Here is a 57,671-nt window from a genome sequence, read left to right as displayed (position 1 = left end):
ATTGATAAGAGGCTTATTAACTCGCTCTAATTCCGCGTTAAGAAAACCGATATCAAAATTTGCATTATGAGCAACGATTGTTGCGCCATCGATAAAATCTAGAAGCGCATCGACAATATCATCAAATTTTTTTTCATCTTTTAAGCGTTCATTCGTCAACCCATGAATAGCAACAACTTCATCAGGAATAACAACACCTTGTGGATTTAAATAAACATGAAATCGACGTCCTGTAAGATAACGGTTGACCATTTCTATACAACCGATCTCAATTATGCGATCACTTTCTTTATTTAATCCCGTTGTTTCAGTATCAAAAATAATTTCACGCATTGTTCTAACTCTTTTAAGAAGCATCTTTTAATAGACTTTTTATCACCCGTAAAACTTGTTGACGTGTATTTTCCAAATCTTTTCCCGTATTAATGACAAAATCAGCATATTTTCGTTTTTGTTTATCAGATAATTGTTTAGCATTAATAATTGAAAATTTTTCTTCGCTCATATTTGGCCGACTCATTGCACGTGCTTTTTGTATTTCTGGTGGAGAAGACACAACAACTATATTATTAACACGACTCTCACTTTTTGTTTCAAAAAGAAGAGGAATATCAAGAACAACCAATTTTTTTTTCTGCTGACGTGCTATGTTAATAAATTCCCTTTCTTTTTCTCGTACTAAAGGATGAATTATTTTTTCTAAAATCTTTAATTTTTTACTGTTATTGACTAAAATTTCAGAAAGTTTTAGACGATTGACTTGGCCATTTTCAGTAACACCAGGAAAAGCACGTTCTATAAGAGACACCGTTGGTTCACTGCTATAAAGTTGGTGTACAACTTCATCTGCATTAAAAACAGGAATACCCGCTTGTTTAAAAAAATAAGCAGTTGTTGATTTTCCCATTGCTATTGATCCAGTCAATCCTATAATTTTCATAATTTATTTTCACCTGCACCTTCTAAGATTGCTTTGTTACCAATGATTTCATTACAAATCATTATTCAAAACTAGGAACAACTTAGTATAAAAACATCCTGTCCATCGATTATTTTTATTTGCTTGCTGTAATAGAGATATCATTAATAGAATATAAGGAGTATTTTTTTCCAATGTTACTCGCTTAATTTTATAAAAATCGCAAAAAATTTTTGTTTTAATTTTCACAAATGCTTGCCATATTTATAAAATTCCCGAAGTACTCAGCTAAATTTTCTGCATGTTGTTTTATACTATTAAGTAAAAAATTCGCTCAAATTTATGTTTTTGAAAACATACAAAAGAGTATTTGCAATCACTACCTGTAAAAATAAACACTGTTTCCGCAATCCGTCTATGACAAAAGCCGTCAAAATTAGCATAAAAACTATAATTACCATGATTTATAATGTAATTTTTTCTTAAATCATGATATATTAACAACACCTACAATTTTAACTATCTGATCTTTATAGACTACTAAATGAAAAATATTTTTCTTATATAATAAAGCACTGCTTTCACAAAAATTTTTTATTTTTGCAAATATAAGCAAATCTTTAAATTTTCTAAATGTTATTTCTTTTGCAAAAAACTCATAATAAGCTTATTGTTTGAGCTAAACTTGTAAGATTTTTGGTGACTTTGAATGATAAACTTAGATAACTAACAATAAAAACGCATAAGCACATTTTCTTTTTACCATTTTTTATCAAATTAGCTATCAATAATTCCTAAATGTCGTAATTTGATTAATAAAGGTAATAAAGGTAAACCAACAATAGTAAAGAAATCCCCTTCGATTTTTTCAAAAAGATGGATTCCTTCTCCTTCAATCTGATAGATTCCCGCGCTTCTTAAAACATCTGTTTTTACACATTTTAAATAATCTTCGATAAATTTTAGTGAGAGAGGACGCACTGTCATATGAGCGCTAAAAACTTCAGACCAAATTTTTTTACCATTTTGAACTAAAGCAATGGCACTATGAAGAGAATGTTTTTTTCCTGATAACATATGTAAACGTTGACGTGCTTCTTCATCATTTTTTACCTTATGAAAAATTTGGCCTTCAAAATCGAAAACTTGATCACAACCAATAACGAATGCATCGGGAAAACGATCAGACACATTTTTTCCCTTCATATTAGCAAGAAAACAACAGAGTTCTTGAGGAGTTTTTATCTTTGCTATTTTTTCTATTTCTCTCTCATCAAAAGAAGCTCCTTCAACAGAAAAATTTAAACCAGCTCTCTTTAACAACTGAGCACGATAAGGACTAAGAGATGCTAATATTAATATTTTTTTCATCATATTTTCTTCTCCTTTCCTTCACGAAATTGCGATAAAAGTTCAAAAACTGCTGCAGCTGTTTCTTCAATAGAACGTCTTGTAACATCAATAATAGGCCAATCAAAACGTTCACAAATACGTTTTGTGTAAATAAGTTCTTCAGCTATGCTAATGCGATCAGTGTAGCTTTCAAAAGAAAAACTATCTCCTAAATCTCTATTTTCACGAATATGTGAAATTCTTTCAGCTGAAGCAATAAAACCAACAATTAAGGCGTTCTTTGCTTCAAAAATAGTTTGAGGTAAATCAATTCCCTGAACAAGAGGAACATTAGCGGTTTTAATTCCACGATTTGCTAAGTAAATACTTGTTGGTGTTTTAGAGGTTCTTGAAATACCTATAAGAATTACATCCGCATCTAGTAAACTATCAGGAGATTGCCCATCATCATGCTCTATTGTAAAATCTAAAGCTTTAATACGACGAAAATAATTTGCATTAAGTTCATGTTGTGCACTTACACGTAAATTTTTAGGTGTTCCAATATAAGATTGAAAGACATTTAAAATAGGATCTAATATATCAACACAAGGAACAGATATTTTTGCGCAGGTTTCATCAATTAATTGTTTAATTTCTTTATCAATAATCGTGTAAAGAACAATTCCTGGTTCTTTTTCTATCTCATTAATGACTCGCTGCAACTGCATTTTACTGCGAATCATTGGATAAACATGTTCTATAACTTTTCTTATTTTATACTGCGATGCTACAGCTCTTCCAGCAGAAATTAATGTCTCTCCCGTCGCGTCAGAAATCATATACAAATGAAATTTTTTTTCACCCACAGAAAATTTAATCCTTTGTTAATCAGTGTGTATAAAATTTTATAAATTTTTAAAAGCTAAAATTTAGAAATTTATTATTATTATTATGCACAAATTTAAAAACAATAATAAATAAATTTATCTTATAGGAAAAAACAAGAATAATATCTTTAAACAGTTATTTATTATTGTTTTTTTTTGTTTTTCCTTGTTGATAAAATTGAGGATAAATGAAGGATAAATAATAATCCACATTAAACACAGGTTTTAATAAGAATAATCCTTCCGAAATTTTAACTTTATTAAATTATATCCCAAAACAAAATTAACATATTCCAAGTGACATCTAAATTATCAGATATATCAGCTATTAAACTCTAACGAACTTAAATAAAATTCTATATTTGTTTTATAAAGAAATAAAACAATATAATTTGCTTAAAATAGCCTATGAAAAAATAGCTTTTACAGAACAAATTTGTTTTTTCTTTAATATTCGTGATTGAGTAATGCTTGCAGTTTAAAAGAGTTGAGTATATAATGCCTCCACCTAGAGGAATATTCTTTATCCTTTTAAAAATTCTAGAAACAGTTCCCCCACTAATCAAAGAGCATATTTTATGCAAGAAATGAAATTACAAGAGCTAAAAAGTAAAAACCCAGTTGAACTTGTTTCTTTTGCTGAAACATTGGAAGTTGAAAATGCTTCTTTAATGCGCAAACAGGAATTAATGTTTGCTATTTTAAAAAAACTTACCTTACAAAATGTAGAAATTATAGGCGAAGGCGTTGTTGAAGTTTTACAAGACGGATTTGGATTTCTTCGGTCTGCTGATGCTAATTATCTTCCAGGACCAGATGATATTTACCTTTCACCAACACAGATACAAAACTTTTCATTAAAAACAGGAGATACCGTCGAGGGACCAATACGAGGACCAAAGGAAGGAGAGCGATATTTTGCCCTCCTTAAAGTTAATAAAATTAATTTTGAAGATCCTGAAAAAATTCGTTACAAAATTCATTTTGATAATCTTACTCCTCTTTATTCAAATGAGCGTTTTCAAATGGAAGTGCAAAATCCTACGGATAAAGATATGTCATCACGAGTAATTGATTTGATATCTCCTCTAGGAAAAGGGCAAAGAGGATTGATTGTTGCACCACCACGAACAGGAAAAACAGTTTTATTACAGAATATTGCTCATTCTATTACAACAAATCATCAAATGAAATTACAAGAGCTAAAAAGTAAAAACCCAGTTGAACTTGTTTCTTTTGCTGAAACATTGGAAGTTGAAAATGCTTCTTTAATGCGCAAACAGGAATTAATGTTTGCTATTTTAAAAAAACTTACCTTACAAAATGTAGAAATTATAGGCGAAGGCGTTGTTGAAGTTTTACAAGACGGATTTGGATTTCTTCGGTCTGCTGATGCTAATTATCTTCCAGGACCAGATGATATTTACCTTTCACCAACACAGATACAAAACTTTTCATTAAAAACAGGAGATACCGTCGAGGGACCAATACGAGGACCAAAGGAAGGAGAGCGATATTTTGCCCTCCTTAAAGTTAATAAAATTAATTTTGAAGATCCTGAAAAAATTCGTTACAAAATTCATTTTGATAATCTTACTCCTCTTTATTCAAATGAGCGTTTTCAAATGGAAGTGCAAAATCCTACGGATAAAGATATGTCATCACGAGTAATTGATTTGATATCTCCTCTAGGAAAAGGGCAAAGAGGATTGATTGTTGCACCACCACGAACAGGAAAAACAGTTTTATTACAGAATATTGCTCATTCTATTACAACAAATCATCCTGAATGTTATCTTATTGTTTTATTAATAGATGAACGTCCAGAAGAAGTTACTGATATGCAACGTTCTGTAAAAGGGGAAGTTGTTTCTTCTACTTTTGATGAACCAGCAATACGCCACGTACAAGTCGCTGAAATGGTTATTGAGAAAGCTAAAAGATTAGTTGAATATGGACGTGATGTTGTTATTCTTCTTGATTCAATTACACGTCTTGGACGCGCATATAATACTGTTGTTCCTTCATCAGGAAAGGTTTTAACAGGTGGTGTGGATGCAAATGCTTTACAACGTCCTAAGCGTTTTTTTGGTGCAGCTCGTAATATTGAAGAAGGAGGATCTTTAACTATTATAGCAACAGCTTTAATAGATACGGGAAGTCGCATGGATGAAGTTATTTTTGAAGAGTTTAAGGGGACTGGTAACTCAGAAATTGTTCTTGACCGTAAAGTTGCTGATAAGCGTACTTTTCCAGCTATGGATATTATTAAATCAGGAACACGTAAAGAAGATCTTTTAGTAGCTCGTCAAGATTTACATAAGATTTTTGTTCTTCGTCGTATATTAGCACCTATGAGTGTAACAGATGCTATTGAATTTTTAATTGATAAATTAAAACAAACAAAAAATAATAGCGAATTTTTTGATTCAATGAACACGTAAATTTTTTTGAATTAGGATTAATCCTGTGGATACAATCTTTGCTGTTTCAAGTGGATTGTTGCCTTCAGGGGTTGCAATTGTTCGCCTTTCTGGCCCTCGTGTGAAATATATTGTAAAAACACTTTGTGGTTGTTTACCTAAAGCGCGCTTAATGCATTATGGTAATCTTACTGCTCGTGACGGAAGTTTTTTAGATTCTGCCTTAACTGTTTTTTTTCCTGCTCCTCATAGTTTTACAGGAGAGGATTGTGCCGAGTTTCATTTACATGGAAGTAGAGCAGTTGTTAATCGCTTTCTTGATGAATTAACTACATTTGAAGAATGTCGTCTTGCAGAGGCAGGAGAATTTTCGCGTCGAGCATTTATTGAGGGTAAATTAGATTTAATTCAAGCAGAAAGCCTTGCTGATTTGATTCAAGCAGAAACAGAAAGTCAGCGACGTTTAGCTGTTATGGGTACTAGTGGTACTTTAACGAAACTTTATCGTGATTGGCGCCATATACTTATAACAGCACGTGCTTTAATAGAAGCAGAACTCGACTTTTCTGATGAGAATGATATTCCTAATTCAGTATCTGATAAAGTTTGGAAAGATATAAAAAAACTTTATCATTCGTTGTGTGAACATATTTCTGCAGGAGAACGTGCAAGTATTTTGCGTGATGGAATTAAAATTGTTATAGTAGGTGCTCCAAATTCTGGAAAATCGAGTATTCTTAATCGTCTTTCTGGGAGATCTGTTGCTATTGTATCAGAAGAAGAAGGAACAACACGTGATGCCTTAGAAGTTAGATTGGTATTGAGTGGTTTACTTGTTCTTTTTACAGATACGGCTGGTTTAAGGAAAACAGAAAATACGATTGAACTCTTGGGAATTGAAAAAGCAAAACAGCATATTGTGGAAGCTGACTTAGTTATTTTTGTTTATGATATGAATAATCCTCAAGAGATTAATTTACCAAAAACATCAGCTGAAATTTGGCATGTAGGTAATAAACTTGATCTTTGTGAAGGAAGTAAAGCACGTTGGCCAATACAATTTTCGACATTAAGTGGTTTAAATTTTGATTATTTTATAAAAGAGATAGAATTATTTTGTTTACGTCGCGCTACTGAAATTGGAGATGCTATTCCAGCAAGAAAAAGGCAGCTTCAATTATTAAAGGAAGCTGCTGAAGAAATTAATGTATTTATGAATTCTACTTCTCTTGATTTAAGTTTATGTGCAGAACATCTTCGTCGTGCAAGTCATATACTTGGGCGAATTGTAGGTGATATTGATGTTGAAGATTTACTTGACGTTATTTTTTCAGAATTTTGTGTTGGTAAATGATGATTCACGTGAAACATTCCAGTTCTTCTGTAATTATTTTATAGACAGATTAACAAGATTATGTATTTTATAAGTTTTGTTTATATAAAATTTAAAATCAATTCTGTATGGAATGAATTAAATGCAATCATATGATGTCATTGTTATAGGAGGTGGACACGCTGGTTGTGAAGCAGCTTCGGCTTCAGCGCGTGTTGGAGCTCAGACAGCACTTGTTACATATCAAATATCAACAATTGGAACAATGTCATGCAATCCCGCCATTGGCGGACTTGGAAAAGGGCATTTGGTTCGTGAAATAGATGCTTTAGACGGTTTAATGGGGCAAGCAGCAGATGCTGCTGGAATTCAATTTAGACTTCTTAATAGAAAAAAAGGACCAGCAGTAAGAGGTCCACGGACACAAGCAGATAGACAATTATATAAAAATAAAATTCAACAACTTTTGCAGGAACAAGATAATTTAATTCTTATTGAAGATGAAGTTATTGATATAATTGTTAAAGATAATCGCGTATCAGGTGTTGTTTTAAAAAAACAAGGAAGTATTTTTTCGAATGCCGTTGTTTTAACAACAGGTACATTTTTGCGTGGATTAGTCCATATTGGCAATAAAACATGGCCTGCTGGTCGTATGGGCGAAAAATCAAGTATACAACTCGCCGAACGCTTAAAGAATTATAGTATAAATCTTGGACGATTAAAAACAGGAACACCTGCTCGGCTTAATAAAAAAACAATTTTTTGGAATAAGCTTTCTAAACAACAGGCTGATGAAAACCCTGTTCCATTTTCTTTTTTGACAGAAAAAATTGAACAACCTCAAATTGAATGCGCCATAACACGAACAAATGAAAAAACACATCAAATTATTCGTGAAAATATTCATAAATCAGCTTTATATTCTGGAGCCATTGAAGGATTAGGACCGCGATATTGTCCTTCAATTGAAGATAAAATTATCAAATTTGGTGATCGTGATGGACATCAAATTTTTCTAGAGCCAGAAGGATTAGAGAATAATACGATTTATCCAAATGGTCTTTCCACATCTCTTCCTGAAGAGATACAACTCTCTTTTTTGAGAACAATTGAAGGTTTGGAAAATGTTGAGATTTTACAACCTGGTTACGCAATCGAATATGATTTTGTTGATCCTAGACAACTGTTCAAAACTTTAGAATTACGATCTTTGCCAGGTTTATTCTTAGCAGGACAGATAAATGGTACAACGGGCTATGAAGAAGCTGCAGCTCAAGGTCTTTTAGCTGGATTAAATGCCGCTCGTAAGGTTGGTGGTTTGGAAGAAATTATTTTAAGTCGTTCTACAGCTTATATTGGTGTTATGGTAGATGATTTAATTTTACGCGGGGTTTGTGAACCTTATCGAATGTTTACATCGCGAGCTGAATTTCGCTTATCACTTCGAGCTGATAATGCGGATACCCGCTTAACACCTTTAGCACAAGAATGGGGTATTGTGAGTCAGACTCGTTGGAGTTGCTATCAACAAAAACAACACCATCTTGATCAAGCACGTTTAATGTGTCAAAAACTTTTTTTAACGCCTAATGAAGCATTTGTTCATGGCTTGCAAATAAATCGTGATGGAGTTAGACGTTCTGCTTATGATCTTTTAGCTTACCCTCATATGAATGTAGCACGTCTTGCACACTTTTGGCCACAATTGCATTCAATCGATGCCAAAATAGTTGAAGCTTTGGAAATTGAAGCTCAGTATGCGGTTTATTTAGAAAGACAAACACAAGATATTATAGCTCTTCAACGCGATGAGCATTTAGAAATACCTTCTTCTCTTAATTTTCAAGAAATTTCTGGTCTTTCGAATGAGTTAAAAACAAAAATTCAACAAATATCGCCCCGTTCAATTGCTGATGCACAAAAAATTGATGGTATGACACCAGCAGCATTATCTCTAATCCTTACATATATTCAACGTCAACGACGTGAAAAAGCGAAATTAGCTTAATGGTTATTTCTACAGAACAAAAATATCAAGATATTTTAGAAATAATACCCTCTGTTTCACGTGAAACGATGAAGCATTTAATAGAATTTGAATCTCTCGTAATTCAATGGAATATACATATTAATTTAATCTCTGCCACAACAATACCAGTTTTATGGAAACGTCATATTTTAGATTCTGCACAAATTTATCCTTTAAAAAGTCAATTTCTACACTGGTGTGATCTTGGATCAGGAGGAGGTTTTCCCGCCATTGTTCTTGCTATTCTTCTCAAAGAAAAAAAAGGAGGGCATATTGATTTAGTAGAAAGCAATGGGAAAAAAGCAGCTTTTTTACGAAATGTTATAGCAAAACTTAATCTTCCAGCAACAGTTCATCATTGTAGAATCGAAAATGTCTACAAAAAAATAAAAACACCGGATATTTTAACAGCAAGAGGTTTAGCTTCATTAGATACTCTTTTACATCTTATGTCACCTTGGTTAACACAAAAAACAATTGCTCTTTTGCAAAAAGGTAAGGATTACGTTAAAGAAATAAAAAATGCTACTGCCAATTGGCACTTTGATCTGCTAAAACATGAAAGTAAAATTGATAGAAATTCTGTTATCTTAGAAATTTCACATGTTCGATCATGCAAAAAGGGTAAAGCAAAATGAGCGAAACACGAATTATCGCTATTGCAAACCAAAAAGGTGGGGTAGGTAAAACAACAACGACAATTAATCTTGCAACAGCTTTGGCTGCTATTGGTAAAAATATTCTTATTATGGATATTGATCCGCAAGGAAATGCAAGCACAGGATTGGGAATCGATCGGAATAGTCGTCCTTTATCATCTTATGATGTTTTGGTTTCTGGAATCTCTGTTGCAGATGCTGCTTTGGAAACAGCCGTGCCTAATCTGCATATTGTTCCATCTACACTTGATTTATTAGGCATTGAAATGGAAATTGCTTCTTCACAAGATCGTATTCAAAGATTGCGTAAGGCTCTTTGTCATGATTCCAAAATAGCCAAAAAATTTAATTATATTTTAATTGATTGTCCTCCTTCTCTCAATCTTTTGACATTAAATGCTATGGGGGCTGCAAACTCTGTTCTCGTTCCAATGCAGTGTGAATTTTTAGCTCTTGAAGGCTTAAGCCAATTACTTGAAACTGTGAAACAAGTAAGGTCTATTTTAAACACATCTTTAGAAATTCAGGGTATTGTTTTAACAATGTATGATGGGCGAAATAATCTTTCAAATCAAGTTGTCGAGGATGTTCGCTCTTTTATGGGAGAAAAAGTTTATCGTACTGTTATTCCTCGTAATGTGCGTGTTTCTGAAGCTCCTTCTTTTGGAAAACCAGTACTGCTTTATGACCTCAAATGTGCTGGTAGCCAAGCCTATCTGCGGTTGGCGTCGGAAGTTATTCAACGTGAAAAACAAGCGCAAGCTGCAGCTTAGAAAGTGTAAAGAAATAATTGTAAAAAATTTAAAGAGAAAAATTATGAGTGATGATCAATCAAAAAAAAGACTGGGACGCGGGCTAGCAGCATTGATTGGGGAGATCAACTTAAACGGTAATCCTGCGTATTCGGCGAGTTTTGATAAGTTCACGTCGAAACCGAGTGTTGCTCCTATAGCTTCTGAAAAGTTTGTTCCTATTGAATTTATTTCCCGTAATCCAAATAATCCAAGACGTCAGTTTACTGATTCGGAACTTGATGATTTAGTACAATCAATTCGTCAACATGGCATTGTTCAACCTATTATTGTTAGACCTTCACGTACTCATCCTAATCAATTTCAATTAATTGCTGGTGAACGGAGATGGCGAGCTGCACAACGAGCCAATTTAAATCAAGTACCAGTTATTATTCGCGATGTAGATGATAAGACTGCTTTGGAATTAGCAATTATCGAAAATGTTCAACGAACTGACCTTAATCCTATTGAAGAAGGGATAGGATATGAGCTTTTATTAAATGAACACGGATATACTCAAGCAGATTTAGCAGAAATCATTGGAAAAAGTCGTAGCCATGTCACAAACACTCTTCGCTTGTTGAAACTCCCACAAAAAGTGCAACAATTTTTGATAGATGGTCATATTTCAGCGGGTCATGCACGTTGCCTTATTACAGTTGAAAATCCACAAGAGTTAGCAGAAAAGATTATCCATGAAGGACTCTCTGTACGCCAAACAGAAATACTTGCACAAGAATATGGAAATTCTAAGATTAAAAAACAGACTTTAGTAAGAAAAGATATGGAAACACAATCTTTAGAAAAATTGCTTACTGATGTGATTGGAATGAAAGTTATCATTAGACATGGTAAAAAAGGTGGTAATTTGAAGATTCATTACTCATCATTAGAACAATTAGATGATATTTGTCGGCGTTTACAAAACTAATTTAAAGATATAAATCCAATTGATATATTTAAAATTGAATTTCGAATTTTTCTATTTTAAAAAAGGACATTATCGTAAATAAAGTTAAAAATGATCTTTTCTTTTACGGATTTCAGCAAAAACTTCTTCATCTGTTGCTTTTTCCATTGCGATGTTTTTTCGTAAAATAGGATCATCCCAACGAAGAAAAGGATTTGTTTCTTTTTCTTTTCCTAAAGTTGTTGGCAAGGTCATAGCGTTTTGGGCACGTAACGAAAAAACTTCTTCTGCTCTTTGATGAAGTTTTCTATTTTGTGGATCAATCGTTAATGCAAAAAGAGCATTTTTTTCGGTATATTCATGTCCACAATAAAGGATTGTTTCATCAGGAAGTTGACGGAGTTTTTTTAAAGACGTTAACATTTTTAAAGGAGTTCCTTCAAAAAGACGTCCACAACCGAGTGAAAAAAGTGTATCTCCAGCAAAGAGTAATTTAGCTTGAGGAAAATAATAGGATAACCCTCCTAATGTATGGCCAGGTGTTGAGAGGGCCATAAGAGTTTGTGTACCAAAACAAAATGTTTCATCAGGTTGTAGTGTATGATCAAGAGGGGTAATTTTTTTGCTTTCTGCTGCTGGTCCAATAATCATAGCATTGTAAGCTTGTTTTAATTCTGCCAGTGCTTCTACATGATCATAATGATGATGCGTAACAAAAATAAATTGAAGCGTCCAGTTACGCTTCTTTAACATATTATGAATTGCTTTGCCTTCAGGCGCATCGATCGCAGCAGTACAACCACTTTTTTCATCGTGAATGAGAATACCAAAATTATCTTCTCGACAGATAAATTGTTCAATTAACATCTATCTTCTCTACGGTATAATGTTAAATTTATGAAGCAATTCATAGTGATAAATTCTCGATACACGATGTAAGAATAGGATTATTAATCTTCTTTTGTTAAATTTTTTGAATGTTTTATGATAAGAGGCATTTGTGTCAGCATAAAGAGAAATGTTAGAGGCATAACGCCAAAGACTTTAAAATTGGTCCAAAAATTATCGCTAAAATTCCGCCAGATGATTTCATTTAGAACAGCAAGAAAAATAAAAAAATATGCCCAATTATAGGTGAGTTTGTTCCATCCAGACTCGTCAATTTTTAGACCAGAATCAAAAACATAACGCAAAAGGGGTTTTTTAAAGAATAAACCACCAAATAAAATAAAAGAAAATAGGCCATTAATGATTGTAGGTTTCATCTTAATAAAAGTATCATCGTGAAGCCAAAGAGTTAGAAAACCAAAAACAAGGATGAATATTCCTGAAATAAGTGGGATTATAGGAATTACACGTGTAAGAAACCACGATAAGCTTAAGGCAAGAGTGATTGCTATCATAAAAAGAGCTGTTGCGGGAAAGATAGGTTTATCAAAGTCTTTAAAAAGCGCGATATTCTTTATCAACCACTCACCTTTATAATTAGCAAGGAAAAAAACAACTAACGGACCCATTTCTAAAAGAAATTTAAGAATTGGCAAAGACGGTTTTTTTTGCATATTATTGTTTTTTTTCAAATTAGAGTCATTATCTGCATTTGGTTTGAAAAGAGAAAATTTCATGTGTATTTTCCTATAATAGCTTCAGCAAAATCAGAGGCAGAAAAAGGTTCAAGATCTTCAACATTTTCGCCTACACCAATAAAATGAACGGGAATTTTATGTTTAGATGCAATGGCAACAAGAATTCCTCCGCGCGCAGTACCATCAAGTTTTGTCATAACTAAACCATTTACACCAGCTATATCACGAAAAACATTCACTTGGTTGAGAGCATTTTGCCCAGTGCTCGCGTCAAGTGTTTGAAGAACAGTATGAGGAGCTTGAGGATTATGTTTACCCAAAACACGAATAATTTTTGCTAATTCATCCATTAATTCAATTTTATTTTGTAAACGTCCTGCTGTGTCAATAAGCAAAACATCATAGCCTTCTTTTTTAGCTTTTTCATAAGCATCAAAAGCTAAGCTTGCAGCATCGGCACCAAGTTTTGTTGAAAAAACAGGAGCTTTAGTACGTTCCCCCCAAATATGTAATTGTTCAACAGCTGCAGCGCGAAACGTATCTCCAGCAACAAGCATAACTTTTAGACCTCCCATAGTTAGTTTAGCCGCTAATTTTCCAATGGTTGTTGTTTTTCCAGTTCCATTTACACCGACGAGTAAGATAACATGGGGTTTGTGATTAAGATCAATTTCTAATGGAAATGCAATTGGCTCAAGTACCTTTTTGATTTCGTCAGTTACAATAGCATAAATATCTTTTGGTGATAAATTTTTTTCGTAATAACGCGTTGATAAGATATCAATAATGCGTGTGGTTGTTTCTATACCGAGATCTGCTTGAATAAGGACATCTTCTAATTCTTGTAATGTGTTTTCATCGAGTTTTTGCTTGACAAAAAGCGTACCAATTGAATCACTTAATTGTTGCGAAGAACGAGATAATCCTTTTTTTAGGCGCTCAAACCATGCTGCTTTTTTTTGTTCAATGGTTAAGGTGGACAAAGGCTCTTCATTTTTTTCTATAATTGTATCAGTAACAATCACTTTACGAGAAGATTTTTCAGGAAGAACAATTTTTTCACTAGATTCGATAAGTGTTGTCTTTTGTATTTTCTTTTGCTCGCATTCTTTTTTCTGCACATCTATGGAAGAATATTTGCTTTTTATCTTTTCACTTTTATATTTATTTTGCTCTTCTTCACTGATTTCATGGGAGATAAGAGGCTGCTCTTTTTTTATTATTTTTTCTTTAGATGTATTAAAAGAAAGTATTTTTTTGATAAAAGACTTTTTCATGAGGGCTTTCCTGCTTAGGCTGCATTCGATTCAGGAAGTGTGGCAATTAATTTATTTCCATCGTGATCAACAATGAGAGCTTTAACGATTGCTCCAGCTTTAACATCTTTAATTTGTGTAAGTGTGTAATCTTCTGTTCGTCCAATTCCATCTCTTTCGACAAGAATTGTTTGTTGGCTATTTTTTAAATAAATAAGATGTTTTTGGTAAGCTTTTTCCCCTTCTTTACGTAATTTTTCAGCGCGAATTTTAATTATTTCACGACTAATTTGTGGCATACGAGCAGCTGGTGTTCCTTCTCTTGGGCTGAAGGGAAAAACATGGAGATGTGTCAAACCACATTCATGAATTAAAGCCAGACTATTTTGAAACATTTCTTCTGTTTCCGTAGGAAAGCCAGCAATTAGATCAGCACCATAAACTATTGTAGGACGTTTAGCGCGTAAATCTTGGCAAAACTGAATTGCATTTTCACGCATGTGTCGTCGTTTCATCCTTTTTAAAATCATATTATCACCTGCTTGTAAGGATAAATGCAAGTGTGGCATGATTCTTTTTTCATATGCTAAAAGATTAATCAACTCTTGATCTGCTTCGATAGAATCAATGGATGAAAGACGCAATCGTGGCAAATCAGGAACATGATGTAAAATAGTTGAAACTAATTTTCCTAAAGTGATTTTTCCAGGTAAGTCAGGACCATAACTTGTAAGATCAACACCTGTTAAAACAATCTCTTGAATACCATTGCCTATAAGTTGTTTAATTTGTTCAATAATGATGCCCATAGGGACTGAACGTGATCGTCCGCGGCTATAAGGAATGATGCAAAATGTACAACGATGATCGCATCCATTTTGTACTTGGACAAAAGCACGTGTGCGCCCTTCTAATGCATTAATCATATGTGGTGCAATTTTATGAACTTCCATAATATCATTAACACGCAGTTTTTCATCATGATTAATGCCGAAATCAGGAAGTTGACGGTAGGAATGAGCATGGAGTTTTTCTTCATTGCCTAAAATGAGGTCGACTTCTTTCATCAGAGAAAAATTTTTTGCTTCTGTTTGTGCTGCACATCCCGTGACGATAATACGCGCATGAGGATTTTTGCGCTTCGCTTTTCGAATTGCTTGTTTTGCTTGTCGTACAGCTTCAGCGGTGACGGCACAGGTATTAAAAATAATAGCACCGCCTTTAAGTTCATTAAGACCAGCAGAAGTACTTTCTTTGCGTATGATTTCTGATTCATAACTATTGAGTCGACAACCAAAAGTCACAATTTCTATTGTCATTAAAAAGAATCCTTTTTGTAGTCTCCTGTTAAAGGGTTTAAAAGACCGCTAAATTCATATTCTACAGGACCAGTCATAATGATGTGATCATCTTCTTGGTAAAGAATAGAAAGATTTCCTCCCAGTAAATTAACATCAATACAACGTTCTGTTAATCCGCGGCGGTAAGCTGTTACTGCACTGGCGCAAGCTGCACTGCCACAGGCTTTTGTTAAACCTGCTCCACGTTCCCATGTTCGTAAAATTAAACTGTTTCGTGATGTTACAGAAGCAATGGAGATATTACACCGTTCCGGAAAAAGTGGGTCATTTTCAAGTTTTGGTCCATATTTTTCTAAAGGAATATCCTCAATATTATTTTCAACAAAAAAAATAGCATGAAGATTTCCAATAGAAACAAGAGAAGCATCTTTTAAAGGTCCGGCTGTTATTTCTACGTGATTGGTATCAGCAACTTCACGAGCAATAGGCATATTTTTTGCATTAAAATTTGGGCGTCCCATATTAACAGAGATCAGACCATTGGCTTGACGTTTCCCTTCAACAATACCAGCAGGTGTTTCTAATTGAAAGCTTTCACCAAGATTATGTTTCGTCAGCCATTCGATAACGCAACGCGTACCATTACCACAAGCTTGTGCTTTTGAACCATCCGAATTCCATATCTCGATGCGAAAATTAATTTCATTTTTAATTGAGGGGTGAATCGTCATAAGTTGATCAAAATACGTTTGTGGATTTTTAGCTAAAGCAAGAATTGCTTGCAGTGTAATATTATGTGTGCTTTCACGCATATCAGCAACAATAATTTTGTTTCCAAGACCGTTCATTTTGCTGAATGGTGTTTCCATAAGATTTCTCTATTTTTTGTGCAATAGTAAGTCTAGCAAAGAATATAATGACTGAAAATTTTATAAATTACCAGTATTGACAGAAATAAAATGAAAGGGAGTGAATACTGTTCTTCAAAATGAATAATTTTTGTTATGATCACATGTTTTTTATTAGGTTTTTCTTATTTATTAATTTATTTTTGTAAAATAGCGTATTTCCATAAAATGCGCTCACTTGTTTTTAAATAAGTTTATTATTGTCATAAGAAAGAGTGAAGAGTATGACTTTCTCAAAAATTTCATTTTTCATTGTACTATTTATTGTAGCGATCTTAAGTGGTTGTGCAAGCTCGCAGTTTGGTAACAGTGATGGCAGCAACATAGCGGAAGTTTTTTATCCTGTTCAGCAACTGTTAGAGCCTGAAACATCTGATACATTAGATTCTGAAGTGTTAACTCCCTCAAGTTATGAAAAGGAACACGCTCAAAATGATGCACCGTTAACTGGCTTTGAAGTACCAGACAATGCAATTGATTTGTTCCCTACAAATATTGTTGGTGTATGGAATCTCTCTATTGGTGATGATTCCTGCCGAATCGCCACTCCACAAACAAAGTTTGGTTCAGGGTATCGAGCTGGTCCTTTGAATTGTCCAAGAATATTTGCCAAAGTGAATTCATGGGCTATTAAAGAAAAAAAATTATATTTTTATGACCGATCTGGAAGTGTTGTCGCGGTTCTTTATTCTTTTGGAAAAGATTATTTGGAAGGACGGACATTGGATAATCAACCTGTTGTTTTAGACCGTTAAATCATTTTAAACTCCTTATAAAAAGGCAAATATTACGTACACGAATTTGCATTATTTAATCACAAAATGATGCAAAAAAACATTTATGTCTATGAAATTTACATTTTTTCAGAATGATTTGAAAAAAGGATTTTTGGATGGTTTTAGTTTCAGCGCGCTATGAAGAGCTTGTTTCCAAAGGAGACATTAGTTTCGATTCAGCTCAACGGGATTTAACAAAACATTTTGATTATTTATTACAAGAAATTTCAGCACAGAAGATTTCTCGACCTTGGACGTTCTGGCGTTTTTTTAAGAAACAAACGTATTCTCATGCTTCAAGTCGATGTGGTACTGATAATTTCGTTCAAGGATTGTACATTTATGGTGAGGTTGGGCGTGGCAAGACTATGCTCATGGATTTGTTTTTCTCTTGTTTGCCAGAAGGGAATAAAAAACGTGCTCATTTTAATGATTTTATGGCTGATGTACATGAGCGTATTAATGCACATCGGCAAGCGTTTAAACATGCAAAATCCAAACAAAATGATCCTATTTTAGCGGTTGCAGAAGATCTGGCACGAGAAGCACATGTACTTTGTTTTGATGAATTTACGGTAACAGATATTGCAGATGCAATGGTTCTTGGTCGTCTTGTTACTACATTATTTAATCAAGGCGTTATTTTTGTTGCTACGTCAAATGTCGCTCCTGATAATCTTTATTACAATGGTTTGAATCGAGAGCTTTTTATGCCTTTTATTCAAATTTTAAAAAAACATGTGTGTGTTATTAATCTCGATGCAAAAACGGATTATCGTCTTGAAAAATCAAATCCACAACATGTGTATATCACTCCATTGGGACAAGCAGCAGATGAAAATATGGATCAAGCATGGACATTCGTTTTACAAGGTCAAAAGGAAACATCAAATGATTTATCTGTAAAGGGACGTTCTATTCATATTCCACGTTTTAGAGATGGATGTGCGCGCTTTGATTATCGAGATCTTTGCATAAAGCCTTTAGCTGCAGCAGATTATTTGGCGTTAGCAGAGCATTTTCATACGATTTTTATTGATCATGTTCCTGTTATGGATGATGCACATCGCAATGAAACTAAGCGATTTATTTTGCTTATTGATGTTCTTTATGAACGTCACATAAGACTCTTTATGTCGGCAGAAACAGAGCTTGAGCAATTATATAAAGGACGGGCGCAGACAATAGAAACATTTGAGTTTCAAAGAACGCAGTCGCGCCTTTTTGAAATGCAAAGTCAAGATTATCTCAATGTTTGGGCAGAACAATTTTTAAAGAAATAAGCGAATCTTTACTTTACCTTTACGTAAACTGCTTCAATAATAACTTATTGAATTGACAAATGTTGTAATAATTCTGTTGTATTTTTTTTAAATTCATTTTATCGATACAATTGTAATTGGTTGCTTTAATATTTTAGGAAGCAGTTTTTAGTCGTAAAAAGAAAGTTTGATGAATTTTGATCATCTTATGTCTAAGTGGTCTTGTTAAAAAGAGGATTAGATTAAGGGAAAATATTTAATCTGTTAGCGCGGGGGATTTTGCGCTTAGTAAAAGGAAATAAAAATGGCACGAAAGAAGATAGCTTTAATCGGTTCAGGTATGATTGGTGGTACTTTAGCGCATTTAATAGGACTTAAGGAACTTGGAAATGTTGTTTTGTTTGATATTGCAGAGGGAATACCGCAGGGTAAGGCTTTGGATATTGCAGAATCATCACCAGTTGAAAACTTTGATGTCAATTTAGCAGGAACGAATACTTATGAAGCTATTGCAGATGCCGATGTTGTTATCGTAACGGCAGGTATTGCACGTAAACCTGGTATGAGTCGTGACGATCTTTTAGCTACTAATTTAAAAGTTATGGAACAAGTTGGCACGGGAATTAAGAAATATGCGCCTTCAGCATTTGTAATTTGTGTTACCAATCCTCTCGATGTAATGGTGTGGGCATTGCAGAAGTTTTCTGGTCTTCCAACACAAAAAGTCATTGGTATGGCTGGTATTCTTGATTCAGCACGTTTTCGTTATTTCTTATCTGAAGAATTTAAAGTTTCTGTTAAAGATGTAACAGCATTTGTTTTGGGAGGTCATGGTGATTCGATGGTTCCTCTGATCCGTTATTCCACTGTTGCTGGTATTTCTTTGCCTGATCTTGTGAAGATGGGCTGGACAACGCAGGAGAAACTTGATCAAATTATCCAACGTACAAGGAATGGGGGGGCAGAAGTTGTGAATTTGTTAAAAACAGGCTCTGCTTTTTATGCGCCGGCCTCTTCTGCTGTTGCGATGGCCGAGGCTTATTTAAAAGATACTAAGCGTGTTCTTCCTGTTGCTGCTTATCTTTCAGGTGAATATGGAGTTAAGGATACGTACGTTGGTGTTCCTGTTGTTATTGGTGCTGGTGGTGTTGAACGAGTCATTGAAATTGATCTGAATGACAATGAAAAATCTGCTTTTGAAAAATCAGTAAATGCAGTGCATGAGCTTTGTAAAACATGTGCTGATATCGCACCTAATCTCGGATGATTCAAAATAGTTTTTGTTAGGTAAAGTAAGGTACCTTAAGGGTTTTAAGAATCAATTTAGTGTTTCATAAAAGAAAAGGAAAAATATATGAATATCCATGAATATCAGGCCAAACGTCTGCTTCATGAATATGGTGCGCCAGTAGCGAATGGTGTTGCTATTTATTCTGTAGAACAAGCTGAAAATTGGGTGAAAAAATTACCAGGACCGCTTTATGTGGTTAAAAGTCAAATTCATGCTGGAGGACGTGGAAAAGGGAAGTTTAAAGAACTTAGCTCTGATTCAAAAGGCGGTGTTCGACTTGCAAAATCAGTTGAAGAAGTTATTACGAATGTAAAGGAAATGCTTGGGAAAACTTTGATAACTAAGCAAACAGGTCCAGAAGGTAAACAGGTTAATCGTCTTTATATTGAAGATGGAGCTGATATTGAGCGGGAGTTGTATCTTTCACTTTTAGTTGATCGTACAATTGGTCAAGTTTCTTTTGTTGTGTCAACAGAAGGAGGAATGGACATTGAAACGGTTGCTGAAGAGACACCGGAAAAAATATTTACTCTTCCTATCGATCCTACAAAGGGCGTTACTCCTTCTGATTGCACGAAACTTTGTGATTCGTTAAAATTATGCGATAGTGCACGTGAAGATGGTGAAAAGTTGTTTCCAATACTCTATAAGGCTTTTTATGAAAAAGATATGAGCCTTCTTGAAATCAATCCGCTGATTGTAATGAATAATGGCCGTTTACGTGTTCTTGATGCAAAAGTTTCTTTCGATAATAATGCGTTATATCGTCATCCAGATATTTTAGAATTACGCGATATTTCAGAAGAAGATTCAAAAGAAATTGAAGCATCAAAGCATGATCTTGCTTATGTTGCTCTTGATGGGACGATTGGTTGTATGGTGAATGGCGCTGGTCTTGCTATGGCAACAATGGATATCATCAAACTCTATGGGGCTGAACCAGCAAATTTTCTTGATGTTGGTGGTGGTGCTTCAAAAGAAAAAGTAACTGCTGCTTTTAAAATTATTACAGCTGATCCGAATGTAAAAGGCATTTTAGTCAATATTTTTGGTGGGATTATGCGTTGCGATGTTATTGCTGAAGGTGTGATTGCTGCTGTTAAGGAAGTTGGTTTAAAAGTTCCTTTAGTTGTTCGCCTTGAAGGTACTAATGTTGAACAGGGTAAGGCAATTATCAGTGAAAGTGGTTTAAATGTTATTTCTGCTGATGACTTAGATGATGCTGCTCAAAAAATTGTTGCAGCAGTGAAGGGAGCTTAAACCATGTCAATTCTTATTAATAAGGATACAAAAGTTCTTGTTCAAGGGCTTACGGGGAAAACGGGGACATTTCATACAGAACAAGCACTTGCTTACCATGGTACGCAGATGGTTGGCGGTATTAATCCCAAAAAAGGCGGAGAAACATGGAAGGGATCAAAGGGTGAAACTCTTCCTATTTTTGCCAGTGTTGTGGAAGGTAAAGAAAAGACTGGAGCTGATGCTTCCGTTATTTATGTTCCTCCTGCGGGGGCTGCTGATGCTATTATAGAGGCTATTGAAGCCGAAATCGGTTTAATTGTCTGTATTACAGAAGGTATACCGGTTATGGATATGGTTAAGGTTAAGGCTAAATTAGAGCAATCAAAGTCGCGTTTAATTGGTCCTAATTGTCCGGGTATTCTCACTCCTGATGAATGTAAAATTGGTATTATGCCAGGTTCTATTTTCAGAAAAGGTTCTGTTGGAGTTGTGTCAAGATCGGGAACTCTAACGTATGAAGCGGTTTTTCAAACGAGTCATGAAGGGCTTGGTCAGACAACAGCTATTGGTATTGGGGGAGATCCCGTTAAGGGGACTGAATTTATTGATGTGTTGGAAATGTTTTTAGCTGATAATGAAACCGAATCTATTGTTATGATTGGTGAAATTGGTGGTTCTGCTGAAGAAGCAGCAGCACAGTTTCTAAAGGATGAAGCAAAAAAAGGTCGTAAAAAACCAATGGTTGGTTTTATTGCTGGTCGTACAGCTCCTCCGGGACGGACAATGGGACATGCTGGTGCAGTGATTTCTGGTGGTAAAGGTGGGGCAGAAGATAAAATTGCGGCAATGGAAGCAGCTGGAATTCGAGTTTCTCCTTCACCATCACAAATAGGTAAGACTTTAGTTGAAGAGTTGAAGGGTTAAAAGAAAAATTTATCTGAGTGGATGTCATCCATTCAGATAAAATATGGATTATAAAAATAAAAACTTTTTTACAATTTTCCGATTCTTATTTTAAAAAGAAAAGCGGGTACATTAAGGAGACGGAACGAGTGTTCCGGAAAAATATATGGCAAGGCAGGATGAGAAGAATGATCTTTTTACACAAACATCATTTTTATATGGTGGAAATGCCGATTATATAGATCAACTTTATGCCGAATATAAAAAGAATCCTACCAATGTTGATCGACAATGGTGTGATTTTTTTGAAACTTTTCAAGAGAATAAAGAAGATGTGCTCAAGAATGCTGAAGGAGCGACATGGCAACGGGATCATTGGCCATTAAAAGAAAGTGGAGAGCTAGTTTCTGCTTTAGATAGTGATTGGTCTGCACTTGAGAAGCATTTTGGAGATAAATTAAAAGAGAAAGCAGCTGTTAATCCTGTACAAAATGGAAAAACGTCTCGCGAAGAATATATTATTCAAGCAACACGTGATTCTGTTCATGCACTTATGATGATTCGTGCTTTCCGAGCTCGAGGGCATCTTCATGCACAACTTGATCCACTTAAACTGGCTGGAAATCGGGAAGACTATAAAGAGTTATCACCAGAGGCTTATGGTTTTAGTCCTGCTGATTACGAACGTCCGATTTTTATTGATAATGTTTTGGGATTAGAGTACGCAACCATCCCGCAGATGCTTGAAATTCTTAATCGTACGTATTGTTCAACGATTGGTGTAGAATATATGCATATTTCAGATCCTGCTCAAAAAGCTTGGATTCAGGAACGTATTGAGGGGCCAGATAAACAAATTGCCTTCACACAAAAGGGTAAAAAAGCTATTCTTAACAAGCTTATAGAAGCTGAAGGTTTTGAGCAGTTTTTGGATGTAAAATATAAGGGCACAAAACGTTTTGGTCTTGATGGAAGTGAAGCGCTTATTCCAGCTCTTGAGCAGATTATTAAGCGCAGTGGTGCTTTGGGGGTACAAGAAATAGTTTTTGGGATGGCTCACCGGGGTCGTTTAAATGTTCTTTCTCAAGTTCTTGAAAAACCGCATCGAGCTATTTTTCATGAGTTTAAAGGTGGTTCTTATAAACCTGATGATGTTGAGGGATCAGGTGATGTAAAATATCATTTGGGGACTTCTTCTGATCGTGAATTTGATGGTAAAAAAGTTCATTTATCGCTTTTGCCTAATCCGTCTCATCTTGAGATTGTTGATCCAGTTGTGATTGGAAAGGCACGTGCTAAGCAAGATCAACTTATTGGTTATAATCGCATGGAAGTTATACCGTTAAGTGAGCGTTCAAAAGTTTTGCCGCTTCTTATTCATGGTGATGCGGCTTTTTCAGGACAAGGCGTTATTCAAGAAACGTTTGGTCTTTCAGATTTGAGAGGTTACCGTGTTGCTGGCTCGATTCATGTAATTATCAATAATCAAATCGGATTTACAACTAATCCACGTTTTTCACGTTCGTCACCTTATCCATCAGATGTTGCGAAAATGATCGATGCACCAATTTTTCATGTAAATGGAGACGATCCTGAAGCTGTTGTTTTTGTAGCAAAAGTAGCAACAGAATTCCGTCAAATCTTCCATAAACCAGTAGTCATTGATATGTTCTGTTATCGCCGTTACGGACACAATGAAGGCGATGAACCTTCCTTTACACAACCGCTTATGTATAAAGCGATTCGTAATCATAAAACGACGGTTCAACTTTATAGTAATCAGCTAATAGCTGAAGGAGTCATTGGTCCTCAAGAAGTTGAACAAAAGAAACAAATGTGGCGCGATAAGCTTGAAAGTGAATTTGAAGCGAGTGCTTCTTATAAACCTAATAAGGCTGATTGGCTTGATGGGAGTTGGACAGGTATTAAAGCTGCCAGTAATAGTGATGAACAGCGCTATGGAACGACAGGTGTTGAGTTGAAAACCTTAAAGGAGATTGGACAAAAACTTGTCGAAATTCCATCAGATTTTCATATACATAAAACGATTCAGCGTTTTTTAAATAATCGTGTTCAAATGTTTGAATCTGGTGATGGCATTGATTGGGCGACAGCTGAAGCTTTAGCTTTTGGTTCTTTGTGTTTAGAAGGGTCACCAGTTCGTCTTTCTGGTGAAGATGTTGAACGTGGAACTTTTTCGCAACGTCATGCGGTTCTTTATGATCAAGAGAATGAAGCCCGTTATATTCCTTTAAATAATTTACAACAGGGACAAGCTATCTGTGAAGTTGTAAATTCCATGCTTTCTGAAGAAGCTGTTCTTGGTTTTGAGTATGGATATTCACTTGCTGAGCCACGTGGTTTAATACTTTGGGAAGCCCAATTTGGTGACTTTTCTAATGGTGCTCAGGTTATTTTCGATCAGTTTATTTCATCTGCTGAGCGTAAATGGCTCCGTATGTCTGGTCTTGTGTGTTTATTACCTCATGGTTTTGAAGGACAAGGGCCAGAGCATTCTTCAGCTCGTTTAGAGCGTTTTCTGCAATTGTGTGCAGAGGATAATATGCAGGTTGCAAATTGTACAACTCCTGCAAATTATTTTCATATTTTGCGTCGTCAAATTAGACGTGATTTTCGTAAACCATTGATTTTAATGACACCAAAATCACTTTTGCGTCATAAACGAGCGGTTTCTTTTTTAAGTGAAATGGGGCCTGGAACAAATTTTCATCGCTTGTTACTTGATGATGCAGAATGCCTTAAAAACTCTGTGATTAAATTACAAAAAGACAGCAAGATTCGCCGTGTTGTTCTTTGTACAGGTAAAGTTTATTATGACCTTTATGAAGAACGTGAAAAGAGGGGAATTGATAATGTTTATTTGTTACGTGTTGAACAGCTTTATCCTTTCCCGGCAAAGGCTCTGGTGGACGTATTATCGCGCTTTTTAAAGGCAGAAATTGTTTGGTGTCAAGAAGAACCCAAAAATATGGGAGCTTGGTCATTTATTGAGCCTTATTTAGAATGGGTTCTAACTCATATTCGTGCACGTTATTCGCGTGCACGTTATGCTGGGCGTTCTGCAAGTGCATCGCCTGCGACTGGCTTAATGTCGAAACATCTTGAACAGCTTGCCGCGTTTCTTGAAGACGCGTTAGGTTCTTAATTTATTACTACTCTGACGTATGGAAAAATATTATGGCTACTGAAATCCGTGTTCCTACTTTGGGCGAATCAGTTACTGAGGCAACAATTGGCAAATGGTTTAAAAAAATTGGTGAAGCCGTAGCTATGGATGAGCCTTTGGTCGAGTTAGAAACTGATAAGGTAACTGTTGAAGTTCCTTCTCCTGTTGCTGGAAAGTTATCTGAGATCATTGCAAAAGAAGGTGATACAGTTGAAGTGAATGCTCTTTTAGGAGTGATTGAAGCAGGGGCTGATGGTGTTTCTGTATCATCCGCACCACCTGCATCACCTTCTGTGATATCTATGCCGGCGTCTTCTCCTATGGCAGCGTCTGTATCAACTTCCTCTTTAGGGGGAACGATGCCTCCTGCTCCTTCAGCAGCAAAATTAATGGCTGAAAATAACATAGAGAAAAGTGATCTTTCAGGTTCTGGAAAGCGTGGACAGATTCTCAAAGGAGATGTTCTTAATGCTTTAACGCAGGGGATAAAAACACCAGCTTCTCTTTCTTCTGCTGTATCTGTGGATACAGTGCACGAAGAGCGTGTTCGTATGACAAAGTTGCGTCAGACAATTGCGCGTCGTCTTAAAGATGCGCAAAATACAGCAGCAATGTTAACCACATTTAATGAAGTTGATATGTCTACTGTTATGGATTTGCGTAAACGTTACAAAGATCTTTTTGAAAAGAAGCATGGTGTTAAGCTTGGCTTTATGGGCTTTTTTACCAAAGCTGTTTGTCATGCATTAAAAGAACTTCCTGCTGTTAATGCGGAAATTGATGGAACAGATATTATTTATAAAAACTATGTTAATGCTGGGATTGCTGTTGGGACGGATAAAGGACTTGTGGTTCCGGTTGTTCGCAATGCAGATCAAATGTCAATTGCAGAAATCGAAAAAGAAATTGGTCGTTTAGGGCGCCTTGCTCGCGATGGAAAATTGGCGGTCGCGGATATGTTGGGTGGAACATTCACTATTACTAATGGCGGCGTTTATGGGTCATTAATGTCGACACCGATTTTGAATGCACCACAATCTGGTATTTTGGGAATGCATGCAATTAAAGAACGTGCAATGGTGGTCGGAGGACAAATTGTCATTCGTCCAATGATGTACTTAGCGCTTTCTTATGATCACCGTATTGTAGATGGACAAGAAGCTGTTACTTTCCTTGTGCGTGTTAAAGAAAGTTTGGAAGATCCGGAACGTCTTGTTCTTGATTTATAAAAACACAGTTTTTGAGGATGAAAGGGGAGACAGATGTCTTATGATGTTGTTGTAATTGGAGCTGGTCCAGGTGGTTATGTGGCATCAATAAAAGCTACTCAATTGGGTCTCAAAACTGCGATTATCGAAAAACGTGCAACATTAGGTGGTACGTGTCTTAATATTGGCTGTATACCTTCTAAAGCATTGTTACATGCTTCGGAATTATTTGCTGAAGCACAACATGGTTTTGAAACGCTAGGTATTTCTATTTCTCAGGCTAAGCTTGATCTTGATAAGATGATGGCGCATAAAAAGGCTGTTGTAACAGCTAATACAAGTGGCATTTCTTTTTTGATGAAAAAAAATAAAATTGATACTTTTCATGGCACTGCAAAAATTTTAAGTGCAGGTCAGATTGAAGTTCTTACTAAAGATGGCAATCAACACAAGATTGAAACAAAGAATATTATTGTTGCTACGGGTTCAGATGTATCAGGTATTCCAGGTGTGAATGTGGAAATCGATGAAAAAGTGATTGTGTCTTCGACAGGAGCACTTGCACTTGAAAAAGTTCCTGCACGCATGGTGGTTATTGGTGCGGGTGTTATTGGTTCAGAGCTTGGTTCTGTGTGGAGTCGTTTGGGCGCTAAAGTTACTATTGTAGAGTTTCTTGATAAAGTTTTAGGATCGATGGATGGTGAAGTTTCACGACAGTTTCAGAAGTTAATGGAAAAACAAGGGATTGAATATAAGCTTGGTGCGAAGGTAACAGCTGTAACTCAATCTGATTCAGTTGCTAAAGTAACTTTTGAGGCTGTTCGAGGTGGTGCTGAAGAGACTTTAGAAGCTGATGTTGTTTTGATTGCTACAGGACGCTCTCCTTATACAGAGGGGCTTGGTTTGGCTGAAGCAGGTGTTCAGATGGATGAACGCGGTTTTATTAAGATAGATGCACAGTGGCAAACTAATATTCTAGGAATTTATGCGATTGGTGATGTTGTTAAAGGTCCAATGTTGGCTCATAAAGCTGAGGAAGAAGGTGTTGCCGTGGCTGAAATTTTAGCTGGTCAAAAAGGCCATGTTAATTTTGATGTTATTCCCAGTGTTGTTTATACACAACCAGAAATTGCTAGTGTAGGTAAAACAGAAGAAGAGCTTAAAGCGGCAGGTATTAGTTATAACATTGGAAAATTTCCTTTTATGGCAAATGGACGTGCGCGTGCAATGCAAAAAAATGATGGATTTGTTAAAATCCTTGCTGATAAAAAGACAGATCAAGTTTTGGGTGGGCATATTCTTGGATTTGGTGCAGGTGAAATGATCCATGAAATTGCAGTTCTGATGGAATTTGGTGGTTCATCAGAGGATTTAGGACGTTGTTGTCATGCGCATCCTACTTTATCGGAAGCTGTGCGAGAAGCAGCTTTAGCGACATTTTCTAAACCTCTTCATACCTAAAGTTACTTTCTAACAGGATTCCATAGTTCTTTTTGAAAGCAGAATGGAGAGTTTTTTTCCTTAATATCTTTATGTTTTGATAAAACCGCTTTTTTAAAGGCGGTTTTATTGTATTTTCATTCCATAAATAAATTAAAATTGTAATTTCTTATCATCTTGTTGTTCTCTTACATAAGTTGGCAGTCCCATATGATCAAGATATTTTAGAAAAGGATGTGGCGGTAGTTCTTCTATATTCACCATAGTTTTAACATCCCATTCACCGGTAGCGATAAGCATAGCTGTTGCTGCTGCAGGAATTCCAGCTGTATAAGAAATTCCTTGTGCGCCAGTTTCATTAAAAGCTTGTTTGTGGTCAGCTATATTATAGATGAATACTTCTCTTGGATTTCCATTTTTTGTGCCTTTAACAAGGTCTCCAATACAAGTTTTTCCTGTATAATTTGGTGCTAAAGAGGCAGGATCAGGTAAAACAGCTTTCACAACTTTCAAAGGAACAACTTCTTGACCTTCTGCTGTTCTGATAGGTTGTTCGGATAAGAGTCCAAGATTTTTAAGAACGGTAAAGACAGTAATATAACGTTCGCTGAAACCCATCCAAAAACGAATATTGGGAACATCAAGATTTTTAGATAATGAATGGATTTCGTCGTGTCCTGTCATATAAGCCGTTTGTTTTCCAACAACGGGTAAATCCCATTCATGATGGATTTCAAACATTTGATTAGAAGTCCATTTTTTATTTTGCCATGACCATACTTGTCCTGTAAATTCCCGAAAGTTAATTTCTGGGTCAAAATTTGTAGCAAACCAACGTCCATGGTTTCCGGCATTGATATCAATAATATCAATATCGGTAATTGTATCGAAATAGCTATCGCGTGCTAATGCTGCGTAAGCATTTACAACACCAGGATCAAAACCTGCGCCTAAAATAGCAGTGATACCTGCTTTTTCGCATTCTTGACGTCTGGGCCATTCATAATTGCCATACCAAGGGGGTGTTTCACAAATTTTTAAAGGATCTTCATGAATCGCTGTATCGATATAAGCGCATTTTGTTTCAATACAAGCTGAAAGAACAGACATATTAAGAAAAGAGGAGCCAACATTGATAACGATTTCGCATTTTGTCTTTTGAATAAGTTTGACAGTTTCTTCAACATCCATTGCGTTGAGTGTATGACTTTTGATAATGCCTTCTACTTTTGTGGCTTTTTTTTCTTGAATGGCAGCAATGATTGCGTCACATTTTTTTTGTGTTCGTGAAGCGATATGAATTTCACCGAGAAGATCATTGTTTTGGGCACATTTATGAGCAACAACTTGTGCAACACCGCCAGCACCAATAATGAGAACGTTTTTTTTCATTGTAGGTTCATCTCCTTTTAATACTGCTGCATGATGATTTTTATTTGTTGTGTTTGTTATGAAAGGCTGTTTTTATAATCATTATAGCTAAATTGACGTTGAAGTGTTAAGGTCCCATTACATTCTTTAATGACAATAGCCGGCATTGCAACGCCATTAAACCAATTTTTTTTAACCATTGTGTATCCTGCAGCGTCTTGAAAGGATAATTTGTCACCTATCTTCAGGGGTTCAGGAAATTGAAATGTTCCAAAAATATCTCCAGCAAGACAAGATTTGCCGCAAACCATAATCTCATAAGGACCATGATTTGGTTCTAATTTGGCATTTTCACGGTAGATTAAAAGATCAAGCATATGTGCTTCAATTGAACTGTCAACAATGGCAAGATTTTTTTTATTATATAATGTGTCAAGAACGCTAACTTCTAAGGTAGTACTTTTGGTAATGGCGGCTTCTCCTGGTTCCAGAAAAACAGTTACACCATAGGTTTGAGAAAAATGTTTTAAGCGTTTTGCTAAATCTTCTAAAGGATAATTTTCAGCGGTAAAGTGAATTCCCCCACCGAGACTGATCCAATCAATTGCAACAAAGAGTTCTTTAAATTTTTCTTCAATGTGGTTAAGCATTTGATTAAAAAGATTAAAATCACTATTTTCGCAATTGTTATGGATCATTAAACCATTAATGAGAGGTAAGACTTCTTTAATAGCATCCTGATTCGTTTCTCCTAAACGGCTAAAAGGACGGGAGGGATTTGCAAGATCAAAATTTGATGCACTGATGCCTGGGTTTAATCTTAAGCCTCGTTGAATTGTTTTTGTTGTGTTAGCAAAGCGTTTCAATTGTTGAATTGAATTAAAAATGATTTTATCTGCATAACCACAGGCTTCGTCAATCTCATCATCGGCCCATGCAACTGAATAAGCATGGGTTTCTTTTCCAAATTTTTCTTTTCCTAAGCGGAGTTCATAAAGGGATGATGATGTGGTGCCATCCATATACTGGGACATAACATCAAAGAGACTCCATGTCGCAAAACATTTTAAAGCGAGTAAAACTTTTACTCCTGATATTGCTCGTAAATGAGCAATAGTCTTCATATTTTTTATGAGTTTAGATTTATCGATAAGATAATAAGGAGTCCCAATCATTGGCTATTCGTTCTCGTTTTAAGGATCTTATTGTTCATATTAGCGTTTAGTACATATAGCAACAGAATGTCTCAAGGAAAAAATAGCAGTGAGAAAATCTATTTTCATTTGGTGGCAGTAAGAAGACTTTCTGTAATTTGGTTTTTATTCAATTGTTTTGAGATGTATGTTATGTTCATTATTAAAAACTTATATTCCATTTTGTCTATTGTAACGATTGCCAGTATTTTTATTATAACAACCAATATTTCTAATATGGTGCATAAGAGTGGTGTTAAGGCAAAAGCAGTTGATCAGCTTTCTGTTCAAAATGATTCAGCTCTTTTGAAAGTTACTGGGCGTAAGGAACTGAATGGTTTTAAAGGTTATCGTCATTATCGGCATGGTTATCGCAAATATAATGACGGTTGGTGGTATCCTGAAAAAGCATTTGTTGCGTATACATCTTCAGATGTGAAAAATATGCCTCGAAAGATTATATCAGCCCAAAACAACAAATCGACGACTTCTTTTGTTCTAGAGGAAAAGAAGCGATGGAATATGAAGCAACATATTGCGTATTGTAAAGCTCATTATCGCTCTTATACTCAAAGTGATAATAGTTATCAACCTTTCCATGGACCTCGTAAGCAATGTTTTTCCAGTTTTTTCAAAGGTTAAAGGATATAAGAGGTAAAAAACTTTGAAATATTTTATGTAGATTTTGTGCATGAAGTGGTCATTTTGTGAGAATTCTTTACATTTTTAAGTTTTATTTAAATCTATTGTTATAAGTGTGAAAGGAAGAATGATTTTACATTTTTTATTTTGCCAATGATAGAATATTAAAAATAAAATGGAGTTCAGCTAATGACAACACGGGAAGCAATGTTAATATTGCTTGTTTTGCTTCCTTTTAGTGGTAGTTTTATCATTGGTTTTTTTCGTTCAACTGCTAGAAATAATGAAGCTTGGTTTGCTGGATCTATTGCACTTTTTAGCCTTCTTTTGACAATTATGCTGTATCCAGCGGTTTGTAGAAACGGTGTCGTACGTTTAGATCTTTCTTGGCTTCCAGAATGGGGGGTTAATCTAACCCTCCGCATAGACGGTTTATCATGGCTTTTTTGTCTTTTAATTACAGGGATAGGGTTTCTTGTTGTTGTTTATGCACGTTATTATATGAATCCAGCAGATCCAGTTCCACGATTTTTTTCCTTTTTTCTAGCCTTTATGGGGTCAATGACGGGAATAATTTTATCAGGAAATCTCGTATTTTTAGTGATTTTTTGGGAACTTACTAGTATTTTTTCTTTTTTATTGATTGGTTATTGGCACCATAATACCAGTGCGCGTGATGGTGCACGTATAGCTTTAACAGTTACCGGTTTAGGCGGTTTTGCACTGCTGATCGGAGTTTTATTGATTGGCCATATTGTTGGTAGTTTTGATCTGGATAAGGTCCTAGAATCTGGAAATCTCATTCGGTCCAGTTCTCTTTATATTCCGATTCTTATTTGTATTTTATTAGGAGCATTAACAAAAAGTGCACAGTTTCCATTTCATTTTTGGTTACCCAACGCAATGGCTGCTCCAACACCTGCATCGTCTTATTTACATTCGGCAACAATGGTAAAAGCAGGTTTATTTTTGCTTGTTCGACTGTGGCCTGTTTTATCTGGAACAGACGTTTGGTTTTGGCTTATTGGTATTTCAGGATTAATAACATTACTTCTTGGTGCTTATTTTTCAATGTTTCAGCAAGATTTGAAAGGTCTGCTTGCTTACTCGACGCTTAGCCATCTTGGTTTGATTACTACGCTTTTGAGTCTTGACAGTCCCCTTGCCTGTGTTGCCGCGATCTTTCATATGGCTAATCATGCTACTTTTAAAGCGTCATTATTTATGGCAGCTGGTATCATTGATCATGAGACAGGTACGCGTGATATGCGTAAATTGACAGGCCTTTTTCGTTATATGCCTATTACAGGAACTCTTGCCTTAGTTGCGAGTGCTGCAATGGCTGGTGTGCCTTTGCTTAATGGTTTTTTATCAAAAGAAATGTTTTTTGCTGAAACAGTTGAAATCCATATGGAATCTTGGTTGAATCGGATTACACCTTATATAGCAACATTAGCTAGTTTGTTCAGCGTAACCTATTCTATACGCTTTATTTACAGTGTTTTTTTCGGACCTGAACCTGTTCATTTACTCAAAAAACCACATGAGCCACCACGTTTTATGCGTTTTCCAATAGAATTATTGGTTTTTATCTGTTTGGCAGTGGGTATTTTTCCTAATTTAACAATCGGATCTATTTTAGATAATGCCATAGTAGCTGTTTTAGGACCGACAACATTTTCTTATAATTTAGCTGTTTGGCATGGTTTTAATACTCCCTTAATTATGAGTTTTGTTGCTTTATCAGGGGGTGCATTGCTTTATATTTTAGGGCATCATTATTTTTTATCATGTAATGAGGGAGTGCCTCTTTTTCGTTCTTTAAAAAGATTACGTATTTTTGAGCGTATTTTTATAATTATTTTTTGGAAATGGCCATGTGTAGCAGAATCTTTTTTATCAACATGTCGTTTACAAGTTCAGTTATGTTGGGTCCTTTTCGTGTGTTTTGCATTTGTTGGTCTTTTACTGTGGTGTGATGGGTTAATTTCAGCAGGTCCATTGCCACTTTTTCCTCTTGATTTTTCTTTTATTGTTATTTGGTTGATTGGCGGATTTTGTGCATTTTTAGTTGCTTGGCAGGCCAAGTTTCATCGTTTTGTATCATTAATGCTGTTGGGAGGCGCTGGTTTAATGACTTGTGCAACCTTTTTGTGGCTTTCTGCTCCTGATTTAGCGGTAACACAATTGGTTGTTGAAGTGGTGACGACAGTATTGTTACTTCTTGGTTTACGTTGGTTACCTAAGCGTTTGCATTCTTCTTCCTCTGTATCTGTTGGATCTTTAGTGTATTTACGTCGTGTTCGTGATTTTATCATAGCATTTGTCAGTGGTGCAGGTGTAGCGTGGCTATCATTTGCGGTAATGACGCGTCCACAAAGAATGACAATTTCTGACTTTTTTCTTACACGGGCTTATTTTGATACTGGTGGGCGCAATGTTGTGAATGTTTTGTTAGTTGATTTCCGTGGTTTTGATACAATGGGAGAAATAGTAGTTTTAGGTGTTGTTGCACTGACTGTTTTTGCTCTTTTACGGCGTTTTCGTCCTGCACCTGAAAGCATAGCTCCTTTTCAACATCATATGCAGACGGTTTTTGATAAAGAACGGATTAATTATCAAGAGAGGGATACTTTATTAGATTATTTATTTATTCCTTCTGTTATTATGCATTGGCTTTTTCCTCTTATTATTACTTTTGCAATTTATCTATTTATACGTGGCCATAATCTTCCAGGAGGTGGATTTGCTGGAGGTATTACTTTGGCAATAGGATTTATTTTACAATATCTTGCTACTAATATTCGTTGGGTGGAAAGTCATTTAAGAGTTTTGCCTTTGCGTTGGATGGGTTTCGGTTTGTTATTATCGGTAGCAACAGGGGTAGGTTCTTGGTTTTTTAAATATCCTTTTTTAACATCTTTTTTTCAATATATGAATCTTCCTTGGGTTGGAAAAATTCCTATTGCATCTGCTTTTTTATTTGATTTAGGGGTGTTTTCTCTCGTGATGGGCGCAACTATCCTTATTTTAATTGCAATTGCACATCAATCCATTCGCGTTTATCGAATTAGTAAAAAACCTAATTTGAAAAAAGGAGAAAGTTAGTGGAAGTTGTTCTTTCTTTAGGTATTGGTGTTCTCGTTGGATCCGGTATTTGGCTGCTTTTACGTCCACGAACTTTTCAGGTTATTCTTGGTTTGTCATTAATTTCTTATGGCATAAATCTTTTTATTTTTTCAATGAGCAGGCCTCGTAGCAATGCAGCCCCTATTGTTGATCCATCTCGTGTGATCAATCCAGCAAACTATGCTGACCCTCTTCCGCAATCTTTGGTTTTGACAGCGATTGTAATTGGTTTTGCAACGACAGCTTTATTTCTGGTTATTCTCTTGGTGTCACGTGGCTTAACAGGTTCGGATCATGTTGATGGACATGAGGCAAAGTGATGGAAATTTGGTTACAGCATCTGCTTATTTTGCCTATTCTTTTGCCATTAACTACTGGAGCACTTCTTCTTTTCTATGATGAACGTAATTCACAGCTTAAGTCACTTATTAGTCTCTCTTCTGCGGGTTTATTGATTGTTATTTCTATTTTATTGTGTCTACGTACTCTTGAAATAGCGCCGGCTTCAGATGTTTATCAACTTGGTAATTGGCCCTCTCCTTTCGCTATCATTTTGGTTCTTGATCGCTTAAGTGCTTTGATGCTTTTACTTTCAAGTGTATTGACTGCTGCTACGTTTGTTTTCTCACAAGCTTATTGGTATAAGGTAGGTCCCCATTTTCAGTCATTGATGCAATTTTTGATAGTAGGCATTAATGGTGCTTTTTTGACAGGTGACTTATTCAATTTATTTGTATTTTTTGAAGTTATGTTAACCGCTTCTTATGGGCTTGCTTTACATGGATCAGGTCAATCACGCGTTCGTGCTGGTATGCATTATATAGTGATTAATCTTTTTGCTTCATTTTTGTTTTTAACTGGTACGGCTCTAATTTATGGAATAGTGGGCACGCTTAATATGGCTGATTTGGCAGTTAAAATAAGATATATCACTTCTACGGATATTGTTTTATTTGAAATAGGTGTAGCCCTTTTAGGTGTTGCTTTATTGCTTAAAGTTGGTCTGTGGCCACTTAATTTTTGGTTGGTACCAACTTATTGTGCAGCAGCGGCTCCTGTGAGTGCTTCTTTTGCGATTTTGAGCAAGGTGGGTATTTATGTTATTTTACGTTTAACATTGTTATGGTTTGGTCCTGAAAGTGGATATTTTACCCATTTTGGTTCTACGATTTTATTTTATGGTGGGCTTGCGACTTTAACTTTTGGTTTTATTGGAGTGTTGGCTAGTCAAGTTTTGGGGCGTTTAGCGGCTTATAGTGTTCTTGTATCTTCTGGAACAGTGTTAACAGCAATTGGGACTCGAAATATACTGTTAACAGCGGGCACACTTTTTTATATTGTTTCTTCAACTTTAGCTTTGGGAGCTTTTTTTCTTTTGGTAGAATTAGTTGAGCGTAATCAGGACGTCACCACTGATGTTTTAGATGTTACAACGGAAGTGTATAATGATGAAGAAGAGGAAGAAGAAGATGAAGTAGGTACTTATTTACCGGTAACTTTGGCAATTCTTGGTGCTTGTTTTGCTATTTGTGCTATTTTAATTATTGGATTACCTCCTTTATCTGGTTTTATTGCAAAATTTATGATGATTATGGCAATTTTAAATCCCAAAGAAGGGAATTCTGCCGCATATATGCCAGTTTTACAGGATTGGCTTTTTGTGATTTTTATTATTATTTCCGGTTTTGCAACTTTAATTTCAATGACAAAAGCCGGTATTCGGATTTTTTGGGTTTCTCTTGAAGGTAAAATTCCACGTGCGCAAGTAATCGAATTTACACCTATTGCTGCTCTTTTAGTTTTGTGTTTTGTTGCAACAATGATGGCTGGACCTATTAGCCATTATATGTATGAAACTGCTAAAGTTTTACACTCTCCTAAAAATTATATCAGTAGTATTTTAACTGATTTTTCTCTAAAAAAGATGGAGAAAAATTGATGAAACGCTTCTTTGCATATCCTTTTTTTAGTTGTGCGATTGTTTTAATGTGGGTGATTTTAAACGGTTTTAATTTAGGCCAATTTCTTTTAGGCATTATTATTGCTTTGTTCAGTAGTTTAATGATGCAGCTTATTGAGATGAAAACAGCCACCATTAAGAGTTGGAAAGCGGTTTTTCTATTATTATTTCGGGTATTTATAGATTCTATTTCTTCAAATATTTCAGTAGCTTGGTTTATTTTAACAAAAAGGCGTAAAAAACAAAAATCTGGTTTTGTTGTTATTTTTCTAGCGCTTGAAAGTCAAGTTGCCTTAGCTATTTTAGCATGTATCTTGGCAGTTACTCCAGGTACTGTTTGGGTTGCTTATAATAGCAAAAATAATCAACTTTTAATTCATGTCTTAAATTTAATAGATGGAAATGATTATGAACAGTTGATCAAGCAGCGATATGAGGAATTGCTTTTGGAGATTTTTTCATGAGTATGGTTATTCTTTATTGGGGACTTTATCTTTCACAGTTTTTTTTAAGTTTGGCGATGATTCTAGCATTGTTTCGACTGGTTCGTGGTCCAAGAGCACAAGATCGCATTGTTGGTTTGGATGCTCTTTATATGACTGCTATCCTTTTATTTCTGACGTTTGATATTCGTTCAGGAACAACTATTTATTTTGAAGCTGTTCTCATTATTAGTCTTTTAGGTCCTATATCGAGTATTGCTTTGGCAAAATTTTTAATGCGTGGAGAAATTATTGAATGAAAGATGATATTTCACTTTGGAGTGCTCTTATAATTAGCTTTTTTTTAATACTGGGATCTAGTCTTACTCTCATTGGAACAATAGGGCTTGTACGTTTTTCTAATTTTTATGAACGTTTGCATACATCTTCATTGAGTACAAGTTGGGGAGGAAGCAGTATTATTATTGCTTCCTTTTTTTATTCAATACATGTGGATCATGTATTTGTTATTCATGAGATATTGTTGATGATTTTTTTGTTTATGACAACACCAATAACCTCTATGTTGTTGTCACAAACAGCAGTTCATCGAGATCAATCAAAGGATTTTTTAAAAGAACCACTTTCTCTTTTATTTCATAATCATAAAAAGAAGAAATCGTGAAATTTAAACGAATGTAAACCTAATGGATAAAAACTTATTATTGCTTATCTTCTATTTTACAAAAAATAGGTTTCTTTTCTTCTGGATCATTAATAAGGTCAAAAAGTGTAACTTCGTTTTTAGATTCCCACCAAATATACTGGGCTCCTGCGTATTTTGATCCTGACGCAGCGATGACATTTGCACCGACAATGCGTTCACCTTTCCATTTAAAATCGACTAACGAAATATTATCAGCATTGAGATAAGTTGCTTCGACTTTTTCTTTATTTGTTCCAGTATCACATTGATAAACAACCTGTTTTATCATAGGCTCTGGGACATCTGGTACATTGATTACCAAAGATCCAGCGAAGGCAGTAATCGGATTGAAGAATAATAAACTTAAGTAGAGTTTTTTCATAACGTTTCCTTAATGATTCAAAGTAACAATCGTAACTTATATAGTGGTGTCTACGGTAGGATTCGAACCTACGACCCCAGGATTCATACCACTTCGATTTTCACCGCCAGCTTTATCAGCAAAACTGTTTGTGGTCTGGACTGTCTCTTCACCTTAAAACTTATGCTTTTTAGGTGCTGCCCGTTCAGTCTCTACACCTTTCTCTTTAATTTAAAAAGAGACTTGGCTCGGGATTGACATACAAATTCCTGTGAAGTTTTCCCCGAATTTGAGCAGATTCACTTTTAGAATTTCTTCTGAAAGTGCCCAATTTCTTAGGAATCCTGTGCTCTATCCTACTGAGCTACGCAGACCCAATCATATTTAATTTTATAGCGAAAACGTTGAGTTTAATCAATCATTATAAATATTTATGAGCCCGTTTTCATTAATTTTTATTTTAGAAAATTTAAAATGATATTCAATGCGATCAAGATGTCTTGCAATGAATGATTAACTGAGCTCACATGTTAGGGCGAAAGTTAGACTATTTTCTTAATCTTATACTATTAAAGTCATTAACATTTCAAGTTTTGAAATATCCTGTAATTTTGTAGGTAAACCAACAGCTTTAAAATGTATTTCAATAGGTTGTGTTAGTGTGGGACTTATTAAATTCAGTTGAGCAGAAAATTGGTGGGCTAAACTTATTTCAATCGCTACACTTTCACCATAGATTAAGCAGTTTGAATTGTAGGTAATTGTTCTTTCAAGCATGTGTCCAAATGTGTGGCCAAGATTGAGGAATGTGTGTGCTTCAGTTTCATATATTTTGTTGTGCAATTAGCATTGTGTGGATCGTGTAATATTTTATGCTTCTTAATGTTTGCTATGATTACTAATCGTTAAGTTTGCTTTTGCATAGCTAGAGTAGCATTATTCTATGAGTTTTGGTGATTTTTAAGTCTTTTTTAAAGCAATAGCTAGGATACTTTAAAACACGTTCAATGAGAATATTAAGATCTATTTTGTGCTATATTTAATTTGAGGTATGGTTTTTCAGTATATAAGCTGCTTTGCTTGTTGCTAAAATGAGGGAGATTTTTTAAGGATATTTAAATGATATTTTGTTCAAAAGTGTGAAACTTTATTTTTCATAAGTTTAAAAGAATTCAGAAATTGTTGTTTGTGCTGCTTTTTCGATTTCTTGATCAGTATCATAAATAAAGTAAATTATACATAATAACGACATGTTTTTTAATCATTGATTTTTTTGCACTCATGAGACCGGCCAATATGAGTGTTTAACAATTAAGATACAGTAACAGTTGATTTTTTATTTATGTTGTGGGGATATTTTAAAATAATTATTATTCATGATTTTATTTCGATATTTATCTATCTTAAAGTCAAGACCTGTTAATCTTTATCAGATACGATAGAAAATTAAGATTTTTTTGGAATAGTTTATTTTCATGCCAACATTAACTCGATTTTTAATAATATTTTTCATTTTAATTATTATTATTTTTAGCATTATGGTTGCACTTGTGGTTTATGTTGAACCAGTGACCGTGGATATAAATGTTGATGTGCCTTTAGATTTATTAAAGGAATCTTCGAAAGAAAATACATGAAAAATGATGCTGTCATAGATCATTTTCTTGAAATGATGAGTGCGGAGCGAGGAGCTTCTGTTTGTACACTTTTAGCTTATCAACATGATTTACAATGGGCACAAAATAAATTATCTTCGCACTCTATTTCGTTTTTTTCGGCGCAAAGAGAAGATTTAATCAATCTTTTATCTCTCATGCAGAAAGCTGGTTGCGCAGCAACTTCACAAGCGCGTCGGTTATCAACTTTACGTCAATTTTTTCAATTTCTTTATGCTGAAGGATTAAGAGAAGATGACCCTTCTAGTGATATTGATTCACCACGTCAAGGACGTCCTTTGCCGAAAATTATCAGTGAAGATGCGGTGACAAAATTATTAGATTTTGCGCAATTGGAGACAGAGCAAGCAGAGTCTGGAACCCAGAATTATTACCGTGCTTTGCGTTTTCAGGTGTTGCTTGAAATGCTTTATGCGACGGGATTACGTATCAGTGAGCTAGTTAGTCTTCCAGTTCAAGCTGTGCGAGGAAAAGAGCAATTTATTTTGGTTCGCGGGAAGGGTGAAAAAGAGCGAGTGGTACTTTTATCAGAGAAAGCACGTCAAATTCTGTTGCAGTGGTTGAGTGTGCGTGATCAGAGAAAAGATGCAACAAGCATTTACCTTTTTCCTGCTCGTTCATCGACCGGATATATTGCACGCCAATTTGTTGCTCGCGGATTAAAGGATCTCGCTAAAAGAGCAGGAATACAAAGTGAAAACTTTTCTCCTCATGTATTACGCCATGCTTTTGCAAGCCACCTGTTGCAGAATGGTGCTGATTTGCGTGCCGTTCAGCATTTGTTAGGTCATTGCGATATTTCTACAACTCAAATTTATACACATGTATTGGAAGCTAGGTTGCATCGTTTGGTTAATGAATATCATCCGCTTGTTGATCAGTGTAAGGTTAGGTAAAGAAAAAATGATCTTTTGAAAAATACTTTATAAAATAAATTATAAGTGTATAAATTATACAAAATAAGTTGGATGCAATGTATAATTATCTTGATTTTGAAAAACCAGTTGCTGATCTTGATCTGCAAATTCTTGAATTAAAAAAAATTGCTCAGGAAAAGGATAGCCTTAATATGAGTGATGAGATTGCACGTCTTGAAACGCGTTCTCAAACAGCTTTGAGAGATCTCTATAAAAAATTATCACCATGGCAAAAAACACAAGTAGCTCGTCATCCTGATAGACCTCATTTTATGGATTATTCAGCGCAATTGTTGACTGATGTTACACCTTTGGCAGGTGATCGTAAATTCGCTGAAGATGCAGCTATTCAAGCTGGTTTTGCACGCTTTAGAGGTGAAGCAATTGCTTATATAGGTCAAGAAAAAGGGCATGATACCCAAACCCGCTTGCACTATAATTTTGGTTCTGCACGTCCAGAAGGATATCGCAAAGCTGTTCGTATTATGGAATTGGCTGATCGTTTTCAATTACCATTACTGACTTTTGTTGATACGGCGGGCGCTTATCCTGGTGTGAGTGCTGAAGAACGTGGGCAGGCAGAGGCAATTGCACAATCAACAGCTGCAACTTTACGCTTAAAGGTCCCTGTTGTTTCCGTTATTATTGGAGAAGGAGGTTCTGGGGGAGCGATAGCAATTGCGGCAGCTAATAAAGTTTATATGTTGGAGCACTCGATTTATTCAGTTATTTCACCAGAAGGTGCAGCTTCTATTTTATGGCGCGATTCAACTCGTGCAAAGGATGCTGCAACGAATATGCGCATTACTGCTCAAGATCTTTATAAGTTACAGATTATTGATGGTATTATTCCTGAGCCTTTAGGAGGAGCACATCGGGGAAAAGAAGTTGTAATTGAAGCAACAGGTAATATTATTTCAGATGCTTTAAAGTCTATGGCTGGTAAAGATGGTGAAACTATTAGACAAGAGCGTTGGGAAAAATATCTTCAGATTGGTCGTTCTTTAAATTAATATATTTACTGCCGAGGACCTTTTTTAAATGAAATTAAATAGATTATTTTCAGCGGTGCTTTTTATTCTAACTGGAATGTTAATGGCATGTCAGGAGAGGTTACCTACTTCTTTCAAAGCTAAAATTGAACAATCATTGCCTCGAGAAATCCTCAATAAAATGGCTATGTATGATATTGATCAGTATGCACCAATTATGATGAGATTTTTTAAGGAAGATAATATTGCTGAAATTTGGAAACAAAATCGTTCAGGAGTATTTGTTCTCGTTGTAAGTTATGGCATTTGCAAATGGTCAGGCCAGCTTGGGCCTAAATATCGAGAAGGCGATTTTCAAGCCCCAGAAGGTTTTTATACTGTTCAGGAAAATCAAATGAATCCTTATTCAAAATATTATCTTTCTTTTAATATAGGTTTTCCTAATCTTTATGATCAGATTCATGGCCGTACAGGGAGCTATCTTATGGTTCATGGAGCTTGTGCTTCTGTAGGTTGCTATTCAATGAATGACAGGAATATGGCGCAAATTTATGCCTTTGCACGGGATGCTTTTAGAGGCGGGCAAAAAGAGTTTCAGTTACATGCTTTTCCTTTTCGTATGACCGATGCTAATATGCAGCGTCATTATACCAACCCTCATTATGAATTTTGGATGATGCTCAAAGAAGGCTATGATTTTTTTGAAAAAAATCGTAAACCTCCCAAAATTACTGTTTATGATAAACGTTATGTTTTTGAACATTTTATTGATGAAAATTCAGTTGCTGTAGCTTTATAAGGATGAGCTATATTAAGAATATACAATTTTTTATTTATAAGATTGATATGATGTGAATTGTATGTAAGCAGTTGATTTGTTACTGTGCAAAGAAGATTAAAATTTTACTCCTGGAATGATTAAAGGATTATCTAAAATAGCAGTTTTGTCTGGAGTATCTATTGCTGGTTTATTTAAACAAGCATCAAATAGTTTTTGTATTTCCTTTTTTTCAACATTATGAGTAATGATGACAAAGCGAGTTTTTGTAATGCCTTTTGGCCACTTTGGAAGCCTTATTGGTGGATGAAAAAATGTTTGTACGCCATGAAAAATAAGTGGACTATGTGGGTTATCGTGCAATGCGATAATGGCTTTTATACGGAGTAATTTTTCACCATAAAGATCTTTTAAGAGGTTGAGGAAAACTTTTAACGTGGCAAAGTGAATCAGTTCATTACAGTCTAATGAAAAGGCGCGAAAATTTTGATAATGAGAATGATCATGTGGAACAGTGGGAAGCCATTTTTTTAGCTCTATGTTACCTTCTTTTTTATTCCGAATTATTTTATTTATTAATTCATGTGGGTTGCATTGATCAGAATGGGAAATGATGATTTGTGCCGTGGGATTAAGAGCTTTGAGTTTGTTGGTGAGAAAATCTAGGGGAATTGTATGATCAATAAGATCAGTTTTTGTAAGGATAATTTTGTCAGCAAAAACTAGTTGTTTTTGTATTTCAGGATGAGATTCAAGAATAGGAGGAGAGTTTAATACATCAAATGTTGTAATAACAGCATCAATATCTAATGCTTGAGTTAAGACAGGATGGTTTAAAAGAACTTGTAAAATAGAAGCAGGATTCGCTAAACCGGTTGTTTCAATTATAATGCGATTTAATTTTTTGAGATATTTTTTTTGAGTGTGATCAATTAAATTAACTAATGTATCGACTAAATCACTGCGCAAATTGCAGCATAAACAGCCGTTTATTAATTCAATAATTCCTTCTGTTGCTTTTTCAACAAAAAGATGGTCAATGTTTACTTCACCGAATTCGTTAACGATAACAACACTGTTAGCTAAGAAAGGATCTCGAAGCAAATAATTAAGCAAAGTTGTTTTACCAGAACCTAAAAAACCGGTGATGAGAGTGATAGGAATACGTGTTGTTTGCATTTGAAATATTAAATGTGATTGACTGCTTTTATCATAGGAGGTGAATAGGGGGTCGTTTATATGGGATGGGAATTTCTCGTACTATTTTTCCATTGATTTTCAATGTTTTCGGTGCGCTGATGAGCCTTACTTGCAAAGGAAAAATGGAAGAAGGTAAAGCGGTAATTAAAGGTGAGGTGAGAATGATATTTCCTTCTTCATCATAAGAATTTAGACGCATTTTTATAGCTTCAGGTGTACATATTTGTTGTTTCATATCGGTTATTTGTGATATTTTTGTACCATAAGGTTCTAATGTTGCTAATGTTAATTGAGGAGATCCTTTGTCCAAAAATCCTGCATCGAGTAATTGTGCTGCTTTTTCTTCTCTTTTATTGATGCTCTCCGACCCTAAAATAACAACAATAATTGTTCGCTTATTTCTGGTTGCTGAAGCGACAAGATTGAAACCGGAAGCACAAATAAATCCTGTTTTCATGCCATCTATACCATCAAAACGACCAATAAGATTATTTAAATTAGATTGAATTTTTTTTCCATTGCCAAAATCAATGGCTGGGATAGAAAAATAATGAGTATATTGCGGAAATTCTCTGCGGATTTGAACCGCTAAAAGAGCCATATCCCGTGCTGTGGAGTAATTATTTGGGTTTGGTAATCCACTTGTATTTGTAAAATTGGTTCCAAACATACCTAGACGTCGAGCTTCTGCATTCATTTGTTTTACAAAAGCTTCTTGTGAACCCGAAATAGCTTCACTTATAGCAATAGCTAAATCATTTGTGGATTTAACCAAAGTAATTTTTAAGGCCGTATCAAGTGTAAGAACAGAACCAGCTTTATAGCCTGAATGAATAGCAGGTGCTTGCGCTGCATTTTTACTGATGGTGATGTGCTTGTAGGGTGAAATTTTTCCTGTGCTCATGGCTCGGAAAATAATATACGTCATCATTAATTTTGTTAAAGAAGCAGGATACCAACGTTCAAAAGCTTGATTATGCTTTAATATGCGTCCAGTTGTCGTATCAACAGAGATGAAAGGATGAGCCAGAGTTAGGGAGCTTATTATACTTAGAATGAAAGAGAAAAAAAGCGTGTGGAAGAGTTGGTGCATAAATTAAATTCCCCCATTATTTTAAATTATAAGTGGTTTGGCACTGTTAGAGTTTTATTGTAAAGATTTTTGTGTATTCATTAAAGAGAATGAATATTTAATTACGCACAGGCCCTTTCCAATGATGGCCAAGTATTTGAAGTTTTTGAACAGCAGAGGGTGGCATAGGAGGAGGATTAGGATCTTGAGCAGCTAATAGGAGTAATTCATCACAAGCTTTCTCTGTTTTTTGAATGAGTTGATCTAGAAAATCGCGTTTATTTAAACCGGCTTTAATAGGAGGAAGAATACGAACACGGATTGTTCCTGGATAGCGACGAAAATTATTACGTGGCCAATATAAACCAGCATTATGAGCAATAGGGACAACTTGAAGTTTAAGTTCATTGTAAAGAGCAGTAATTCCTGGTTTATAATCTGGATCTTGACCAGGTTGTTTACGTGTTCCTTCAGGGAAAATGAGAATTTCACGCCCCTGCTTCGCTTTTTGTTTTGCATTTTGTAAAATGATTTTGAGAGCTTTAATAGGGCTTGTTCGGTTAATCGGAATGACTTGTGTTTTTGCCATGTACCAACCGAAAAGGGGAATCCACATTAATTCACGTTTGATAATAAGGGCGGGATCATCAAAATAGGGAACAAGGCTAAAAGTTTCCCATGCGGATTGGTGTTTTGGAGCAATGATGTAAGCTCCACTAGGGAGATTTTCTATACCTTCAATTTCATAATCTGTTCCAGCAATGTGTTTTTGCAAAAACAATGTAATATGCGCCCACATTTTAGGTACAATCCATGCTTGTTTACGCGGCATTAAAAAATAAAAAGGTGCGTACAGAATCATCTGTACAAAAGTTGTTATGTAAAAAACAAACGTAAAAAGAAGAGAACGAAAGATAAGCACTACATTTTCCATTTCATGTCTATCAAGAAATTCTATTTATAATGCAATTTATATGAGAAAACATCTTTAATTAAAACTTTTTCAAGTACTCCTTTTAAAATATTTAAAATTATAAGGAAAAAATCATATGACATTACAGGTTGATAAAGAAAAATTTATTCCACGAATTTTATCCATTGCTGGTACTGATCCTTCTGGTGGTGCTGGAATGCAAGCCGATTTAAAGGTTTTTTCAGCAATGAAAGCTTATGGTATGAGCATAGTTACGGCTGTTGTTGCACAGAATACACAGGGTGTGCGTGCTTTTCAGCCATTGGATGCGTCTTTTGTTGCTGATCAAATTGATTCGGTTTTTGAAGATATTCATGTAGATGCCGTCAAAATTGGGATGGTGGCGAATGCTCAGATTGCACAGGTTATTGCAGAACGTTTGGCTCATTATAAAGCTCGTTTTATTGTTTTTGATCCGGTTATGGTGGCAAAGAGTGGAGATGTTCTGTTGAAGCCTGATGCGATTGAAGTTATTCGTAGTGTTCTTATTCCTATGTCAATGTTGATTACACCAAATTTACCTGAGGCAGCAATATTGTTGAATCATGAAGTACAATGGTCATTAGAGGCTATGTATCAGCAAAGTCCACAGCTTTTGGCATTGGGGTGTAGTGCTGTTTTATTGAAAGGGGGGCATTTAGATGTTCTTACTTGCAAGACTACAAATTATTATGATCTTTCTAGTCCTGATATTTATTGTGATTCCAAGGGTGTTGTAATGCTGGAGGCTTCCCGTTTCGGTACAACCAATAATCACGGTACAGGTTGTACTCTTTCGGCCGCGATTGCAGCACTCTTACCTAAAGAACCTCTATTTGATGCGATTAAAAGAGCTAAAAATTATTTAAATAGCGCTTTATTTGCTTCAAATACTTTAAACGTAGGCAAAGGACGCGGTCCACTTCACCATTTTTGTGAACTTTGGGATCATAGATAAGAAAGACTCTTAAAAAGCTTATAGCTTAAAAAATAAGCTTACATTCACTAATGGAGCGGGCGATGGGATTCGAACCCACGACCCCAACCTTGGCAAGGTTGTGCTCTACCCCTGAGCTACACCCGCTTAAAAATTTGAACCACTTTTTACCTAAACACCCTCTGTATGGCGTAGGCTTTTCCGAATTGCAACAAAAAAATAATGTTTCAGTAGATTTATTTTTTGTTTTTTAAAAATAAGAGTAAAAATTGAGTTTGAAAATGCTTAAGCTCTACAATTATTTTATACGCAACAGTAATATGATCGTATTGAAAATGGGAAGGTAGTCTGCTGTTGCCATTATTATTTTGGATATCAGTGCTTTTTCTTTTGCATAATTTATTGATTTTAATTTATTTTTTAAGATTTGGAAATAAGATCTTAAGTGTACGTCTACATCGTCTCATGAATGAATAGTTCTTTTTTCATTTTTATAAACTCTTTAATCTTTATAACTTGATTTATTAAATATGTTATCAAATCATATAAGTGTTTATCATATTTCAAGATTTGTTTTGCTCAATTGATACTGATCATATTGAAATCTTTCTGATCCAAATACATTGGAAATCAACTGATACAAGAAGTACTTTTCCTTCTTTTCTACATTTCGTAAGTCGACGGCTCGATTAGTATCTGCATGAACAGAACTCATAATAACTTGCTTTTCTATACCACCTATTTCATAGATATGTGTTCTATCTGTCTGTATTTGACAATCAACAATCCAGTCGTTGATTAAATGTCTACTTTAGATGTGATAGCACGCATTTTTATGGTCAGCATGACTGATTTTGTCAACAACAATCGTATTCATTAAACGCTTTTTTAAGTCTATGATTTTTTTATTACAACGTTTGAGTATGATTGTCTCCTAATGGGGTGATATTTGTCTTTATTTCTTGTTCCTGTTTTCAGAGTCAAAATTGACAAAAGCTTATTTTCTGCCGTAAAAATATTCATCAAATAGGTATCTTTTTGTCTATTTGATCTAAATGAGCAAAAACTTTTAAAATTAGCTCTATTTGAGATACAATATTTATTTGTGGTAAAGTGGGAAAATTCGTTAAAGAGAGTTTTGATAATTTATTTAAAAAGTTTTGTAATGAAGCTAGTCTTAAAAAATCAGCTCGTGGTTTGAAAAAATTAGTGGCGGCAAGAGCTGCAAACTTAGATGAGACAGTCTTTATTACAATTCAAATCGTTTTTTGACTGGATAGGCGATAATATAATTGCTCTTTAATATAAAAAGTGATGATTGCAAAAGGCTTGCTATCAAAACGGTAGGAAAGTGTCCAAAAGGTGAAAAATAGGATAAAAAACATAATAAAATCAATAACTATAAAATCCTTTCCTTTTAAATAAGGTATTGATTTTGCTTTTTGGCATGGAAATTTGATAAAAGTAAAAAATCAAATTAGCATTGCTCTCTGATAAATGATTGTAAATTATTAAAACAGTCATTTTGTGCTATAAAAGTATTGAATGGGATCTAATATATCTTCAGAATAACTACACGATGCTTTTAAGAGACATTATCAAGAGAATTGTCAGCGTCTCCTGTATTGAGATAACGTTATTATTATTTGACGTGGTTTCTTGAGTATTCGTTCAGAAATAGCTGATTTTGTGATATTTTACACTAAATATGTATTAAGGGGAAATTATTATTAGAATGTTGAATTCCATACATTAGATTTTTTATTATAGGAATCAGATTTTCCTGTTGCGTAGCGTAAGGTCATTTTGGACAGTATGAAGAAAGAGTGTAAAAGTAAGATGGAGGTAGTGAAATTGAACTATTTCAGAAGATTTATAATGAAGTTTTTAATAATGGATTAATATTTTGGCTCAGAAAAAAGCACATGAAGTTGATCAGTTTTTAAAACATTTTTCGCGTTCTTTTCCTATCGTTTTAATTTATGGACCCGATCGCGGTCTTGTTTGTGAGCGTGCACAACGGTTTGCCAAGCTCTCTCAGGTGGCAATAGAAAATCCTTTTTCTACTGTTCGTTTAGATGCAGCCGAAATTGATAAAGATCCTGCACGATTAGGCGATGAAGCACGCACTTTATCGCTCTTTGGTGGTGATCGTTTGATATGGATATCTAATGGTGCTAACCAAAAAGGATTTCTTAAGGCGCTTAAACTTTTAATAACAGAACTACCAGAAGCCAGTTTTATTTTAATTGAAGCGGGTGATTTAAAAAAAGGGGTAGGATTACGCAATATTATTGAAACAGCATCAACAGCAATTGCTTTGCCTTGTTATGCAGATAATGCCCATTCTCTTGATATCTTGATTGATGAGATTTTAGATGAATTCAATGTAACTCTTTCTTTGGAAGCGCGTCAATATTTGCACCAAAATATTGGAGAAGATCGTCTTGCATCACGGAGTGAATTGGAAAAGTTGTGTCTTTATACCTTAAAGAAGGCTCACATTGCTTTTGAAGATGTAAAAGCTATTGTTAGCGATGTGAGTGCTCTTTCTCAAGATGAAGTAGTTGATGCTGTTTTACTAGGAGATTTAGCGAGTTTTGAAATTTATTTTAGCCGTTATTGTGCTGTAAACAATACATCTTTTTTTGTTTTAAATACAGCTCAAAGGCATTTTCAACAATTACAGCTTTTACGTTATCAAGTAGAAATTGAAGGTAAAACTCCTTTTACAGTTATTTCTCAGGCGCAACCACCGATTTTTTTTCAAAGGAAAAAAATAATCGAACAAGCCTTAAGATATTGGAACTTAGAGAAAATTTTGTGTGCAATGAAAAAAATACAATCGGCTATTTTGGAAAGTCGTAAAAATCCACCTTTAAGTGAAGTAATCATTCATCAAGTTTTACTGAAACTGACGATTATTGCAAAGTGCCAAAATAATTTTTAGGATATCTGGCTGTATTTACATAAGATTTTGGTGATATTTTTACGAATATGTACAGCAGAAATTGTATAGAGGAAGTTTTCTTTTCTCAATTATTATATATAATACGATGCCATAGTCTGTTATGTTTCATCATACAACAAGCGGCTTTGCTAATTTTAGAAGGCTATGAATACTGCTCAATCATATGATATTTGCGGAGTTAATTATAGGTATTATGTGCTTGTTTAATGACGTTAATTAGCGGATGCTGTCTTTAGATTGATAATTATTGCTTGTTTATTAGTATGATATAAAAAATATTAGCTATCATTTGGTTGTCTATATTAAGAACTAATGATAAATTATTTAACTCTTTTGATATCCGAAAAATAATTGCATAAATTATTTTATACATCATACGAATGCTTTATTGGCAATGTCATATTGCCTTCTCATATCAGATTTTCAAAAATAGAGATTTCTTGTTATCAAATCTTCTAGGTCCATATTTTTATCAGAAGAATTTTTCTCATAAGCAAACTATAATTCATTGTTATGCATCTAAGATTTGAATCATATAAGCTAAAATTTCACCCAGTTCACAATACTACACTTGTATGAGCTATTACTGATTTGAAGAACTCCTTCTAATTTAGTTTTGTACAGAATAACACTTTAGCTTAAATCCACTTACTTGAGATTCTTCGTGTTTATTATTGTTAGTAATATGCCTCCTATCAAAAAATATTTTTACAGTATTATTCACTGTTTAATTTATTAACTACTTCTAAGCAGTAATTGGATAAAAACTAAAATACCACAAAAAATGCTCTATCGAACATAAAGATAGGGCATTTTCTGATATTTATTTTTATACTTTTTATAGTCTTTAGTATACGTTTTATCTATTCGTATAAAGAGCTTGATATAATACGCATTCTCATATTTGCATACTGATATATTTATACAGCAAAATTTAGTGGATTTTTAGCAGTAACAATTTCGGAAACGTTGCGTTTGATTTCGATATTGTTACTATTATTAATCTTCTGAGCTGCATCAATGTCCTCAATCGTAGAATCTTTTTTATTAAGATTTACAATCTGCCTTTCATTCAAAACTTTAGCTATGTTGTCATTCAAATTGCTTTCATTCAAAATTTGTTTTTCTTTTCCATGAAGAATTTTCATTTGGTTCTCATCAAGAAGAGATGGATTGTCACTAATTGTCTCATAATTAAAGAGACGCATATCACAAATTTCAGGATTACCAAAAACTTTCACTTGTCCGGCAATGAAGGTATCGCCTGAAATTTTCGCTCCACCGAAAATTCTGGCATGTCCATAAATTTTAGCATTACCATAAACTTTAACATCTTCAGTAATTGCAGCAAAATCATAAATTTTTGCATCATCAAATATCTCGCTATTGCCGAAAATCTGAGATTTTCCAAAAACGCAAGCATCGCCAAAAATATTAGCAGAATCCCAGACTTCGGCAAATTCATAAATTTTGGCTTGACCATAAATTTTGACTTTATCAGCAATTTTGGCTTGACCATAAATTTTAGCATTTTCGAAACATTGGACCTGTCCACTAATTATAGCATTTCCGTAAAGTTGGGCATTATCATACACCTTGGCTTTTCCTGCAGCTATGGATTTCCCAAAAACTCGAGCATTTTTATAAATCATAGCTTCATTGTAAACTTCAGCATCATCATAAACCTTGGCATTATCCGAAATTATACTGTTACCATAAACTTTTGCATTTCCCCGAACTTCAGCATTGTTTTTAACCTGAGCATTTTGAAAAACCTTTGCATTTCCACTAATTGCGGCGTTTCCAAAAATCTTAGCATTATTAAAAATTTTAGTGTAACCACTAATTTTGCTATTATCATAAATTTTGGCGTTTCCAAAAATCTTAGCGCAACCAGAAACTTGCGCATTATCCATAATTGTTGCATTTTCATAAATCGTTCCACCACTAACTACGGCATTTTTATAAATATGAGCGCTGCCGTAAATCTTACTATTTCCAAAAATCTTGGCATTGTTAGAAATTATAGCAGCATCACAAATCATGCTTTTACCAAAAATTTCACTTTGCTCCTTAATATGGGCATTACCAAAAACTTCAGCTTTGCCATGAACTCTACTTTTGTGAGTAACAATAGCATTTTCATAAATCTCAGCGTGATCAAAAATTTTTGCATGGCAATTAATTTCAGCTCTGCCGTGAACTTTTGCATCATCATAAATTTCGGCATGTCCATAAACTCTAGCACGTCCATAAACTTTTGCCTGACCATAAATTTTAGCATCGTCAGTAATGTGAGACTTGCCATAAATGCGAGCATTTCCGTAAATTTGGGCATATTCAGAAACACAAGCTTTATCATAAATTTTGGCATTTCCATGAACTCTAGCATTATCAATAATTTTAGCGTTGTCGTAAACTCTAGCGTTTCCAAAAACTTCAGCGTTACCATAAATCCAACAATCGCCCTGTTGCGATAAATTTTCTTCATTTTCAACAGAACCACCAAGGTCACCTTCTGTTACATTTCCAAAAGATCTAATGGCTACAATACGATAAGGTGCAGGATTCTTCCCTGTGAATATAAGGCGATATTTTGGTTGTTCGACCGTTTCTGGTAAGAGATCTTGTTTTAATTTTGATGAAAGGCCTTTAGCTGAAGGAATGTTATCTTTTAATTTTGATGAAAGACCTTTAGTCAAGGGAACGCCATCTCTTAATTTTGATAATTGCTTTTCTAGTGAAGATGTTTTTTCTTGAGAAAGAGATTTAAATTTTGAGAAAACTTTTTTTTGTAAGGGCATAGCAGATCCTTTAAAAATATAAGAATTAACCCCACCCTATATAAATTGTTAGTAAACATGAAAAAGAGAATTTTTCAATAGTAGTTATAAGTGTTTTTACGTTTTTTTTATTTTGTGTTTTATAAAACACTAGATATCGTATAATAAAGAAAATAATCATTAACGATTTTGCTCGGTTTTTACAGGATTCGAGAAAAATATTTCTTATTGTAAATGATAAAAGACATATCTTTTATATTTCTAAATTATAATGAATTTCATTTTTGTAATGCATTAAAATTCTTGGAGCTTAGAAATATTTGTAAACTGATGATCTTCTTTTTCAAAAATTACTCGATAGTTTATATTTTCATAATTTTTCTGTAAATTGCTCATTTCCATCCAATTGGAATAAATGTAAAAAAATCTTCAATACTTTGATTAATAAAGGAGATACAAGATGATACTTTAAGAAAAGTTGTTGTTATGATAGCCATAATAAGGACATATAATTTTCTAAATGCACAAGCTTATAGATCTACTTAGAATGATTTTTTTAGTAGTTATTTCAGAAAAAGCAATTAAAATGTGCTCATTTGTCATTGATGAGCATCACGCTGTTGTAAACCATCTCTTTGTTTTTTTGTAGAACTTATAAGAAGATGGGGGTATTGCTCACGTTGACTAATCCAGATATTAGCGTTTCCATATTGATGTAAATAAAGTAAGAAGTATTGATTATTATATTATGTAAGAATTCTTCATAAATTTGCACTCTCTAAAAAGTACGTAATATATGCCGTAATTGATGCAATTATTCTTTTAATGTTAGTATGATAATGATTTTTTATTACTTTTTGCTATGAAGAAACAATTATAGCCAAATAATTGGTAATCTTATGACAGAATTTGTTGAAATCGGTGAAATTTAAGAAACATATAATATTTATAACCCATCTTACAAGTATTATTAAGTTAATGTAATGTATATTTTACTTTGCCAAAGAATCAAAGAAGTGATCTATCTTATGATGAAATAAATCAAACTACAGCATCACATTTTATGCGATTGAATCATTACCATAAAGCATTTTATAATAGTATAGAGATTGTACAAAAATTTATAAGTATATGCAAAAAGCGATTGGTCTGATCATTTTTTTGATGAGTGCAAAAATTACTCCCATAACCTTTATTAAAATTATATAGTGAAATCTATTTATTTTTAGACTGATTAATTTAAAGTGAAATTCTTTGCATCTTTCTTTATTCATGATACGTATCTTCTTTACAGAGGTTTCATAATATGAGATTTGGCCTAAAATGCGTTTATTGGGAATAGAAACAAGTTGTGATGAAACTGCAGTTGCTGTTATTGAGCACAACAATGAGGGAAAAAGCCGTATTCTTTCCAATATTATTTGGAGCCAAATTGTTCATCATGCGCCTTATGGTGGTGTTGTTCCTGAAATTGCTGCACGTGCTCACGTTGAAATTCTTGATAGTCTGATTCTCCAAGCGCTTACAGAAGCTGATCTAAAACTCAAAGATATTGATGCCATTGCAGCAACAAGTGGTCCTGGGTTGATAGGAGGACTTTTAGTTGGGCTCATGAGTGCAAAAGCGTTAGCTTTTGCTACCAGAAAGCCTTTTATTGGTGTTAACCATCTAGAAGGACATGCTTTGACAGCTGTTTTAACGCATAATGTTAATTTTCCTTATTTATTGCTCTTAGTTTCAGGGGGGCATACTCAAACAATCCTTGTTCATGAGGTGGGAAATTACCAGCGTTTAGGAACCACTATTGATGATGCATTAGGAGAGGCTTTTGATAAAACCGCAAAACTCTTAGGTCTTTCCTATCCTGGTGGTCCAGCACTTGAAAAAGCTGCTTTATTGGGGGATAAAAATCGTATTTCTCTTCCACGACCTTTGAAGGGTGATAAGCGGTTAGATTTCTCCTTTTCTGGTCTTAAAACGGCTGTTCGGCAAGTTGCAACAGCTATGGCACCTTTAACAGAAAGTGATGTTTCCGATATTGCTGCAAGTTTTCAAGCAGCTGTTATCGATATATTGCAGGATCGAGTTGGTTTATCGTTACAACGATTTATCGACCATTATCCTTTTTTTCGTCATGAGGCATCTCCTCTTCCTACTTTAGTCGTTTCTGGAGGAGTCGCAGCTAATCAAGCTATTCGTTCTAGTTTGCAAAAGCTTGCTCATCAACGCGGTTTTGAATTTATTGCTCCACCTCTTTCTTTATGTACCGATAATGCTGCAATGATTGCTTTTGCTGGTGCTGAACGTTTAGCACGGGGACAAGTAAGTTCTCTTGATATTGGACCTCGCTCACGCTGGCCATTAGATGAAAAATCTCTTCCTGTAATTGGAACAGGGCGTCGTGGAGTAAAAGTATAAACCTGAAAACTTATTAAAGTTTATAAAGGAAATTTTATGGCTTATTGGCTTTTCAAATCTGAACCTTCTAAGTGGTCGTGGGACATGCAAAAACAAAAAGGAATTGATGGTGAACAATGGGATGGTGTGCGCAATTATCAAGCGCGCAATAATATGCGCGCTATGAAATATGGCGATAAAGGTTTTTTTTATCACTCAAATCAAGGATTAGAAATAGTTGGTATTGTGGAAGTATGTGCTGAAGCACATCCTGATTCTACCAGTTCAGATCCACGCTGGGAATGTGTAGATATTCGTGCTATTTGTGATATACCAAATCCCGTTTCATTAAAACAAATTAAAGCTAATCCAAAATTAAAAAATATGATGCTGGTTAAAGCTATGCGCTTATCGGTACAATCAGTTACAGAAGATGAATGGAAAGAAATTTGTTTTATGGGAGGATTAAAAGTAGCATACCTTTAACCTAGAATAATAATTTTTGTTTGCCGATTAATATAAGGCAAAATACGTTGCGTATCACGATATGAAAGTGCGATACATCCTTCTGTTGGCATATAATTATTTTGTGCTAAATGGATAAAAATAGCGCTTCCTTTTGCCATCTTTCGTTCTGTAATATTCCAATCTAGAATAAGGCCTATATCATAGAGGCCGTCTTTACGTTGCATCTTTTCAGTACTTTTCGGATAAGGAAGACGTACCAAACGATTATAATTGGCATCTCCACTTGCATCACACCAACCGTCGTGTGCTTGAATATGACGGATTGCTAAAATTGAACGTGGGAAATAACGGTAAAAATTATTGCGAAATCCCCCTAAACAACGCATATTTGCTAAAGGAGTAGCACCATCACCTTCACGTTTAAAAGCAGAAATACCAGCTCTCCCTAAAGCACAGAAAAAACGATGCTGACCAATACACAGAATACCCCGTGTCTGCATACCTGTTTGTCGACGGATAACAATAGAAGAAACAAAAGCTTGTTTTTTATATATTTTCTTTTTTAATGCCACTTGCAAGAAATCCTATTTTCATGAAATTATTCTCCATTTAATTTTAGTGTAAATGTATTTTATAGGAAAAAAAATGAAGGACTATACTCTCTTAATCGTTGTGGATGATAACGATCTTCGTTCTATTCTTGTAGAACAATTGCAAATTCATAAAGAGTTTGAAGTGCTTCAAACAAAAACTGCTGAAATAGGGATTATAATGGCTCAAAAAGAAAGTGTTGATCTCGCTATTTTTGATGTAGGACTTCCCGATCTTGATGGTCGTGAAGCTGTAAAAAAATTACGCTCCCAAGGATTTCGTGCTCCCATTATTATGATTACTTATTGTGATACAGATTGCGATACTATTCTAGATTTTAAAATGGGTGTTAATGATTACGTGACAAAACCTTTTCGTTTTTCAGTGCTTTTAGCTCGTATTCGCGCTCAATTGCGCCAATATGAACACAATGAAGATTCTTTTGATCTTGGTCCTTATATTTTTAAACCTAGAGAAAAATTCCTTATTGATCAGCAGAACAATATAATTAACCTTACAGAAAAAGAAACAGCAATTCTTAAATATCTTTATGAGACCAGAGATAAAATTGTAAACCGTGAAGCATTATTGGAACACGTTTGGGGCTACAACGCAAATATTATCACGCATACATTAGAAACTCATATTTATCGTTTGCGTAAAAAAATTGAAAAAAATCCTTCTAAAGCAAAAATTCTTATTACCGATCATAATGGATATCGTTTGAATTTTTAATTGTGCTGGATGCGCGCTGTTTGAAATACAAATTCAGATAACATTGTTCTAAGATAAAAATTTAGATTAAGGTGATCTGTCTCTTTGTACATGTTTGTGGTGTTAGTGTAGGAATAAAAATGCGTCGTGACTGATGACGTTGCACAAAAGAACCTTGATAGACATGTTTTTCTGCTGAACACATTAAAAGTCCACCAAAATAAGGAAAAATATGGCTTGCTAATGATTTATAAAAAAATGAAAATAACCGCGATATACAGCTTAAAGAGGGCATATAATGTACAATTTCTTTTACTGATTCAGTAATAAAATTAGTTTCTCTTAATAAACGAACTATTTGTTGTCGGCTATAAGATTTGCCATAACCAAAAGGTGTACGATCATTACGTGCCCATAATCCATAACGATTAGGAACAATAACAATAAGGCGACCATTAGGAATTAAAACACGCCATATTTCGTTTAGTGTTTCGTATGAATTTTTTGTATATTCAAGTGCATGTATTAATAAAATGCAATCAATCGAAGCATCTGGAAGAGGCAAATCTTCTTCAAAAACAAGTGCTGTAGCAACTTTATCGGGATATGGCCAAGATGATGCTCCTTGACTAGCAGGCATAAAAGCATAACATTGCTTTGCACGTTTACGCAATGCAGAAAGATAAGGAAGTGTATAGCCAAGGCCCATAACTCGTTTATCTATAAGATCAGGCCAACAGACATTTAACTGATCACAAACTGTCATTTGCACACGCATACCAAGCGTAGAAGTATAAAAATCTTTTAATGTAATTATATCCAATTTAAAATACCGTTTAGAAGCAAATTTCAAGTATCGCAAGTTTTCACACACTTAAGTTTATATGGAATTCTGCTTTTTTGTCTCAAGAAGAAAAATATTAATCTTTAATTTCCTTCATCCGAATGATTTTAAAAGCATGGGGAAAAAGTTATTTTAGCGTCTCCTTTATTATAAGTAATTAACTTTATTATTATCTGTAGTGCTTTTTTATTTTATAATAATTTGCACTATATTTTCAAAATAGTCGCAAAATTTTTTTCTTCAATTAAAATGAAGTAATCTTTCAAGATAATTCTTTTCTTCTTCTGAAATATACTCATTGCTAAGGCGTTTGCGAATTTCGTCCAAAATTTGCCGTGCGCGCATTCTATCATTTGCTTTTGGTTCAATTACACCTTCTTGTTTTTGGTCAATTTCTGAAGAGAGTGGACGCCCTAATGGGTCTTTACGGCTATGAATGGCATTCTGATTATTTTTTTCTTTATTGAGCATGTTACGCATCTTTTTTAACATATTTTGTGCGCCTTGTCGTAAAGCTTCTAAAGCATCTGATTGATTTTTTATTGACAATTCATAGTCTTGCTTATCAAAAGCATCTCTTGCAGAATTCATTTTCTCTTCTGCTTCTTTCAGGTCATCACTTGATTCAAATCCTTCTGCTGTCAATTCTTTTTTCAATATTGATAATTCAGATTGCAACTTATTTTGGCGTTCTTTTAAAGATTCACTCTGTACTTTGGGCGTACTGTTTCTATGTCGCTGATCTGTTTCTAAATTGTGTGTATCATTAAGAATTTCTTGCTGACGACGCATTAAATCACCAAGTTGATCTATTTTTTCTTTCATTTGTGTCGTTTGATTTTCGTTTTGCTCGTTTGTTTGATGACTTTTCCGTATTTGCAAATGATCAAGTGTTTGTTCAATTTCAGTTAAAAGTTGTTCCGCTGCAGAAGAAGAACCCATT

Annotated in this window: 48 protein-coding genes, 1 tRNA gene and 2 pseudogenes (2 of these 51 cut by a window edge); 30 read left to right on the top strand and 21 right to left on the bottom strand. The window is 34.6% G+C overall.

Features of this window, described 5'->3' with window-relative positions:
- The 4 genes from dnaQ to B11cv2_RS06530 all read right to left on the bottom strand — a co-directional run.
- Positions 1-333, bottom strand: the 5' end (the start) of a protein-coding gene (dnaQ, locus tag B11cv2_RS06545; RefSeq protein ID WP_100693825.1) for a DNA polymerase III subunit epsilon. 375 nt of this gene lie to the left of the window's left edge; 333 of the gene's 708 nt are visible here — the first part of the coding sequence; it begins with the start codon at positions 331-333; its stop codon lies beyond the left edge, outside the window.
- A gap of 13 nt (positions 334-346) precedes the next feature.
- Positions 347-940 (bottom strand): dephospho-CoA kinase, encoded by a 594-nt coding sequence (gene coaE / locus B11cv2_RS06540; protein WP_100693824.1) that lies wholly within the window; start codon positions 938-940, stop codon positions 347-349.
- A 756-nt stretch (positions 941-1,696) separates the two neighbouring features.
- Complete coding sequence (locus B11cv2_RS06535) at positions 1,697-2,293, bottom strand: Maf family nucleotide pyrophosphatase (protein WP_100693823.1); 597 nt, start codon at positions 2,291-2,293, stop codon at positions 1,697-1,699.
- Complete coding sequence (locus B11cv2_RS06530) at positions 2,290-3,120, bottom strand: pyruvate, water dikinase regulatory protein (protein ID WP_256387023.1); 831 nt, start codon at positions 3,118-3,120, stop codon at positions 2,290-2,292. The genes B11cv2_RS06535 and B11cv2_RS06530 overlap by 4 nt, the downstream gene beginning before the upstream one ends.
- Before the next feature lie 599 nt (positions 3,121-3,719).
- Between B11cv2_RS06530 and B11cv2_RS06525 the strand changes: the two are divergent.
- The 7 genes and pseudogenes from B11cv2_RS06525 to B11cv2_RS06495 all read left to right on the top strand — a co-directional run.
- Positions 3,720-4,325, top strand: a pseudogene (locus tag B11cv2_RS06525) (Rho termination factor N-terminal domain-containing protein); the annotation flags it as partial.
- Between the two features lie 3 nt (positions 4,326-4,328).
- Entirely contained in the window at positions 4,329-5,585 is a 1,257-nt protein-coding gene (rho, locus tag B11cv2_RS06520) for a transcription termination factor Rho (protein WP_100693989.1), read from the top strand.
- A 25-nt stretch (positions 5,586-5,610) separates the two neighbouring features.
- Entirely contained in the window at positions 5,611-6,918 is a 1,308-nt protein-coding gene (gene mnmE / locus B11cv2_RS06515) for a tRNA uridine-5-carboxymethylaminomethyl(34) synthesis GTPase MnmE (RefSeq protein ID WP_100693822.1), read from the top strand.
- A 121-nt stretch (positions 6,919-7,039) separates the two neighbouring features.
- Positions 7,040-8,908: a tRNA uridine-5-carboxymethylaminomethyl(34) synthesis enzyme MnmG gene (mnmG, locus tag B11cv2_RS06510; protein ID WP_100693821.1), complete on the top strand. Its 1,869-nt coding sequence runs from the start codon at positions 7,040-7,042 to the stop codon at positions 8,906-8,908.
- Positions 8,908-9,567 (top strand): 16S rRNA (guanine(527)-N(7))-methyltransferase RsmG, encoded by a 660-nt coding sequence (gene rsmG, locus B11cv2_RS06505; protein ID WP_100693820.1) that lies wholly within the window; start codon positions 8,908-8,910, stop codon positions 9,565-9,567. The genes mnmG and rsmG overlap by 1 nt, the downstream gene beginning before the upstream one ends.
- Positions 9,564-10,361 (top strand): ParA family protein, encoded by a 798-nt coding sequence (locus B11cv2_RS06500; protein WP_035006416.1) that lies wholly within the window; start codon positions 9,564-9,566, stop codon positions 10,359-10,361. The genes rsmG and B11cv2_RS06500 overlap by 4 nt, the downstream gene beginning before the upstream one ends.
- Before the next feature lie 43 nt (positions 10,362-10,404).
- On the top strand, positions 10,405-11,313 hold the full coding sequence (locus B11cv2_RS06495) for a ParB/RepB/Spo0J family partition protein (RefSeq protein ID WP_078674128.1): 909 nt from the start codon (positions 10,405-10,407) through the stop codon (positions 11,311-11,313).
- 84 nt (positions 11,314-11,397) lie between these two features.
- Here B11cv2_RS06495 and gloB read toward each other — a convergent pair whose 3' ends face one another.
- The 5 genes from gloB to dapF form a co-directional block, all read right to left on the bottom strand.
- Positions 11,398-12,159, bottom strand: coding sequence for a hydroxyacylglutathione hydrolase (gene gloB, locus B11cv2_RS06490; RefSeq protein ID WP_100693819.1), 762 nt, complete (start codon positions 12,157-12,159; stop codon positions 11,398-11,400).
- A gap of 83 nt (positions 12,160-12,242) precedes the next feature.
- Positions 12,243-12,917: a septation protein A gene (locus B11cv2_RS06485; RefSeq protein WP_100693818.1), complete on the bottom strand. Its 675-nt coding sequence runs from the start codon at positions 12,915-12,917 to the stop codon at positions 12,243-12,245.
- Positions 12,914-14,155: a signal recognition particle-docking protein FtsY gene (ftsY, locus tag B11cv2_RS06480; protein ID WP_100693817.1), complete on the bottom strand. Its 1,242-nt coding sequence runs from the start codon at positions 14,153-14,155 to the stop codon at positions 12,914-12,916. The genes B11cv2_RS06485 and ftsY overlap by 4 nt, the downstream gene beginning before the upstream one ends.
- A gap of 14 nt (positions 14,156-14,169) precedes the next feature.
- On the bottom strand, positions 14,170-15,453 hold the full coding sequence (gene mtaB / locus B11cv2_RS06475) for a tRNA (N(6)-L-threonylcarbamoyladenosine(37)-C(2))-methylthiotransferase MtaB (RefSeq protein WP_100693816.1): 1,284 nt from the start codon (positions 15,451-15,453) through the stop codon (positions 14,170-14,172).
- On the bottom strand, positions 15,453-16,304 hold the full coding sequence (gene dapF / locus B11cv2_RS06470) for a diaminopimelate epimerase (RefSeq protein WP_100693815.1): 852 nt from the start codon (positions 16,302-16,304) through the stop codon (positions 15,453-15,455). The genes mtaB and dapF overlap by 1 nt, the downstream gene beginning before the upstream one ends.
- A gap of 263 nt (positions 16,305-16,567) precedes the next feature.
- Between dapF and B11cv2_RS06465 the strand changes: the two genes are divergently transcribed.
- The 8 genes from B11cv2_RS06465 to lpdA all read left to right on the top strand — a co-directional run bounded on the left by B11cv2_RS06465 (position 16,568) and on the right by lpdA (position 27,673).
- Positions 16,568-17,098, top strand: coding sequence for an AprI/Inh family metalloprotease inhibitor (locus tag B11cv2_RS06465; RefSeq protein WP_100693814.1), 531 nt, complete (start codon positions 16,568-16,570; stop codon positions 17,096-17,098).
- A gap of 137 nt (positions 17,099-17,235) precedes the next feature.
- On the top strand, positions 17,236-18,402 hold the full coding sequence (gene zapE, locus B11cv2_RS06460) for a cell division protein ZapE (RefSeq protein WP_100693813.1): 1,167 nt from the start codon (positions 17,236-17,238) through the stop codon (positions 18,400-18,402).
- Between the two features lie 283 nt (positions 18,403-18,685).
- A complete protein-coding gene (gene mdh / locus B11cv2_RS06455; RefSeq protein ID WP_100693812.1) occupies positions 18,686-19,648 on the top strand; it encodes a malate dehydrogenase in 963 nt (320 codons plus the stop codon).
- 87 nt (positions 19,649-19,735) lie between these two features.
- Positions 19,736-20,932: an ADP-forming succinate--CoA ligase subunit beta gene (gene sucC, locus B11cv2_RS06450; protein WP_100693811.1), complete on the top strand. Its 1,197-nt coding sequence runs from the start codon at positions 19,736-19,738 to the stop codon at positions 20,930-20,932.
- 3 nt (positions 20,933-20,935) lie between these two features.
- Positions 20,936-21,838, top strand: coding sequence for a succinate--CoA ligase subunit alpha (gene sucD, locus B11cv2_RS06445; protein WP_100693810.1), 903 nt, complete (start codon positions 20,936-20,938; stop codon positions 21,836-21,838).
- 145 nt (positions 21,839-21,983) lie between these two features.
- Entirely contained in the window at positions 21,984-24,983 is a 3,000-nt protein-coding gene (locus B11cv2_RS06440; protein WP_100693809.1) for a 2-oxoglutarate dehydrogenase E1 component, read from the top strand.
- A gap of 32 nt (positions 24,984-25,015) precedes the next feature.
- Positions 25,016-26,233, top strand: coding sequence for a 2-oxoglutarate dehydrogenase complex dihydrolipoyllysine-residue succinyltransferase (gene odhB / locus B11cv2_RS06435; protein WP_100693808.1), 1,218 nt, complete (start codon positions 25,016-25,018; stop codon positions 26,231-26,233).
- Between the two features lie 33 nt (positions 26,234-26,266).
- The gene (lpdA, locus tag B11cv2_RS06430) at positions 26,267-27,673 is read left to right on the top strand and encodes a dihydrolipoyl dehydrogenase (RefSeq protein ID WP_100693807.1); all 1,407 of its coding nucleotides are present in this window, start codon (positions 26,267-26,269) and stop codon (positions 27,671-27,673) included.
- 132 nt (positions 27,674-27,805) lie between these two features.
- On the opposite strand, the gene B11cv2_RS06425 is transcribed toward lpdA, so the two are convergent.
- Entirely contained in the window at positions 27,806-29,044 is a 1,239-nt protein-coding gene (locus tag B11cv2_RS06425) for a saccharopine dehydrogenase family protein (protein WP_100693806.1), read from the bottom strand.
- Between the two features lie 56 nt (positions 29,045-29,100).
- Positions 29,101-30,198, bottom strand: coding sequence for a carboxynorspermidine decarboxylase (nspC, locus tag B11cv2_RS06420; protein ID WP_100693805.1), 1,098 nt, complete (start codon positions 30,196-30,198; stop codon positions 29,101-29,103).
- Positions 30,199-30,369: 171 nt separating this feature from the next.
- Between nspC and B11cv2_RS06415 the strand changes: the two genes are divergently transcribed.
- The 7 genes from B11cv2_RS06415 (at position 30,370) to mnhG (ending at position 37,054) form a co-directional block, all read left to right on the top strand.
- Positions 30,370-30,858: a BA14K family protein gene (locus B11cv2_RS06415; protein ID WP_100693988.1), complete on the top strand. Its 489-nt coding sequence runs from the start codon at positions 30,370-30,372 to the stop codon at positions 30,856-30,858.
- 189 nt (positions 30,859-31,047) lie between these two features.
- Positions 31,048-33,966 (top strand): monovalent cation/H+ antiporter subunit A, encoded by a 2,919-nt coding sequence (locus B11cv2_RS06410; protein WP_100693804.1) that lies wholly within the window; start codon positions 31,048-31,050, stop codon positions 33,964-33,966.
- A complete protein-coding gene (locus B11cv2_RS06405) occupies positions 33,966-34,307 on the top strand; it encodes a Na+/H+ antiporter subunit C (RefSeq protein WP_100693803.1) in 342 nt (113 codons plus the stop codon). Before B11cv2_RS06410 ends, B11cv2_RS06405 begins: the two co-directional genes overlap by 1 nt.
- Positions 34,307-35,926, top strand: a complete 1,620-nt coding sequence (locus tag B11cv2_RS06400) for a monovalent cation/H+ antiporter subunit D (protein ID WP_100693802.1) — start codon at positions 34,307-34,309, stop codon at positions 35,924-35,926. The genes B11cv2_RS06405 and B11cv2_RS06400 overlap by 1 nt, the downstream gene beginning before the upstream one ends.
- The gene (locus tag B11cv2_RS06395; RefSeq protein ID WP_100693801.1) at positions 35,926-36,411 is read left to right on the top strand and encodes a Na+/H+ antiporter subunit E; all 486 of its coding nucleotides are present in this window, start codon (positions 35,926-35,928) and stop codon (positions 36,409-36,411) included. Before B11cv2_RS06400 ends, B11cv2_RS06395 begins: the two co-directional genes overlap by 1 nt.
- Positions 36,408-36,689, top strand: coding sequence for a K+/H+ antiporter subunit F (locus B11cv2_RS06390; protein ID WP_078674055.1), 282 nt, complete (start codon positions 36,408-36,410; stop codon positions 36,687-36,689). The genes B11cv2_RS06395 and B11cv2_RS06390 overlap by 4 nt, the downstream gene beginning before the upstream one ends.
- The gene (gene mnhG, locus B11cv2_RS06385) at positions 36,686-37,054 is read left to right on the top strand and encodes a monovalent cation/H(+) antiporter subunit G (protein WP_035006444.1); all 369 of its coding nucleotides are present in this window, start codon (positions 36,686-36,688) and stop codon (positions 37,052-37,054) included. Before B11cv2_RS06390 ends, mnhG begins: the two co-directional genes overlap by 4 nt.
- 37 nt (positions 37,055-37,091) lie before the next feature.
- Here the strand turns inward: mnhG and B11cv2_RS06380 are convergent, their stop codons facing one another.
- Together B11cv2_RS06380 and B11cv2_RS06375 are read right to left on the bottom strand one after the other, a co-directional pair.
- Positions 37,092-37,457: an MliC family protein gene (locus B11cv2_RS06380; RefSeq protein WP_100693800.1), complete on the bottom strand. Its 366-nt coding sequence runs from the start codon at positions 37,455-37,457 to the stop codon at positions 37,092-37,094.
- 546 nt (positions 37,458-38,003) lie between these two features.
- Positions 38,004-38,264 (bottom strand): annotated as a pseudogene (locus tag B11cv2_RS06375) (3-dehydroquinate synthase); the annotation flags it as partial.
- Positions 38,265-39,069: 805 nt separating this feature from the next.
- Here B11cv2_RS06375 and B11cv2_RS06370 point away from each other — a divergent pair.
- From B11cv2_RS06370 to B11cv2_RS06360, 3 genes are all read left to right on the top strand, one after another.
- Positions 39,070-40,008: a site-specific tyrosine recombinase XerD gene (locus tag B11cv2_RS06370; RefSeq protein ID WP_100693799.1), complete on the top strand. Its 939-nt coding sequence runs from the start codon at positions 39,070-39,072 to the stop codon at positions 40,006-40,008.
- Positions 40,009-40,085: 77 nt separating this feature from the next.
- On the top strand, positions 40,086-41,042 hold the full coding sequence (locus B11cv2_RS06365; protein WP_100693798.1) for an acetyl-CoA carboxylase carboxyltransferase subunit alpha: 957 nt from the start codon (positions 40,086-40,088) through the stop codon (positions 41,040-41,042).
- A gap of 28 nt (positions 41,043-41,070) precedes the next feature.
- A complete protein-coding gene (locus B11cv2_RS06360; protein ID WP_100693797.1) occupies positions 41,071-41,820 on the top strand; it encodes a murein L,D-transpeptidase family protein in 750 nt (249 codons plus the stop codon).
- Positions 41,821-41,916: 96 nt separating this feature from the next.
- On the opposite strand, the gene B11cv2_RS06355 is transcribed toward B11cv2_RS06360, so the two are convergent.
- The 3 genes from B11cv2_RS06355 to B11cv2_RS06345 all read right to left on the bottom strand — a co-directional run bounded on the left by B11cv2_RS06355 (position 41,917) and on the right by B11cv2_RS06345 (position 45,005).
- Positions 41,917-42,978, bottom strand: coding sequence for a GTP-binding protein (locus B11cv2_RS06355; RefSeq protein WP_100693796.1), 1,062 nt, complete (start codon positions 42,976-42,978; stop codon positions 41,917-41,919).
- Between the two features lie 31 nt (positions 42,979-43,009).
- The gene (locus B11cv2_RS06350; protein WP_100693795.1) at positions 43,010-44,092 is read right to left on the bottom strand and encodes a D-alanyl-D-alanine carboxypeptidase family protein; all 1,083 of its coding nucleotides are present in this window, start codon (positions 44,090-44,092) and stop codon (positions 43,010-43,012) included.
- A 97-nt stretch (positions 44,093-44,189) separates the two neighbouring features.
- Positions 44,190-45,005: a 1-acyl-sn-glycerol-3-phosphate acyltransferase gene (locus tag B11cv2_RS06345; RefSeq protein ID WP_100693794.1), complete on the bottom strand. Its 816-nt coding sequence runs from the start codon at positions 45,003-45,005 to the stop codon at positions 44,190-44,192.
- 115 nt (positions 45,006-45,120) lie between these two features.
- Between B11cv2_RS06345 and thiD the strand changes: the two genes are divergently transcribed.
- Positions 45,121-45,981, top strand: coding sequence for a bifunctional hydroxymethylpyrimidine kinase/phosphomethylpyrimidine kinase (gene thiD / locus B11cv2_RS06340; protein ID WP_100693793.1), 861 nt, complete (start codon positions 45,121-45,123; stop codon positions 45,979-45,981).
- 51 nt (positions 45,982-46,032) lie between these two features.
- Here thiD and B11cv2_RS06335 read toward each other — a convergent pair.
- Positions 46,033-46,107: transfer RNA gene (locus B11cv2_RS06335), tRNA-Gly, on the bottom strand.
- 1,759 nt (positions 46,108-47,866) lie between these two features.
- Here B11cv2_RS06335 and holA point away from each other — a divergent pair.
- Complete coding sequence (gene holA / locus B11cv2_RS06330; RefSeq protein ID WP_100693792.1) at positions 47,867-48,910, top strand: DNA polymerase III subunit delta; 1,044 nt, start codon at positions 47,867-47,869, stop codon at positions 48,908-48,910.
- A gap of 941 nt (positions 48,911-49,851) precedes the next feature.
- Here the strand turns inward: holA and B11cv2_RS06325 are convergent.
- Entirely contained in the window at positions 49,852-51,735 is a 1,884-nt protein-coding gene (locus B11cv2_RS06325; protein WP_100693791.1) for a hypothetical protein, read from the bottom strand.
- Positions 51,736-53,037: 1,302 nt separating this feature from the next.
- Here B11cv2_RS06325 and tsaD point away from each other — a divergent pair.
- Positions 53,038-54,132 carry a tRNA (adenosine(37)-N6)-threonylcarbamoyltransferase complex transferase subunit TsaD gene (gene tsaD / locus B11cv2_RS06320; protein ID WP_100693790.1) on the top strand — a complete coding sequence of 365 codons (1,095 nt, stop codon included), beginning with the start codon at positions 53,038-53,040 and terminating at the stop codon, positions 54,130-54,132.
- 36 nt (positions 54,133-54,168) lie between these two features.
- A complete protein-coding gene (locus B11cv2_RS06315; RefSeq protein ID WP_100693789.1) occupies positions 54,169-54,597 on the top strand; it encodes an EVE domain-containing protein in 429 nt (142 codons plus the stop codon).
- Here B11cv2_RS06315 and B11cv2_RS06310 read toward each other — a convergent pair.
- Positions 54,594-55,157, bottom strand: a complete 564-nt coding sequence (locus tag B11cv2_RS06310) for a L,D-transpeptidase (RefSeq protein ID WP_100693788.1) — start codon at positions 55,155-55,157, stop codon at positions 54,594-54,596. The genes B11cv2_RS06315 and B11cv2_RS06310 overlap by 4 nt on opposite strands.
- Positions 55,158-55,224: 67 nt before the next feature.
- Here B11cv2_RS06310 and B11cv2_RS06305 point away from each other — a divergent pair, with 67 nt between their 5' ends.
- On the top strand, positions 55,225-55,905 hold the full coding sequence (locus tag B11cv2_RS06305) for a response regulator transcription factor (protein WP_100693787.1): 681 nt from the start codon (positions 55,225-55,227) through the stop codon (positions 55,903-55,905).
- Positions 55,906-55,966: 61 nt separating this feature from the next.
- Here B11cv2_RS06305 and B11cv2_RS06300 read toward each other — a convergent pair whose 3' ends face one another.
- On the bottom strand, positions 55,967-56,707 hold the full coding sequence (locus B11cv2_RS06300) for a class I SAM-dependent methyltransferase (protein WP_100693786.1): 741 nt from the start codon (positions 56,705-56,707) through the stop codon (positions 55,967-55,969).
- Positions 56,708-56,968: 261 nt separating this feature from the next.
- Positions 56,969-57,671, bottom strand: the end of a protein-coding gene (locus B11cv2_RS06295) for a TIGR02302 family protein (protein ID WP_100693785.1). 1,715 nt of this gene lie beyond the right edge of the window; only the last 703 of its 2,418 coding nucleotides appear in the window; its start codon lies off the right edge, out of view; it ends in the stop codon at positions 56,969-56,971.

The sequence above is a fragment of the Bartonella sp. 1-1C genome, from assembly GCF_002810325.1.
Classification (GTDB): domain Bacteria; phylum Pseudomonadota; class Alphaproteobacteria; order Rhizobiales; family Rhizobiaceae; genus Bartonella; species Bartonella rochalimae.
The sequence above is the reverse complement of the archived record's forward strand: the minus strand, read 5'-3'. Positions and strand labels throughout refer to the sequence as shown.

Coding starts and splice junctions, on each gene's coding strand:
- coaE (WP_100693824.1), bottom strand. CDS start 940: ATGAAAATTATAGGATTGACTGGATCAATAGCAATGGGAAAATCAACA.
- B11cv2_RS06535 (WP_100693823.1), bottom strand. CDS start 2,293: ATGATGAAAAAAATATTAATATTAGCATCTCTTAGTCCTTATCGTGCT.
- rho (WP_100693989.1), top strand. CDS start 4,329: ATGAAATTACAAGAGCTAAAAAGTAAAAACCCAGTTGAACTTGTTTCT.
- mnmG (WP_100693821.1), top strand. CDS start 7,040: ATGCAATCATATGATGTCATTGTTATAGGAGGTGGACACGCTGGTTGT.
- rsmG (WP_100693820.1), top strand. CDS start 8,908: ATGGTTATTTCTACAGAACAAAAATATCAAGATATTTTAGAAATAATA.
- B11cv2_RS06500 (WP_035006416.1), top strand. CDS start 9,564: ATGAGCGAAACACGAATTATCGCTATTGCAAACCAAAAAGGTGGGGTA.
- B11cv2_RS06495 (WP_078674128.1), top strand. CDS start 10,405: ATGAGTGATGATCAATCAAAAAAAAGACTGGGACGCGGGCTAGCAGCA.
- gloB (WP_100693819.1), bottom strand. CDS start 12,159: ATGTTAATTGAACAATTTATCTGTCGAGAAGATAATTTTGGTATTCTC.
- B11cv2_RS06485 (WP_100693818.1), bottom strand. CDS start 12,917: ATGAAATTTTCTCTTTTCAAACCAAATGCAGATAATGACTCTAATTTG.
- ftsY (WP_100693817.1), bottom strand. CDS start 14,155: ATGAAAAAGTCTTTTATCAAAAAAATACTTTCTTTTAATACATCTAAA.
- mtaB (WP_100693816.1), bottom strand. CDS start 15,453: ATGACAATAGAAATTGTGACTTTTGGTTGTCGACTCAATAGTTATGAA.
- dapF (WP_100693815.1), bottom strand. CDS start 16,304: ATGGAAACACCATTCAGCAAAATGAACGGTCTTGGAAACAAAATTATT.
- B11cv2_RS06465 (WP_100693814.1), top strand. CDS start 16,568: ATGACTTTCTCAAAAATTTCATTTTTCATTGTACTATTTATTGTAGCG.
- zapE (WP_100693813.1), top strand. CDS start 17,236: ATGGTTTTAGTTTCAGCGCGCTATGAAGAGCTTGTTTCCAAAGGAGAC.
- mdh (WP_100693812.1), top strand. CDS start 18,686: ATGGCACGAAAGAAGATAGCTTTAATCGGTTCAGGTATGATTGGTGGT.
- sucC (WP_100693811.1), top strand. CDS start 19,736: ATGAATATCCATGAATATCAGGCCAAACGTCTGCTTCATGAATATGGT.
- sucD (WP_100693810.1), top strand. CDS start 20,936: ATGTCAATTCTTATTAATAAGGATACAAAAGTTCTTGTTCAAGGGCTT.
- B11cv2_RS06440 (WP_100693809.1), top strand. CDS start 21,984: ATGGCAAGGCAGGATGAGAAGAATGATCTTTTTACACAAACATCATTT.
- odhB (WP_100693808.1), top strand. CDS start 25,016: ATGGCTACTGAAATCCGTGTTCCTACTTTGGGCGAATCAGTTACTGAG.
- lpdA (WP_100693807.1), top strand. CDS start 26,267: ATGTCTTATGATGTTGTTGTAATTGGAGCTGGTCCAGGTGGTTATGTG.
- B11cv2_RS06425 (WP_100693806.1), bottom strand. CDS start 29,044: ATGAAAAAAAACGTTCTCATTATTGGTGCTGGCGGTGTTGCACAAGTT.
- nspC (WP_100693805.1), bottom strand. CDS start 30,198: ATGATTGGGACTCCTTATTATCTTATCGATAAATCTAAACTCATAAAA.
- B11cv2_RS06415 (WP_100693988.1), top strand. CDS start 30,370: ATGTTCATTATTAAAAACTTATATTCCATTTTGTCTATTGTAACGATT.
- B11cv2_RS06410 (WP_100693804.1), top strand. CDS start 31,048: ATGACAACACGGGAAGCAATGTTAATATTGCTTGTTTTGCTTCCTTTT.
- B11cv2_RS06400 (WP_100693802.1), top strand. CDS start 34,307: ATGGAAATTTGGTTACAGCATCTGCTTATTTTGCCTATTCTTTTGCCA.
- B11cv2_RS06395 (WP_100693801.1), top strand. CDS start 35,926: ATGAAACGCTTCTTTGCATATCCTTTTTTTAGTTGTGCGATTGTTTTA.
- B11cv2_RS06390 (WP_078674055.1), top strand. CDS start 36,408: ATGAGTATGGTTATTCTTTATTGGGGACTTTATCTTTCACAGTTTTTT.
- mnhG (WP_035006444.1), top strand. CDS start 36,686: ATGAAAGATGATATTTCACTTTGGAGTGCTCTTATAATTAGCTTTTTT.
- B11cv2_RS06380 (WP_100693800.1), bottom strand. CDS start 37,457: ATGAAAAAACTCTACTTAAGTTTATTATTCTTCAATCCGATTACTGCC.
- B11cv2_RS06370 (WP_100693799.1), top strand. CDS start 39,070: ATGAAAAATGATGCTGTCATAGATCATTTTCTTGAAATGATGAGTGCG.
- B11cv2_RS06365 (WP_100693798.1), top strand. CDS start 40,086: ATGTATAATTATCTTGATTTTGAAAAACCAGTTGCTGATCTTGATCTG.
- B11cv2_RS06360 (WP_100693797.1), top strand. CDS start 41,071: ATGAAATTAAATAGATTATTTTCAGCGGTGCTTTTTATTCTAACTGGA.
- B11cv2_RS06355 (WP_100693796.1), bottom strand. CDS start 42,978: ATGCAAACAACACGTATTCCTATCACTCTCATCACCGGTTTTTTAGGT.
- B11cv2_RS06350 (WP_100693795.1), bottom strand. CDS start 44,092: ATGCACCAACTCTTCCACACGCTTTTTTTCTCTTTCATTCTAAGTATA.
- B11cv2_RS06345 (WP_100693794.1), bottom strand. CDS start 45,005: ATGGAAAATGTAGTGCTTATCTTTCGTTCTCTTCTTTTTACGTTTGTT.
- thiD (WP_100693793.1), top strand. CDS start 45,121: ATGACATTACAGGTTGATAAAGAAAAATTTATTCCACGAATTTTATCC.
- B11cv2_RS06325 (WP_100693791.1), bottom strand. CDS start 51,735: ATGCCCTTACAAAAAAAAGTTTTCTCAAAATTTAAATCTCTTTCTCAA.
- tsaD (WP_100693790.1), top strand. CDS start 53,038: ATGCGTTTATTGGGAATAGAAACAAGTTGTGATGAAACTGCAGTTGCT.
- B11cv2_RS06315 (WP_100693789.1), top strand. CDS start 54,169: ATGGCTTATTGGCTTTTCAAATCTGAACCTTCTAAGTGGTCGTGGGAC.
- B11cv2_RS06305 (WP_100693787.1), top strand. CDS start 55,225: ATGAAGGACTATACTCTCTTAATCGTTGTGGATGATAACGATCTTCGT.